The organism is Paenarthrobacter sp. PH39-S1, assembly GCF_030063245.1.
Lineage (GTDB): Bacteria > Actinomycetota > Actinomycetes > Actinomycetales > Micrococcaceae > Arthrobacter_M.
On the sequence record NZ_JASISR010000033.1, the window covers coordinates 1 to 41,987 of the forward strand.

The window sequence follows — 41,987 nt, forward strand, 5'->3', positions numbered from 1 at the left end:
GCACGTCGCCCAGGAACTCAACAGCAGACCACGCAAAACGCTCGACTGGAATACTCCAGCCCAACGACTTCGTGATTTACTGATACCCAACTGACCCCGGGTGTTGCCACGACCCCTAGAATTCAAGTTCGCGGCAGTGGTTTTGACCATTGGCTGCAAGTAGTTTTGAACAGCCGCCGGCGGCTCGTGCCGGCTGTGTGTGCTGGGATTCCCTTGTCCATCCCTCGTGTCGCTACGGGGAGAGCCCCCCTTCCTTCCGGGTGAAATGACGATGCCAATCGTTTCGATTTCACCCTCAAGGGGAAGGAAGGGGCTTGTTGTGAAGTCTCCAGGAGAGTTCATGGAAATTTTAGCTGTTTATGATTTGACCCCGTCATTCTGGGATGCCGCCGTCGTCTGCGGGGTTTCCCATAACACGGTCCGCTCCTATGTGAAGGCCCGCGACGAGGGCCGGCAGGCCCCGATCGCCCGCCAGCGCGGCCGCATCACCGACCCGTTCCTGCCGCAGATGAAGTCCTGGGTGCAGCAGTCCCGCGGCAAGATCCGCGGCGACGTCGTGCATGAGAAACTCGTTGCCCTCGGATACGGCGGTTCGATCCGCACCCCCGCTACGTGCTCTCCGGGTTGAAGTCCGAATACCGGGCCCAGAACACCCGTGTTCACCGGCCTTGGACTGTAGAGCCGGGCCTGTGGCTCCAATGGGACTACGGAGACGGTCACGTCGTGGACGGCGTGAAGACCGAAGGTTATCCAGATCCGCGACGTCCCCGACGAAGTACATCGTTCTTTGGCCGCGGCCGCAGCGGAACAAGGTCTATCCCTGACGAAGTACGCGCTGCTTGAACTTGAACATGCGGCCGCACGAGCTCGGGTTATCCGATAATGCCGCCATCATCCGCGAAACACAGGCAAAATTCCGGGGCGGGGCCAGCAGTGATGCCATACACGCAGCGTTGCGCGAGGGCCGCGGCGAGTGAATGTTGTCGACGCCAGCGCCGTTATCGAGCTGATGCCAACAATCCCGATCCGGATCGGCTCGGAGACGATGAGCTCGCAGCGCCGCATCTTATTGACAGCGAGGCGACCAACGTTCGTCGACGCCTCCTGCTTTCCGGCACGCTGACCGAAAAGCAGGGTGCGCTGGCGCTGGAGGGTTTTGTCGGCCTGACTTTACGAAGGTTTCCCGCAGAATTTCCGCGGCCAAGGATGTGGGAACTGCGCCATCATTTGAGCGCCTACGATGCTACGTATGTGGCACTGACTGAGATGGTCGGTGCAACCGCAATTTTTGACAACTGATGCACGACTGGCCGACGCCGCCGGTTTGAGATGGGTGGTCCGGGTTCTGTAGATGGGTGGTCCGGGTTCTGTGACCCGGTGAGGCTTGGCAGCAAAAAACCGCCGCCTGCCGGAACGATTAACGTCCCGCAGGCGGCGGTTTCCTGGTCCCGAAAGCCGGTCAGATGTTGAAGCCCAGGGCCCGCATTTGGTCACGGCCGTCGTCGGTGATCTTTTCCGGACCCCACGGCGGCATCCAGACCCAGTTGATCCGCCATTCGTCGACCAGGTCGCTGACGGAGTTCTCCACCTGTTCTTCGATGACATCCTGCAGCGGGCACGCCGCCGTCGTCAACGTCATATCGAGCAGCAGCGCGCCGTCGTCGGCATACCGCAGGCCGTAAAGCAGCCCCAGGTCCACCACATTGACGCCGAGCTCGGGATCGATGACGTCCTTGAGAGCCTCTTCGATGTCCTCAAGGTTCGTCTGCGCCGGATTGGCGGGAGTGGTATCGGTCTCAGTCATGATTCCTTCTCGGTTCGGATCCTCAGGAGGGGTTTCAGGCCTGCGCGGCGGCTGGGAGGAAACGATCGTAACCCTCGGCCTCGAGACGGTCGGCCAGCTCCGGCCCACCCTGCTCGGCGATGCTGCCGTCGACAAACACATGGACGAAGTCCGGCTTGATGTACCGCAGGATTCGCGTGTAGTGCGTGATCAGGAGCGTGCCCATGGTGCCGTCCTCGTTGGCGCGCATAACGCCCTCGGAGACAACCTTAAGAGCATCCACGTCGAGTCCGGAGTCCGTCTCGTCCAGGATGGCGAACTTGGGCTTGAACAGCTCCAGCTGCAGAATTTCGTGCCGCTTCTTTTCTCCGCCCGAGAAGCCTTCGTTGACGTTGCGCGAGGCGAACTCGGGCTCGATCCGCAGCTGGGCCATGGCCGCCTTGACGTCCTTGGTCCAGGTGCGCAGCCTCGGTGCTTCGCCGTCGATGGCGGTCTTGGCGGTGCGCAGGAAGTTCGTCACCGTGACGCCGGGGATCTCGACCGGGTACTGCATGGCCAGGAAAAGACCGGCCCGAGCCCGTTTGTCCACGCTCATCGCCAGGACATCTTCGCCGTCGAGCGTGATGGAACCGCTGTCAACCTTGTAGCGCGGGTGTCCTGCAATGGTCGAAGCCAAGGTGGATTTACCGGAGCCGTTCGGGCCCATGATGGCGTGCGTTTCGCCCGAATTGATGGCCAGGCTGACACCCTTGAGGATCGGCTTGTTGCCCTGCTCGGTGTCAATGCTGACGTGCAGGTCCTTGATTTCCAGAGTAGACATACTCTATTTTCTCCTTGTTTAAGCTTCGAGTTCCGGGGCCGCAACCCCGTTAAGAATGTTTTTCACGTCCACGTACACATCCGGGCCGTCCACGGTCAGGTCGAAGACCGGTACCGGCTCGTAGGCCGGTAAGGTCAGCGGCTCACCGGTGCGCAGGTCGAACGAGCTTCCATGCGCCCAGCATTCGATTGTCCGGCCCTCGACGTCGCCCTCGCTGAGGGAAATTTCCCCGTGCGAGCAGGCATCGCCGATGGCGTAAAGGTTGCCTTCGGAGTCCTTCACCACGGCCACCGCGTAACCGTCAATTTCAACGCGCAGCGCCCTCTTGAGGCCCACCTCGTCGACCGTGCAGACGAACTGACCCGCCGGCCGCTCAGCTTCCGAAGGTGCGCTCATTAGAGTGCGCCGGCCTTGAGCTCACGCTCAACCGCATCGCGGAGGCGTTCCTCAAGGGCGGGCACCTTGATCTGCTGGATGATTTCGTTAAGGAAACCGCGGACCACCAGGCGGCGGGCCACATCCTCGGGGATGCCGCGCGCCTGCAGGTAGAACAGCTGCTCGTCGTCGAACCGTCCGGTGGCGCTGGCATGGCCCGCGCCCAGAATCAGCCCCGTCTCAATCTCCAGGTTTGGCACCGAATCGGCGCGCGCGCCCTGGGTGAGAATCAGATTGCGGTTCATCTCGTAGGTGTCCGTACCTTCGGCTTCCTTGCGGATCAGGACGTCACCGACCCACACGGAGTGCGCGTTCTTGCCCTGCAGTGCGCCCTTGTACGTGACGCGGGACTTGCAGTTCGGAACGGCGTGGTCCACAAAGATCCGCTGCTCGAAGTGCTGTCCGGCGTCGGCAAAATACAGACCGTACATTTCCACATCGCCGCCCGGACCGCTGAAACGCGCCGAGGGGTTGATCCGGACCAGGTCTCCGCCAAGGTTCACCACCACATGCTTAAGTTTTGCGTCACGGCCGATTTTCATCTGCTGCGAGCTGGCATGCACGGCGCCGTCGGCCCAGTCCTGAATGCTGACCACGGTCAGCTGCGCGCCGTCCTCAACCAGGATTTCCACATTTTCCGAAACCACGGCTGAGCCGCGGTGATCGAGAACGACGACGGCGGCGGAGTTGGCTTGGGCGTGCACGAAGAGATGGCTGGCTGCCGGGGCCTCCCCCGCGCCCGTGAGGGTGACGGTGGTGACGTGATCCTCGGCGGTGCCGGCGAAGTCCGCCGGAACGGTGATGACGGTGGCCTCGGTGAAAGCACCCCAGGCGGCTGCGGACACACGATCATCCGGGATACCCGCGGAACCTATGCGAGCGTCGCAGCGGTCCACAGTTTCAACCCTCACGGCGTCCGGCTTCTGGATGCTCAGCCCGGGCGCGGCACCGTCAAGTGCCACCTTATCGAGACCGCGCAGCCGCTTGAGCGGGGTGAACCGCCAGTCCTCTTCACGACCGGTAATGGGCGCGAAATCAGCCGCGTTGTAAGAGGTCAGCCGGCCGGCACGTGAACTGTCCGGGATGCCGGCGCCCGCGCCATGGCTGTGCGACTTGGCGGCCGCACCGCCCAGCGGGGAGGACACCGGGTTGATTTCGGAGAGCTGCTCGCCCTCCTCGTTCATGCCGGCTATACGCCGCACGTTGCTGGCCGCCTGGGCTTCCGCTGAGGGAGCGCCTATGCGGGCCTTTTCGGCTGATTCGGCAGTTCCTGCCACTGTTTCCTTGGTGAGTTCAGCGTTCGTCATTAACCCACGGCTCCTTCCATTTGGAGTTCGATCAGGCGGTTGAGCTCTAGGGCGTATTCCATCGGGAGCTCGCGCGCAATCGGCTCAATGAAGCCGCGCACGATCATCGCCATGGCCTCGTCCTCCGGCATGCCGCGGGACATCAGGTAGAAGAGCTGTTCTTCGCTGACCCGCGAGACCGTGGCCTCGTGCCCCATCGAGACGTCGTCTTCGCGGACGTCAACGTAGGGGTACGTGTCGGAACGCGAAATGGTGTCCACCAGCAACGCGTCGCAACGAACGGTGTTGGCGGAGTGGGTCGCGCCCTCACGGATCTGGACCAGGCCGCGGTAGGCCGACCGGCCGCCACCGCGCGCCACCGACTTGGAAATGATGGAGGACTTGGTATTCGGCGCAATGTGCACCATCTTTGACCCGGTGTCCTGGTGCTGGCCCTCGCCGGCAAACGCAACCGAAAGGGTTTCACCCTTGGCGTGCTCGCCCACCAGATATACCGCCGGGTACTTCATGGTCACCTTGGAGCCAATATTGCCGTCAACCCACTCCATGGTGGCGCCCTCATGTGCAATAGCGCGCTTTGTGACCAGGTTGTACACGTTGTTCGACCAGTTCTGGATGGTGGTGTAGCGGACCCGGGCGCCCTTCTTCACGACGATTTCAACCACGGCGGAGTGCAGCGAATCCGAGGTGTAGATCGGCGCGGTACAGCCCTCGATGTAGTGAACGTAGCTGTCCTCATCCGCGATGATCAGGGTGCGCTCAAACTGGCCCATGTTTTCCGTGTTGATCCGGAAGTAGGCCTGCAGCGGGATCTCCACGTGGACACCCTTGGGCACGTAGACAAAGGAACCCCCGGACCAGGCGGCGGTGTTCAGCGAGGCGAACTTGTTATCGCCCACCGGAATGATGGTGCCGAAGTACTCCCGCATGATGTCCGGGTGTTCCTTCAACGCGGTATCGGTGTCGAGGAAGATGACGCCCTGTCGTTCCAGATCTTCACGGAGCTGATGGTAGACCACCTCGGATTCATACTGGGCTGCGACGCCGGAGACCAGCCGGCTGCGTTCGGCTTCCGGGATGCCGAGCTTTTCGTAGGTGTTCCGGATGTCTTCCGGGAGGTCCTCCCACGATTTGGCCTGCGACTCGGTGGAGCGGACAAAGTATTTGATGTTATCGAAGTCAATGCCGGAGAGGTCAGCCCCCCAGGTCGGCATGGGCTTGCGGTCAAAATACTTCAGACCCTTCAGGCGCAGGTCCAGCATCCACTCCGGCTCACCCTTTTTGGCCGAGATATCCCGGACCACGTCCTCGTCAATGCCGCGTCGGGCGTTGTCGCTGACTTCGTTCTTGTCCGACCAGCCGAACGCATAGGTGCCAATGCCCTCAAGCTCCGGGTTCTTTTCCAGGATGTGCGAAATGGTGGTGTCCTCGACAGCACTCTTTCCGCCTACGTCCTGCGCTAATTGATCCGTCATCATGGCCTTTCTTGCTGATGGTTGGATACTTCCGTTACCGGGCCGGGAGTGTCGCGTTCCTTGGTGGTCCGCACCACGATCCGGCCCGTTGGTATGTGGGTTGTACAGACATGGCCGCCGCCCGCCAGAGTGGATAGCCTGCGCACATCCACTCCCAGGAGCCGGGAAAATACTTCGGTTTCCGCCTCGCAGAACTGCGGGAATTCGGCGGCGAGTTCTTGTATCGGGCAGTGTCCCTGGCAAAGCTGCTGGGCGGACAGCGCCGAAGCGCCGTGAATGGTGGCCGACGACGCCACGAAACCGTCGCCGCTGAGCGCGCCAGCCAGGGCGCGCGAGCGTTCTGCGACGTCCTGTCCAGCTGCATCCACCACCGGCAGGTACCGCTGCTCCATGCCCGCGAAACGCGCCGCGGCGAAGTCCTTCACAGCCGCTGCGCCGCCTACGGCGGAGAGCTGCGCCAGCGCCGTGCGGGCAATTTCCAGATAATCGTCTCCGAGTTCACTCTGGCCGCGTTTGGAAAGCACGTACCGGCGCGCCGGGCGGCCCGCCCCAGTCTTCGCATGGCTCGTCAGCTTCACTTCGATGACACCGTTTTTGGACAGCATGTCCAGATGACGCCGGACAGCCGCCGGGGTCAGCCCCAGCACGGTGCCAAGCTGGACCGCGCTCACCGGCCCGCGCTCCAGTACTGCTGCCAGTACGCGGTCGCGCGTGCGTTCGTCACTTTCCGACGGGCCAGCAACCATGCGCTCCGCCGTGCCGTTCGACGTCTGGCGAGTCGACGTCTGACGAGCCGGTGTGCCGCGGTCCCGTTCCGGTAGCGGCTGGCCGGGGCGTGTCCTGCCTGCGTGTGTCTTGTCTGCGCCGGCCGGCATTGCCGCTGCGCGGCCTGCCTGCACGGTCGCCCGCGGGGGGGACAGCTGGATGGACGACCCTTTCATAGGCATACCTCCGCTTCCTGCTGGGTTCCGATCACACAATACACAACATAACCATGACCTAATTTAGTCCCGTTGACCAGTAAGGTAAACCTACCCCTGCCCCCATCCGATGCCGGGTGCGGGGCGCACCGGTGGCCAGAGACTAACTTATCCCCGCCCGGACTCAATGCCCGGCGCGGGGCGTGCTGACCGCGGGCTTGGCTGCTGCCGGCCGCTCCCGTCACACGGGCAGCCCGCTGCGCCCGTCAAAAATGCCTTCAATGGCGGCCCCCCTGAGACCGACCCGTAGTCGTTATCTTCGACGAAGACGGCGACGGCAAGATCTCCCTGCGCGGCGATGATCCAGGCGTGTGTCTTCAGTGGCAGCTCTGTGCCGTATTCCGCCGTGCCCGTCTTCGCCAGTACCGGTCCGCCCGGAACGTCTGCGAGGAATCCGGCATGGCCGCTGATGACCACGGCCCGCATTATGTCGGCTGCCTTCGAAGTGGGTCCCGCCAACGTCGGTGCGTGAGCAGTCGGTGCGTGAGCAGCCGGTGACGGAGCAGCCTGTGCCTTGGGAGAGGCGGTCCCGGAGCCGCCGGGCGCGGGCAGCACCAGCCGGGGCGAGACCAGTCCGCCGTGCACCACCGAAGCGGCCACCGTGGCAATGGACGGCGGAGACACCAGCACCTTGCCCTGACCGATCATGAACGCGGCGTGCTCGGTTCCGACAGCCGACGCGGGCACCGTGCCGAAGAACGCCGGTGCTCCCAACTGCTGGTCGTCAACGCTGATGCCCAACGACGCAGCGGCCGACGCAAGATCGCCCTGCGGCACGGCTGCCTGCTGGGAAATGAACGCCGTGTTGTCATAGCCGTTGCTGCCGGGGCGGCTGGCCGCCGCGACGACGCCGCCGTTAGAGGGCCGGATCGCCACGATAGCGGCGGCGCCAGCCTGGTCCGCGAGAACCGACTCCGCAAGATTCTGCAGCTTCACGTTCAGCGTCGTCACGATCGGCGTGCCCGCCTTCGGCTCGGCGCTGAAAAGAGCCTGCGGCGCCGACATCTGCTGTGGATCGGCGCCAGTAGCAGGCCCGGGCCCGGAGCCGCCGGCCGGGGCCGGAACGCGGCTCACCGTGATCCCCGGCGTGCAGCTGAGTTGGCCGTCATACTGCTGCTGCAGACCCGATAGCCCGGTGACATCTCCGGCCTGCAGCTTTCCACCGGACTTGTCGATCAGCTCAGCTGTGGCATCGCCAACGGTGCCCAGCACAGCACGGTAAATGTGCGGCTTGGGGCGAGCTCCATGGTGTCCTTGATGGCGGACGTTCCCGGAACCGCCTTTATCCGGGCGTCGGTCACGATCCGTGCGGTGTCATCGCGCAGGACCAGCGCCTCGACAAATGCCGCGCTTCCCGCGATGGTCACCTGCTGCGCATAGGTCTCCGGGTCCGCATCCAAAGGGACCGCCAAGGCCTTCGCTGAGTCCGAGTGCGCTGACACCTCGATATGGGATTTGTCGATGCCGACGCGGATGACCGGCCGCTCCGTGACCACCACTTCTCCCCCGTCCCCGAGAACGTCCGCCGGGTGGGCAGCGACACTGGCGACCTTGAGTGCATCGCGGTCCTGAAAGCCGGGCAGCAACAGGTCCGGTCGCCACGCAACCATCCAGCCGCCGTCGTTCTTGTTCAATTCCGCGCTGGTGCTGTAGTTCCAGTCTCCGCCCTCGAACTTCCACCGCACCTTCAGCGCCGCGGTGGCTTTGCCATCGGCGACCTGGACGTTGTCCACGCTGACCTCGGGCTTGACCGGCAGCGCCGCCCGGGTGGTGGCGCCCAGTTTTTCCGTCACCGCGGCGCCGTCCGCATTCCTAAAATGCACAGCGGTGACGTCCAGGGCGGACAGCTCAGTGGCTCGCTTCCGGATCCCCCGCGGACCGACGTGGGGGCGGACTACGCTGACTACTACGTCACGTAGAATGGCGCTGTGCCCGATTCCTCTGCCCCTGCCCTCGTCATTGACGGACTGATCCGCGACGTCGGACCCATCGCCGCACTGGACGGACGCATGAAACGGATCGTCAGCGGTGTCAACCTGACGGCACGTTTCGGCCAGGTGACGGCACTCCTCGGGGCCAACGGCGCCGGCAAGACCACCACCATTGAATGCGCGCAGGGCCTGCAACGGCGCGACGGCGGCACGATCACCTTGCTGGGCGAAGATCCGGACCGGCCCAGCGCCGCACTGCGCGCCCGCGTGGGCGTCATGCTGCAGGACGGCGGCCTGCCGCCGTCGGCCCGTCCGCTCGCCTTGTTGCACCATGTGGCCGGAATGTATGGGTCGCCGCGCTCCGTCGATGAGCTCGCGGACCGGCTTGGCATCACCTCGTTTGCGGACACCACCATTCGGCGGCTCTCGGGCGGCCAGAAACAACGGGTGGCTCTCGCCGCGAGCCTGGTTGGCAATCCGGAGGTGCTGTTCCTGGATGAGCCGAGTGCGGGGCTTGATCCGCAGGCGCGCCTGATGGTGTTTGAACTGATCCGTGAGCTGCGCGACGAGGGCCTGGCCATCATCCTGACCACCCATCTGCTTGACGACGCGCAGAAACTTGCCGATTACGTCTACATCGTCGACGACGGCGCCACCGTGGCGTCCGGAACCGTCCCGGAGCTGCTCAGCCAGGCCACCTCGGCGGAAGCTCAACGGACCATTACGTTTGAGGCACCGGCCGGACTGGATCCGGGCGCGGCGCTGCGCGCCGGACTGTCGGTACTGGAGACCCGTCCCGGTAGTTACGCGGTAAGCGGGCCGCTGGAACAGGGCGACCTGCTCGCCCTCGCCCAATGGTGGGCCCGGCTGGGCATTATGCCGACGTCCCTGCACCTCGCGTCGCGCTCGCTGGAAGACGTCTTTTTGGCCCTGTCCGGAACGGAGATGCGATGACGCCGGCCGCCGCTACCATACGGGGCGCCTCGGCTCCGGCGCCGCTGGTCCGCCGCGTCCTGCAGCAGGGGAGATATGAAACCCTGACCATGCTGCGCAACGGCGAGCAGCTGATCCTGGCCGTTGTGCTGCCGCTGATGGCGCTGGTGGCCCTGTCGGTCACGCCGCTGCTCGATGGTCTCGGTGCCAGCCGCATCAATATCGCCACGCCCGGTGTGCTCGCGCTGTGTGCGATGTCCACGGCCTTTACCGGTCAGGGCATCGCCACCGGGTTCGACCGCCGGTACGGTGTACTCCGCTTCCTGTCCACCACGCCGTTGGGCAAAGCCGGGCTGATCGCGGGCAAGATGCTGGCCGTGCTGGCCGTGCTGGTCATCCAAACAGCCATCGTTACAGTCGTCGCGCTCTTCCTTGGCTGGCAGCCGCCGCTGGCCGGCGTCCTCCTTGGCGCGCCGCTGCTGGTTCTTGGGGCCCTTTCCTTCACCGCGCTGGGCCTGCTGGTGGCGGGCACCGTCCGTCCCGAGGCCACGCTGGCCATTACCAATCTGCTCTGGATCCTGTTCGGTGCGCTGGGTGGGATTGTGCTCCCGTCGTCCCGGATTCCGGGGCCGTTCTCGGGCGTGGTGGACTTCCTGCCCTCCGGCGCCCTGGGCGGTGCCATGCGTGCTGCGCTGGTGGGCGGCCAGCTGAATATTTTGGCGGTTGTAATCTTATTGGGGTGGTCCGTTCTGGCCGCCGCAGCAGCAATTCGTTGGTTTAAGTGGAGTTGAAGTCGTGACTGTTTTCCAGGAAAAGACCGGACAGATCAAGCAGAGCGCCCGCGGCCTCGGCGGCCGGCTGCCGAACAGGGTTACCCCGGCGCTGCGCCGGCTGTCCGTCGCCTCGCTGATCGGCCAGTCGGTCCTCATCGTCAGCGGCGGTGCCGTGCGGCTGACGGCCTCGGGCCTCGGTTGCCCCACCTGGCCGCGGTGCACCGCCGGCTCGCTGGTCAATACGCCGGAAATGGGAATCCACGGCGTCATCGAGTTCGGCAACCGCACCCTGACGTTCGCGTTGGCATTGGTCGCGGCGCTGATGCTGGTCTTCCTCTGGAATCTGCGGAAGGAACGAAAGGACCTGTTCTGGCTCTCCTTCGGGCTGCTGGCCAGCATTCCGGTGCAGGCCGTGATCGGCGGTATTTCGGTGCTCACCCAGCTCAACCCCTGGGTAGTGGGACTGCATTTCCTGGTTTCTGCTGCCCTCGTGGCCTTTTCCATGCTGCTGGTGAACCGTACCTATGACCGTACCGGGGCGGCCGCGCCCGTGCACCGGCACCGGCCGTCCAAAACGATCAGGCAGTTAAGCGTCGTCGTTGCTGCCTGCACCGCACTGGCCGTGGTGCTGGGAGTCATGGTCACCGGCTCCGGTCCGCACGCAGGGGACGCCAATGCTCCGCGGAATGAGCTGAATCCGGACCTGATCACACGGTTCCATGTACTGCCGGTGTACGTCCTTGTGATCAGCAGCGTAATTCTGCTGATCCTGCTTTGGCGTCGTGGCTCCAACGACGCCTTGCGGGCAGGAGCTGTGCTGCTGATGGCCGCGGTGCTGTTCCAAGGCGCGATCGGTTATGCCCAGCACTTCACCGGTTTGCCGCCGATCCTGGTGGGTTTGCATATGCTCGGGGCGGCTGCGCTGCTGGCCGCTGCAACAAACTTCACCGACCTGGCCCTGTCACGCCGGCGGCGCTAAGCGGCGCCTGAAAGCGGCCCGGGACCGGCACCTCGTTGCGTCCCCGTGAACACCAGTTTCAGCCACCGGAAGCGCTCGGTTTGGGTGGCCTGCCCGCCCCGATGGCGGTCCAGCCCGCTCCCCTTTTTCGCTCCCAGCAGCACCTGGCGGAAAATGACGGGCATCCCCGAAAATGACGGCTGCGTCCCATGTCATTTGTGGGGAACGGCGTCCGAAATCGAGCCCGCGGGTGGGGCCGCTGTCATTTCCGGGAAGGCCGTGCGCTAGCCAAACAGCGGCGAGCCGACGAAGGGATCGACGGCGAGGGCCAAGAAGAGCAGCGTCAGGTAAGTGATGGAGCCATGAAAGACCTTCATCGCGCCCTTGTTGGTGACGTCGTCGTGCCTCGCCTGATTGTACAACTTGTGGGCTTCGGAGAGGAACCAGGCTCCCGCGGCCACGGCCACAGCGGAATAGACGATGCCCGCGCGGCCCAGCGGGATCATCAGCAGCGAGCAGACCACCATCGCCCAGGTGTAGAGGACCACCTGGACGGCCACAATTCTGGAACCGGCAATCGCGCCGAGCATAGGTACCTTGGCCGCGTTGTAGTCATCGCTGTAGCGCATCGACAGCGGCCAGTAATGCGGCGGCGTCCAGAGGAAAATCACCATGAACAAGATGACGGCCGGCCATTCAAGCGTGTTCGTGACGGCCGCCCAGGCGATGAATACGGGCATGCAGCCCGCGGCGCCGCCCCAGACAATGTTCTGCGACGTGCGGCGCTTGAGGATCAGCGAATAGACCACGACATAGAGGAATATGGCCGCAGCGCCCAATATTCCGGTCAGCGGATTCGCTCCGAACCAGAGCATGACGATGGCGGCGACGGCCAGGACCCAGGAGAAGGTCAGCGCCTCGCGGGGTGAGACGGCCCCGGTCACGAGAGGCCTGTTTTCGGTCCGGTGCATCAGTTTGTCGATATCCCGGTCGATGTAGCAGTTGAAGGCGCCGGAGCTGCCTGCGGCCAGGGCGCCCCCCACCATGGTCCACACCATTAACCAAACGTTCGGGACTGCTCGGGCCGCAAAAAACATGGTCGGAAGGGTCGTGACCAGCAACAGTTCGATCACACGGGGTTTAGTCAGCGCCACATAGGCCTTGACCTTGCCACCGAACCCGAGCCTGCCGGTCAGGCTGGCGGAGGCGATCGGTGTATCAGTTGCACTCACGGAAGGTCACCATGCTCTATCTGCGATGTTTTATCGGCGTTCGGGTGTCAGGAAAATGCTCAAAGCATCCCTATTATCATAGCCGTGATCGCATCGGAAGCATGCAGCGCATGCCGATGCGGGCGAAGCCCCGAGACCTCGGCGCGATGTCTGCGAGCCAGTCTTTTACACCGTTATCCAGCGTCCCATTTGGTGTGCGCCGCAGCCTTTGGGGCTAAGCTGGAAAACAGTGAAACGAGATTTGATCCAACATTGATCCAACATTGACTCAGCTTTGATTCAACGGTGAGCGGCGGTTTCCGGCAGGCGATATGTAGGACGTCCTGCGCGGATAGAGATGCCGTGAGGTGTCAGTGCGCCCGAACCGTAACACCCGAATGAGAGGGCCCCAGTAAGTGGCACACCTGGAAGAGCAAGAACTGTCATGGACCACATTGGACCAGCGCGCCGTTGACACGGTCCGGGTGCTGGCAGCCGACGCGGTGCAAAAGGTCGGCAACGGACACCCCGGGACGGCGATGAGCCTGGCCCCCGCCGCATACCTGTTGTTCCAGAAGCTGTTGCGGCATGACCCGTCGGATCCGCAGTGGACGGGCCGCGACCGGTTTGTCCTGTCCCCGGGTCACACCTCGCTGACGCTGTACATCGAGCTGTTCCTCTCCGGATACGGTCTGGAGCTGCAGGATCTCGAAGAGCTACGGACATGGGGCTCCAAGACGCCCGGGCATCCGGAGTACCGGCACACCAAGGGCGTGGAAATCACCACGGGTCCGTTGGGTCAGGGTCTGGCTTCCGCCGTCGGCATGGCGTTTTCACAGCGCCGGGACCGCGGTATGTACGATCCGGACGCGCCAGCCGGCACCAGCCCTTTCGACCACATGATCTGGGCGTTTGCCTCCGACGGCGACATGCAGGAAGGCGTGACGAGCGAAGCCAGCTCGCTGGCCGGCCATCAGGAACTCGGCAATATGGTGGTCCTCTACGACCAGAACCACATTTCCATCGAGGACGATACGGACATCGCCTTCTCCGAGGACGTATTGAAACGGTACGAGGCCTACGGCTGGCACATCCAGCGCGTCGACTGGACCAAGACCGGCGAATATGTCGAAGACGTCCAGGAGCTGTACTCCGCTCTGCTGGCAGCCAAGGCGGAGACCTCAAAGCCCTCCATTATCGCCTTGCGGACCATCATCGGCTGGCCAGCACCGAGCCTACAGAACACCGGCAAGGCCCACGGTTCAGCGCTAGGAGCGGACGAGGTAGCCGCCACCAAGAAGGTGCTCGGCTTCGACCCGGAGAAGTCGTTCGTGGTGGAGCCGGAGGTTCTGGCACATGCCCGCGAGGTCAAGGTACGCGGTAAGGAACTGCGGGCGGAATGGGAGAAAAACTTCGCTGCCTGGAAGGACGCCTGTCCGGAGCAGAACGAGACCCTCGAACGCGTTGCCGCACGGAAGCTGCCCGAAGGCTGGGACAAGAAGCTCCCCAACTTCGCGGCGGGAGAGGACATCGCAACCCGCAAGGCCTCCGGCAAGGTCCTGAACGCCATCGCCGCCGAACTCCCGGAACTGTGGGGTGGCTCCTGTGACCTGGCGGAATCGACGAATACGGCCTTCGAGGGCGGCGCGTCGTTCATTCCCGCGTCGAAGCAAACCAATCTTTGGAAGGGCAACCCGTACGGGAGGACGCTGCACTTCGGTATCCGCGAACATGCGGCCGCCGCCATAGTCAACGGCATTGTGATGCACAGCAGTTCGCGTGCCTTCTCCGCCACCTTCCTGATTTTCAGCGACTACCAGCGCCCGGCGGTCCGGCTCAGCGCGCTGATGGGCGTCCCCTCCATTTACGTCTGGACGCATGACTCCATCGGCCTCGGCGAGGACGGCCCCACCCACCAGCCCGTGGAGCAGCTCGCCGCCCTGCGCGCCATCCCCGGCCTCGACGTCGTCCGTCCGGGCGACGCCAACGAGGTGGCCATTGCCTGGCGGACCATTCTGGAGAACACCGACAACCCGGCCGGTATTGTCCTGACGCGCCAAAACATACCCACCTTCGCCCGCGGCGAGGGGGATGCGAGCGGTGACACCTTCGGTTCCATTGAGGGCGTGGCCAAGGGCGGCTACGTGTTGGCTGAGGCATCCGAGAGCGGCAGGAGCGTCGCGCCGCAGGTCATCCTGATCGGCACCGGCTCCGAGGTTCAGCTGGCCGTCCAGGCCAGGGAAACACTGCAGTCCGAGGGCGTCCCCACCCGAGTGGTCTCGATGCCTTGCCTGGAATGGTTCAACAAGCAGGATGCACAGTACCGCGAACTGGTTCTCCCGAGTGCGGTCAGGGCACGCGTCTCGGTGGAAGCCGGTATTGCGCAGGGCTGGCACCAGCTGGTCGGGGACAACGGACGCTCGATTTCGCTGGAGCACTTCGGCGCCTCCGCCGATTACAAGCGGCTCTTCCAGGAATTCGGCATCACCGCCGAGGCTGTTGTTGAGGCGGCCAAGGATTCCCTGCAGTCCGTCAAAGCCGGTACCGAGGCACTGAGCAAGACGACGGCGGCGCCGTCCGGCCGCGAGTCGTCCTCCACCGGTGATCAAAACTAATATTTTCCGTCGCGACCCAAGGAGATAGCAGTCATGACAACTCTCAATTCCGAAAAGCCCAGCCTCACCTCCCCCACGGCCCAGCTCTCGGCCGCCGGCGTCAGCATCTGGCTTGATGATCTGTCCCGGGAACGCCTGACCAGCGGCACCTTGCAGAAATTGATCGATGAGAAGGACGTCGTCGGCGTGACGACCAATCCGAGCATCTTCGAGGCCGCCATCTCGGCCGGCAACTCATACGCCGATCAGGTCAAGAGCCTGGCGGCCAACGGTGTCGATGTCGAAACGGCAATTTTCGAAATCACCACCCAGGACGTCGCCGATGCCTGCGACCTCTTCGCTCCGGTCAACGCCGCGACCGACGGCGTGGATGGCCGGGTCTCCATCGAGGTGGATCCCCGCAAGGCATGGGATACCGCGGAAACCATTGCGGAGGCAAAAAAGCTCCACGATAAAGTGAACAAGGCAAACGTCTTCATCAAGATCCCGGCCACGCTGGAAGGCCTGGAGGCCATCACGGCCACCATCGCGGGCGGGATCAGCGTCAACGTCACCCTGATTTTCTCGCTGGAGCGCTACCGCGCCGTCATCAATGCCTACCTGACCGGTCTGGAGCAGGCCAAGGAGAACGGCCACGACCTCTCCACCATCCACTCGGTCGCATCGTTCTTCGTCTCCCGCGTGGACACGGAAATCGACAAGCGCCTGAACGCTTTGGGCACCGACGAAGCCACGTCGCTCAAGGGTAAGGCGGGTCTGGCGAATGCCCGGCTGGCATATCAGATTTACGAGGAGGTCTTCAGCTCCGAGCGCTGGCAGCTGCTGGCCGGTTCCGGTGGGCGCCCGCAGCGTCCGCTCTGGGCTTCGACCGGTGTCAAGGATCCTTCCTACCCGGACACCCTGTATGTCACCGGATTGGTGGCACAGGGTGTCGTCAATACCATGCCGGAGAAGACCCTGGATGCGACTTTCGACCACGGCGTGGTCGAAGGCGATACGGTCACCGGCAGCTATGACGCATCCAACGCGCTGCTGAACGAGCTCGAGAAACTCGGCATTTCCTATAACGACGTTGTAGGGGTTCTGGAGACCGAAGGGCTGGACAAGTTTGTCGCCAGCTGGAAGGAACTCGTGGAGCATGTCAAGGAAACCTTGGAAGCGGCGGCGCCCGGAACGGGAGCCTGAGCGCATGTCGAAGCTTTCCTTTGATGCCGCCGGCGCTGCACGGCAGGCCGTCGGGCGGCACGTTCCCACTCTGGTTGCCGATCGGGTCGCCTCCCGGATTTTCGCCCAGGACACCACGCTGTGGGGCCCCGACGCCGAGTCCGAGGCCTCCGTCCGGCTGGGCTGGGTGGAAGCGGCACGGATATCCGCTCCACTGGTGGAAGATATCCTCGCCCTGCGCGACGAGCTGAGGTCCGAAGGGGTACATCACATTGTGCTGGCGGGCATGGGCGGATCGTCGCTGGCCCCGGAAGTGATCACCAATACCGCCGGCGTTCACCTGACGGTGCTGGACAGCACGGATCCGGAGCAGGTCCGGGCTGCGCTGTCAGACCGGCTCACCGAAACAGCCATCGTGGTGTCGTCCAAATCCGGTTCCACACTCGAGACAGACTCGCAGCGGCGGGTGTTTGAGCTGGCGTTCACGGAGGCCGGCCTTGATGCCAAGTCCCGGATCATCATTGTCACCGACCCAGGATCCCCCCTCGATGCCTCTGCCCGCGCCACCGGATACCGCAAGGTCTTTAACGCCGATCCGAATGTCGGCGGACGGTACTCGGCGCTTACGGCCTTCGGCCTGGTGCCCTCTGGCCTGGCCGGCGTTGATATCCAGGCACTGCTCGACGACGCCGAGGAGGCCGGCGAGGTGTTGCGGGAGGACGACGACGGCAACATCGGACTTGCCCTTGGCGCGGTCCTGGGCGGCACCGATCCGCTGCGGAACAAGATCGTGATCGTGGATGAAGGCTCCGGGATCGTCGGGTTCGCCGATTGGGCCGAGCAGCTGATCGCCGAGTCCACCGGCAAGCTCGGGACCGGGGTGCTGCCCGTGGTGGCGCAGCCGGACTCCCCCGAAGTCGGGTCCGGGGCAGCCGATGTTCTGGTGGTCCGGCTGGTGGCCGCCGACGCGGACATCGAGATTTCCGGCAACCAGGTGGCCATCGCCGGCGGCCTGGGCACCCAGATGATGACCTGGGAATTCGCCGTCGTCGTCGCGGGACGCCTGCTGGGCATCGATCCCTTTGACCAGCCCGACGTCGAGACAGCCAAAAAAGCCGCGCGTGGCCTGCTCGAGGGCACCCCGGAAACTGCGCCGGCGGACTTCGTCGATGGTGCAATAGAGGTCCGCGGCGCGCCGTGGCTGGGGGAAGCGCGAACCCTGGAGGAGGCTCTGGCGGCTCTGTTCGGTCAGCTGGGCCAGGACGGCTATCTAAGCGTTCAGGCGTACATTGACCGGGTCGGCCAGGCGCCGTTGGCGGATGTGCGGGACCAACTGTCCGCCGTCATCGGCCGCCCGGTCACCTTCGGCTGGGGGCCGCGGTTCCTGCATTCCACCGGTCAGTTCCACAAAGGTGGCCCCGCCATCGGTGTCTTCCTGCAGATCACGGCGGCGACCGATGCCGACCTGGCCATCCCGGACCAGCCGTTCACCTTCGGTGAACTGATCCAAGCCCAGGCGGCCGGTGACGCGCAGGTACTAGCGTCACACGGTCGGCCGGTGCTGCGGTTGCATTTCGTGGACCGGGCCGCCGGGGTCAAACAATTCACCGCCGCGGTGGCCGTCCTCGCCGGCCAGCGCCCCGACACTCAAGGCAACTAAGAAGACATGCCCGAATCCGCCCTGAACAAGCATCCGAATCCGCTCCGGGACCCCCGCGACCGCAGGTTGTCCCGGGTCGCGGGGCCTTCATCACTGGTGATCTTCGGGGTCACCGGCGATCTTGCCCGCAAAAAGCTGATGCCAGCCGTCTACGACCTGGCCAACCGCGGTCTGCTGCCGCCCAGTTTCGCGCTGGTGGGCTTTGCCCGCCGGCAGTGGGAGGACGAGGACTTCGCCGCCCAGGTTAAGACGTCCGTGATGGCACATTGCCGCACCCCGTTTGTTGAAAGTGTCTGGAACCAGCTGTCCGAAGGCATCCGTTTTGTCCAAGGCGAGTTCGACGACGACGCCGCTTTCGATCGGCTCAAAGACACGATCAAGGAGCTGGACGAGCAGCGCGGCACCCGCGGCAACCATGCTTTTTATCTCTCCATCCCCCCGAAGGCCTTCGAATTGGTCTGCCGCCAGCTCTCCGCGCATGGTCTGGCTCAGGGCGACGGCGATAAATGGCGGCGGGTGGTCATAGAGAAGCCCTTCGGACGCGACCTAAAATCGGCCCGGGCACTGAACGAAATTGTCGAGTCGGTCTTTGACTCGGATTCGATCTTTCGTATTGATCATTATCTGGGCAAGGAAACGGTGCAGAACATTCTGGCGCTGCGCTTTGCCAATCAATTCTTTGAACCACTTTGGAACGCCAACTACGTGGACCACGTCCAGATCACCATGGCTGAGGACATCGGCACCGGCGGCCGTGCGGGATATTACGACGGCGTGGGCGCGGCCCGCGACGTGATCCAGAATCACCTGCTGCAGCTGCTCGCCCTGACGGCCATGGAGGAGCCGATTTCCTTCAATGCGCAGGATCTGCGGGCCGAGAAGGAAAAGGTGCTGGCGGCCGTCAAGCTGCCGGCTGACCTTTCGCGGCATTCGGCGCGCGGGCAGTTTTCCGGCGGCTGGCAGGGCGGTGAAAAGGTCCTTGGCTACCTGGAGGAGGAGGGTATTCCTCCCCACTCCAGCACGGAAACCTTCGCCGCTCTCCGGCTGGATATCCATACCCGGCGGTGGAGCGGAGTGCCGTTCTACCTGCGGACCGGGAAGCGCCTGGGACGCCGGGTGACGGAGATCGCCGTCGTCTTTAAGCGCGCCCCCAATCTGCTGTTTACCGATCACTCCGAGGACGACTTCGGTCAGAATGCCGTCGTCATTCGCGTTCAGCCCGATGAGGGCGTGACCATCCGCTTCGGCTCCAAGGTCCCGGGCACACAGATGGAGGTGCGCGATGTGACCATGGACTTCGGCTACGGGCACGCGTTCACCGAATCGAGCCCGGAGGCGTACGAGCGGCTCATTCTCGATGTGCTCCTCGGCGAACCCCCGCTGTTCCCGCGGCATCAGGAAGTGGAGCTGTCCTGGAAGATCCTCGATCCGTTCGAGGAGTTCTGGGCCGCCGAGGGCGTCCAGCCGGAGGCGTATCAACCCGGAAGCTGGGGCCCGGCCTCCGCCGATGAGCTGCTGGCACGTGACGGAAGGAGCTGGAGAAGACCGTGATAGTAAATCTGCCGGACACCACCACGTCCAAGGTCTCCAAAGAGATCATGTCGATGCGTGAACAGGGCGGCGTTGTCACCTTGGGCCGGGTATTAACCCTCGTCGTGATCACCAAGAGCGGCTACGAGGAAGACGCCATTGAGGCCGCCAACCTGGCCAGCCGCGAGCATCCCTGCCGGATCATCGTTCTCGGGAAGGCGGCCCAGAAGGCCGGAACCCGCCTCGATGCGCAAATCCGCGTCGGCGGCGATGCCGGCGCCTCCGAGGTCATCCTGCTGCGCGGCTCCGGTGAATTGGCAACGCAAAGCGAATCTCTGGTCTCGGCCCTGCTGCTGCCGGACGCGCCGATCGTGGCCTGGTGGCCGCATGGCATTCCGGATTCGGCTTCGGCCAGCTCCATCGGCCGGATTGCCCACCGGCGCATCACCGATTCGGCCAATGAACCAGATCCGCGGGCGGCACTGAGGCACATCGGCGCCACCTACACACCAGGCGACACCGATCTCGCCTGGACCCGGCTGACCAACTGGCGGATCCAGCTGGCCGCCGTTTTTGACCAGCTCGACAACGAACCCGTCACCGCGCTGACCGTGGAAGGCGCCTCCGACTCCCCCAGCACGCTGCTGCTGGCCGCGTGGCTGCATGCGGCGCTCGGGGCCCCGATCACGGTCGTTTCCGACCCGGCGGGCACCGGGATCCGCCGGGTTGTGATGGAACGGGCCGGCGGCAACGTCGAGCTCAAGCGGCCCGGAACGGTGGAAGCTATCCTCACCCAGCCCGGCCAGCCCGACCAGCGGATCTCGCTGCCGCGCCGGTCCTTGCAGGACTGCCTGGCCGAGGAGCTGCGCCGGCTGGATCCCGACGAGGTGTTTGGCGAGGTCATTACCGACGGGCTGGCGAAGCTGCTGGACCAGACCGAGGACGCCGTCGTATGACATCCAATGTGCGGATCAATATCCACCCGACCTTCGAGGTGCTCGCAGCCACCACAGCCGCGCGCCTGATCACCCGGCTGCTTGACGTGCAGAGTGATCGCGGTGAGGCCACGGTTGTCCTGACGGGCGGCAGTGTGGGCATTGCGACCTTAAAGGCGGTGGCGGACTCGCCCGCCTATCCCGCCGTGGACTGGTCGAAGGTCAATTTCTGGTGGGGGGACGAAAGGTTTGTTCCTGCCGACTCCACCGAACGAAATTGTGTCCAGGCGCACCATGCGCTGCTGGGGCGAATTGGTGCCGATCCGGCCCGGGTCCACCAAATGGGCGCCTCGGATCATTTTCCGGATGTGAACGCGGCGGCAAACGACTACATCCGGGAGCTTGCCGCCGCCGCGCTGGCCGAACACCAGCTGTATCACGAACGTCCGGATGAAAATCCCGCGCCCGCGTTGCCGCGCTTCGACGTGCTGCTGCTGGGTATTGGACCCGACGCCCATATCGCGTCGCTCTTTCCGGAAATGGCGGGAATCCGGAGCACCGACGCGAACGTCGTAGGTGTCACCGGTTCGCCAAAGCCGCCACCCATGCGCGTGTCACTGACGTTGCCCGCCATCAGCTCCGCCGCGGAGGTCTGGCTCGTTGCCGCCGGCAGCGACAAGGCTGGCGCGGTGGGCCTGGCCCTGGCGGGCGCCAACCCGGTGCAGGTGCCGGCAGCAGGACCACGGGGACGGTCCAAGACGCTGTGGCTGATCGACCAGGATGCCGCGGCAAAGGTGCCCGAGCAGCTCACCGTCCGCCAGGACCGCTAGCGGGCTGCGCCTTCAGTCCGATCCCGGAAGGGCCGCGCCTCCCCTAGGCAGCTGAGTGCCAGATCCTAGCTGGACTGACGGTGCTTGGCCAGCGCCACGCTGAGCAGCTCCTCGCCTTCTTCGGCTGTCCGCCGTTCCTTAACGTAGTCAAGGTGACTCTTGTAGAGGTCCCCCGCCCCTGCTCCGTCGGCGAGACCCTGCGTGCTGGAGGCTTTCTTGCCGCAGCGGATGCAGTCCCAGTACACCGGGATTTGTGCCTGCGGCAGTTGCGCGAAGACGGCGGTGGTCTCGTGCCCGCTGGCGCACCAATAGGAAATCCGGATGCGGGCCACAGGCTCCGCATCCGGATTGTCGTTTCTAATGGGTGAGCGGCCTCCGGCCGTCACGCCCACTCGGGTACCGCTGAAACCGCCGCTGATATGAAGCACCGCAAAACTCCCTGCACTGGGGAATGGCTACCTGTGCTGATTATACAGGCTGCGTATCTTCTCCGTCAGGTCGCTTCGGGGCGTCGAGCTCCGGCAGGGCCGGGCATGGCGACCTGCCAAACACCTGGTGTCAGCCGGTAAAGCGCATGACCAGGCCGAGTCCCACAATGACCATTCCCCAGATCAGGCCAAGGACGACCGTAAAACGGTTCAGGTTGCGTTCCGCCACTCCCGACGAGCCCAGACTCGAGCTCATGCCGCCGCCGAACATATCGGACAGGCCCCCACCCCTGCCCTTGTGCAGCAGGATCAGGAAAGTCAGCAGCAGGCTGGTGATACCCAGCAGAATCTGCAGCACAATTTGGAGAGTTTCCACGACGGCCTTTCAGGATGTCCAGGGAAAGAACAGTTTAAACAGCGGGATGTCCCGCCGGGGCGGAGGACGGGGTGCCTAGCTCGTGCGTTGGGCGGTCGTTCGTCAGTCGGTCGGCAGGTGCTTCTCGAACCTGACAATATTAGCAAACTCTGCCGCGTCCAGGCTTGCCCCGCCGACCAGCACGCCGTCGACGTCGCGTTCCTTCAGAATAGCTGCCGCGTTGTTGGCCTTGACCGACCCGCCGTAGAGCAGGCGCACCTTGGCCGCGGTGCCGCCGTCGAACAGTTCGGCCAGCTTCGCGCGGATCGCGGCACACATTTCCTGAGCATCCTCCGGGCCGGCCACTTCACCGGTCCCGATGGCCCAAACCGGCTCGTAGGCGATGACCAGTTCGGCCGTCTGCTCGCTGGACAGCCCCGCGACGCCGCCACGGATCTGGTTCAGCGTGTGTTCCACGTGCGTACCTGCCTGACGGATCTCCAGGCCCTCGCCGGCACACAGGATCGGCGTCAGCCCATGGCGGTAGGCCGCCTTGACCTTGCGGTTGAGCAGCTCATCAGATTCGCCGTGGATACTCCGTCGTTCGCTGTGCCCGACCAGAACGTAACCGCATTCCAATTTAGCCAGGAATGCCCCGGAGATGTCGCCGGTATAGGCCCCGGAATCCTCGGGGGAAAGATCCTGCGCGCCGTAGCCCAGCTTAAGCTGATCGCCTTTGACCAGGGTCTGCACCCCGCGCAGATCGGTGAAGGGCGGGAAAACGGCCACTTCAACACGGCTGTAGTCGTGGCGTGCATCGGAGAGCGTCCAGGCCAGCTTCTGTAACAAGGTGATGCCCTGGACGTGGTCCATGTTCATCTTCCAGTTGCCGGCAATCAGTGGCTTGCGGTCGAAGTTTCCGTTGGTCGAGGTGGTCATCGCTCTCTCCAAAATCTCAAAATGTCACGGTTTCTCAAAACGGTTTCATACATCCGGCTTCACACACACGCCCTGTTATACCAACGTCGTGTCCTACATACGTCCTGTCCCGGAGCATCCAGAACGCCCGCCGTACCGGCGGCGGCGCGTGCAGCTGCGCCCGCCGCCGCCGGAACGGTGGAGATTTGTCTGGCCGTCAGTGGTCCAGCGCCGTGAGGCCGGGCAGTTCTTTGCCCTCGAGGAACTCGAGGCTGGCGCCTCCCCCGGTGGAGATATGTCCGAATTGGTCATCGGCAAAGCCGAGGGTGCGGACGGCCGCCGCGGAGTCACCGCCGCCGACGACGGTGAAGCCGCCTGCCGCCGTGGCCTCGGTCAGGGCCTGTGCCACCGCGCGTGTGCCTTCGGCGAAGGCCGGGAATTCGAAGACACCCATGGGACCGTTCCAGAACACCGTCCGGGCGCCGCGGATTCGCTCCGCAAAGGCTGCACCGCTTTCGGGCCCAATGTCCAGGCCGGGGCAATCTGCCCCCAGCGAGCCGCCCTCCATGCCGTCGGCGGGAACCACCTCGTGGTCCGCGTCGGCGGCGAACTTTGCCGCGACCACGATATCCGTGGGCAGCACGAAGGTGGTGCCGGCACCTGCGGCGCGTTTGAGATATTCCTGGACGGAGGGAATCTGGTCGGTCTCCAGCAGGCTGGACCCGACCTTGAACCCCCGCGCGGCGAGGAAGGTGAACACCATGCCGCCGCCGACGAGGATGGAATCGGCCTTGCCGATCAGATTGTCGATCACCGCAAGCTTGTCGGAAACTTTGGAGCCGCCCAGCACCACAACATAGGGCCGGGGCGTATCCGTTGTCAGCTTTTTCAGCACGTCAAGTTCGGTGTGCACAAGCTCGCCCTGGTAGGACGGCAGGAGCTTAGCGATGTCGTAGACGCTGGCGTGTTTGCGGTGCACGGCACCAAAGGCGTCGTCGACATACGCGCCGTTGTCGCCGGTAAGAGCGGCAAGCTCACCCGCAAATGCGGTGCGGGCGGAATCGTCCTTACTGGTCTCTCGCGCGTCGAAACGCACATTCTCCAATACCAGCACTTCGCCGTCGGCCATCCCGGCCGAAAGCGTGCGGGCCGAATCGCCCGCAGTGTCCGCCGCAAGCGTCACCTGCACCGACTCGGCGGTGGCCAGCTCCGCCAGCCGGTCCACGGCCGGCTTGAGCGAATACTTCATCTCGGGGATTCCCTTGGGCCTTCCCAGATGAGCACAGACCAGTACACGGGCACCGGCCTTGGCCAGCCGGGATATCACCGGGAGCGAGGCTTTAAGGCGCCCGTCATCGGTAACGGAACGATGGTCATCCGGTCCGTCCAACGGTACGTTCAGGTCACTTCTGACCAGAACGTACCGTCCGCGGACACCATCAGCGAGCAGTTCGTCGAGGGTGTGTAAAGTCATTCGTCTACCCTAGCCCAGCCTGGCTGCGACAAGCTCCGTCAGGTCAACGAGGCGGTTGGAGTAACCCCACTCATTGTCGTACCAACCGACCACCTTGACCTGGTTGCCGATGACCTTGGTTAGTCCGGAGTCGAAGATGCAGGACGCCGGGTCCGTCACGATGTCCGACGACACAATCGGATCTTCGGTGTAGACCAGATAACCCGAGAGCTTGCCCTCGGCGGCGGCGGACTTATACGCCGCGTTGATTTCGGCGACGCTTGCCTCCCGGCTGAGCGTGACGGTCAGGTCTGTCGCCGAACCCGTGGGGACCGGGACGCGGATGGCGTAGCCGTCCAGCTTCCCCTTCAGCTCGGGCATGACCAAGCCGATCGCCTTCGCGGCGCCGGTGGACGTCGGGACCATGTTGATGGCGGCGGCGCGGGCGCGGCGGAGATCCTTGTGCGGGCCGTCCTGCAGGTTCTGATCCGCGGTGTAGGCATGCACGGTGGTCATCAGGCCGCGTTCGACGCCGAAGTTGTCCACCAGTACCTTTGCCAGCGGGCCGAGGCAGTTGGTGGTACAGGAAGCGTTGGAGATGATGTTGTGGGCAGCCGGGTCATACCCGTCATCGTTGACGCCCATCACGATCGTGATGTCCTCACCGGAGGCAGGAGCGGAGATCAGTACCTTCTTTGCGCCGGCATCGATGTGCTTTTGTGCATCGACGGCCTTGGTGAAGAAACCGGTGGATTCAACAACGATGTCCACACCGAGCTCGGCCCACGGCAGATTGGCGGGGTCACGCTCGGCCAGAACCTGGATGGTTTTCCCGTTAACGACCAGGTGCCCGTCCGCAACCTCGATGCTCGCCTTCAGGCGACCGGTTACGGAGTCGTACTTGAGCAGGTGGGCCAGCGCTTCCGGACTGGTCAGATCGTTGACGGCTACGATCTCCAGATCCGCACCCTGTTCCAGTGCCGCACGGAAGTAGTTACGGCCGATACGACCGAAGCCGTTGATACCAATACGAGTAGTCACTTCTATCTCCTTAGTGCACCCTCAAGCACACCTAGTCCGGCCGGATCTTGCTGATCCGGCCATCAACTAACAGTTCCCGCACGCCGTTGGGCAGAGATGGTTTCCAATTGCGGCGGGCGACCGACCGCACGACCGAAGGCTAGCTGCCTTCCGTGACCTATCTTACGTTTAGGAACGCCCGCCCCGGCAATCATGGGGGCGGGCGTCCATATAATGAGCAGTCCGGACTAGAGGACGATCAGGCCGGTCGCGTTGGCTCGCGCGCCGTCGAAACGCCGCGCCACATCGGCCCAATTGGCGATGTTCCAGAAGGCCTTGACGTAGTCGGCCTTGACGTTGACGTAGTCGAGGTAGAACGCGTGCTCCCACATATCCAGCATCAGCAGCGGCGTGGTACCAACCGCCACGTTGCCCTGCTGATCGTAAAGCTGCTCAATGAGCAAATTGCCGCCGATCGGCTCGTAGGACAAAAAGGCCCAGCCGGAACCCTGCAGACCCAGCGCAGCGGCGGTGAACTGCGCGCGAAAGGCGTCGAAGGAGCCGAAAGCATCGTCAATGGCCGCCGCCAGCTCGCCCACCGGCTTGTCGCCGCCGTCCGGGGACAGGTTGTTCCAGAAGACCGAGTGATTGACATGGCCGCCGGTATGGAAGGCAAGGTCCTTGGAGAGTTGGTTGATGTTGCCGAAATCGCCCTTCACGCGGGCTTCGGCCAACTGGGCCATGGCCTTGTTGGCTCCTGCAACGTACGCCGCGTGGTGCTTGCTGTGATGCAGCTCCATGATGCGGGCGGAGATATGTGGCTCCAGCGCTGCATAGTCGTAGGGCAGATCGGGAAGTGTGTACTCGGTCACGATTCCTCCGTAGCGGATTGTTTATCTCGTAATACTTTGTGTATCCGGATACCGCGCGGGGTTAATCGCCGCGCTGTATCCAAATTCTGTGCTGTCGAAATGCCGGCTGCATTGCCGTCCTGCCGCGCCCGGCGTCTTCCGACCTAACCCGGGGCAGGTCCGGACCTTTCCAACTCTTTCATACTTAGCCGATAATTCAAGGACCGCTCTCCGCGGGCACCGGGCTTTCCGTCGGGATATCCTCGGTCATTCGTCAAGCATCTCGAAAGTAACGTTCGCCTCGGTGCCCGGAATTCCTGTTTCGATGGCTTTTCTGTCCGCCATCGCCAGCAACCGGCGGATCCGTCCGGCGATGGCGTCTTTGGTCATCGGCGGATCCGCCAGCCGGCCCAGCTCATCCAGACTGGCCTGCTTATGGGCCACCCGCAGATCCCCGGCGTATCTAAGGTGGTCCGGGACGTCGTCGCCGAGAATTTCCAGGGCGCGGTCCACCCTGGCCCCGGCGGCAACGGCCGCCTGAGCGGAGCGGCGCAGATTGGCGTCGTCAAAATTAGCCAGCCGGTTCGCGGTGGCGCGGACTTCCTTGCGCATCCGCCGTTCCTCCCACACGAGCAGCGCCTCGTGCGCGCCCATCCGGACCAGGAGCGCGGCAATGGTGTCACCGTCCCGGATGACAACCCGGTCCACGCCTCGGACTTCGCGTGCCTTGGCCGCAATGCCGAGCCTCCGCGCGGCTCCGACCAGGGCAAGCGCCGCCTCGGGACCGGGGCAGGTGACTTCCATCGAGGATGACCGGCCAGGCTCGGTCAGCGAGCCGTGGGCCAGGAAAGCGCCGCGCCAAACCGCCTCCGCATCGGCGGCCGAACCGTTGACGACGACGGAGGGCAGGCCGCGCACCGGCCGGCCCCGGGCGTCCAGCAGGCCGGTCTGTCTTGCCAGCGCCTCGCCGTCGCGCACCACCCGGACAACGTACCGGTTACCGCGCCGCAGACCTCCGCCGGAGACGACGGTGATCTCGCTTTGCTGGCCGTAGATTTCCGCGATCGCCGCGCGCAGCCGCCGCGCGGTGGAGGCCAGATCCACTTCGGCCTCGATCACGATCCGGCCGGAAATGATATGCAGCCCGCCGGCGAACCGCAGCAGGGCCGAAACCTCGGCCTTGCGCACCGATGATTTCTTAATATCGAGCCGGGAAAGTTCGTCCTTCACTGCCGCTGTCAGCGCCATGGTGCTTTTCCTAACTACCCTGAGAACGGACTACCCCGACAAGAAACTACCCGGACAAGAAACTACCCTGAGAAGAGATCCTGATAAGCCGCAGCGAGGCGCAATGGATCATGCACCGCCCGACCACCGGACGCCCCCACTTTACCGAAGACAACCTCTGCACCCAGCATCGAGGCGGTCCGCTCGAAGTCGGCAAGATCGGAAACCGATGACGGATCGGCCAGCACCACGTCCACCCCGAACTCCGGCGCGTAGCGGTGGATCACCCGCAGGTGGTCCGCCGCGTTCATGCCGGTGGTCTCTTTGTCATTGACGTCGAGATTCATCGTGATGCACCGCTTCGCGGGCGTGTCACAGAGCGACTGGCGCAGCTCCGGCAGCAGCAGATGCGGCAGCACGGAGGTATACCAGGATCCAGGGCCCAGCACCACCCAATCAGCCAATTCAATAGCGGTCAGTGCCTCCACACAGGCGGGCGCGTCGGCGGGAAGCAGCCGGACGTTCTCCACCTCGCCGGCCAGGGCCAATGTTGCCTGACCGGTGATGGTCCTACTGCGCCGGGAACCGTCAGCGGCGATCTCCATTGCGTCGCCCTGGATCGTCAGCGGCACGCTGGCCATCGGCAGCACCTGGCCGCGGGCTCCGAGCAGCGCACCGGCCCACTGCAGCCCGGCGACCGGGTCGCCGAGCAGCTCCCAGAGCGTGACGATCAGCAGATTCCCCATCGCGTGGCTGTCCAGCGACCCCTTCACGCCGGGCCGAGAGGTGAACCGGTGCTGCATCACGTCCCGCCAGGTCCGGCCCCAGTCAGTGTCGTCGCACAGCGCCGCCAGCGCCATCCGCAGGTCCCCCGGCGGCAGCACCCCCAATTCGTCGCGCAGCCGGCCGGAGGAGCCACCGTCGTCGGCGACGGTCACCACCGCGGTCAGTTCGGTGGTCAGCAACCGCAGCGCGGACAATGACGCCGACAGGCCATGGCCTCCGCCGAGGGCGACAACGCGTGGTTCCGGGATGCCCGCCGACAGATTGCCCGACGGCGGAATCAGCGGAAGCGGGCCCGTCAGCACGGCCACTATTCGCGTCCCAGATCACGGTGGCGGGTGCTGACCGTCACCCGTGGCTGTTGGGCAAGACGCTTAGCCAGCTCCACGGCGACGGCCACCGAGCGGTGCTTGCCCCCGGTGCAGCCGACGGCAATGGTGGCGTAATGCTTGTTTTCCCGTCGGTAGCCGGCCAGTACCGGCTCCAGCGCGTGCACGAACCGGTCCACAAACTCATTGGCATGGTTTTCCACCAGCACGAAGTTGCTGACATCCAGGTCCAGTCCGGTGTGCGGACGCAGCTGGGGTACCCAATGCGGATTGGGAATGAAACGGACGTCGGCCACATAGTTGGCGTCGACGGGCAGGCCGTACTTGAAGCCAAAGCTCATAACGGTCAGCCGCAGCACCACCGGTCCGGTTTCGGAGAAAAGCTCGGTGACGGCCGAGCCCAACTCGTGCACGTTCAACGTGGAGGTGTCCAGGACCATTTCAGAGGCGGATTTCATCTCCGCGAGCAGCTCGCGTTCCGCTGCGATGCCGTCCAGCATCCGGCCGTCCTGCTGCAGCGGGTGCGGGCGCCGGCCCTGCTCGAAACGCCGGACCAAAGTCTCATCATTGGCGTCAAGGAACAGCACGCGGAAGGTGATGCCGCTGGCGGACAGGGCATTGAGTGAGTCGCGGATATCCGAAAAGAGGGCCTTGCTGCGCACGTCGACCACGACGGCGAGCTTAGGCAGGGCCTGCGGCATCCGGGACATCAGCTCGGCCAGCGTACCCAGCATCTGCGGCGGGAGGTTTTCCACTACGTACCAGCCGTGGTCCTCCAACGCGTTTGCCGCGGTGCTGCGTCCGGCGCCTGACATGCCGGTCACCACCAGCAGCTCCGATTCTACGGGTTTAATCGGGGTGAGAGCTGCGTCTGCGGGTAGCCGTGCCGAACTGTGCTCCGTCATCAAGCGGTCCTGTCCCTTGCAATGATTCGTGGTCCCTTTAGCCTACCTAGGATTCCAGAACTTCGCCGGTGCTCATATTGACGACCGGAGCCACGGTGGCGGCGCCCTCGGGCGGGTGCAGGGTGCCATAGACGGCGGCCGCCAGCACCGGGCCGATGCCCTTGAGCTGAGCCAGTTCATCCGTGGAGGCCGACTTGATTTTCCGCACCGAGCCGTACGATTCCAGCAGGAGCCCGCGCTTGGCCGCGCCCAGCCCCGGTACCGCATCCAGCGCCGACACAGTCATGGACTTTCCGCGCTTCTGCCGGTGGAAGGCGATGGCGAAGCGGTGCGCCTCGTCACGGATCCGCTGCAGCAGATACAGTCCCTGCGAGGTGCGGGGCAGAATTACCGGAAAATCGCTGTCCGGCAGCCAGACCTCCTCCAGCCGCTTTGCCAGCCCGACGACGTAAACGTCGTCGATGCCCAGGTCCACGAGTGCGCGGGTGGCGGCGGCCACCTGGGGCTGGCCGCCGTCGACCACCACCAGGTTCGGCGGGTAGGCAAATTTCGGCTGCACTCGCATCTGATCCGCAAGCGGGCCTGAAATTTCGCCCGACACCGTCGCCCCGCTGCGTGCGGTCTGTTCCTTCAGATAATGCCTGAACCGCCGGGTGACCACGTCGTACATGGACGCGGTGTCGTCAACCGCGGCGTCCCCGGTAATGGCGAACTTGCGGTACTCGGATTTTTTGGCAATACCGTCCTCGACGACCACCATGGAAGCCACCACATTCGTGCCCTGCACATGCGAGATGTCATAGCACTCGATCCGCAGCAGTGCCACCGGCAGGTCAAGGGCCTCCTGCAGCTCCTGCAGCGCCAGCGACCTGGCCGTCAGATCCCCGGCGCGGCGGGACTTGTGCAGCTTCATCGCCTGCTCGGCGTTCTGCCGTACGGTCTCCATCAACGCCGCCTTATCCCCGCGCTGCGGCACTCGGATCTCCACCTTGGAACCGCGCAGCCCGCTCAGCCAGACGGCCAGCTGATCGCCGTTGGATGGCTGCTCGGGCACCAAAATCTGGCGGGGAATGCCGTCCCGGTTGGAGTCGTCGTCGCCGTAGACCTGCTGGAGCAGGTGCTCGATCAGCTCGTCCGGCGTCGAGTCCTCCACCTTTTCAACAACCCAGCCCCGCTGACCACGGATCCGGCCACCGCGGACGTGGAAGACCTGCACGGCGGCCTCCAGCTCGTCCTGGTGCACGGCAAAGATGTCCGCATGGGTATCCTCGGCCAGCACGACGGCATTGCGCTCAAAGACCTTCCGCAGGGCCGCAATATCGTCCCGCAGCCGCGCCGCCTGCTCGTAGTCCAGCTCCGCCACGGCCGCGGCCATCTGACGTTCCAGTTTGGCAATAAACGGCTTGGCCTCCCCGCCCATGAAGGCGCAGAATTCGTCCGCCAAGGCTCGGTGCTCCTCGGGGGTCACCCGACCTACACAGGGTGCGGCGCACTTGTCGATGTAGCCCAGCAGGCAGGGTCGTCCGCTCCGCTGCGCCCGCTTGAGCACACCGGGGCTGCAGGTCCGCACGGGAAAGACCCGCAGCAGGGTATCAACCGTCTCCCTGATGGCCCCGGCGGTGTACGGGCCAAAATATCGGACGTCCTTGCGCCGCTCACCGCGCATGACCTGGACCCGCGGGAATTTTTCCCCCAAGGTCACGGCCAGGTATGGGTACGACTTGTCGTCCCGGAAGGCCAGGTTATAGCGCGGATTGAATTCCTTGATCCAGGTCCACTCCAGCTGCAGCGCCTCCAGCTCGCTGCCCACGGTGGTCCACTGGACGCTGGCAGCCGCGTGCACCATTGCATAAGTCTTGGGCAGCAGGGTTAGCGGATTGGCAAAATACGAGTTCAGCCGGGAACGCAGGTTCTTGGCTTTGCCCACATAAATGACGCGCCCGTGTTCGTCCCGGAAACGGTACACACCCGGGTCGGTGGGGATGTCGCCCGGTTGAGGCCGGTAACTTGCTGGATTTGCCACGATTCCATTCTAAAGTAGCCAACGAATGCGGCCGGGATCGGCCGACGGCGGCGGTGACGCACCGACGATCCGTGCCGGTCTCAAAGACCCCGGCGGGCCGCGTCAAACTGCACCAGCCGTGCGTTCAGTTCGACCAGCAGCGCGGGCGCGTCGGCGACGACGACGGCCGCACCCGCTGCGCTCAGGTGCCGTCGAACGCAAAACCCCGCAGCGCACCCACGCAGGCCAGCGAGTTCGCAGCCGCGCCGAGCACGTCCTGATCGCGGTCCCCCACCATGACCGAACGTGCCGGAACGCCTGCGCCGGAGCCCACCGTGCCGAATGCCTCAGCGCCGAGTGCCTCGACCGCCGCAGCGATGATACCGGCCTTGCCGCTGCGGTAGCCGGGGTCCCGGGCAGCAGGGTTTCATCGTTCGACGATCCATAGATATGGGCAAAGAAATAACCGTCCAGGCCGTGGGACTGCCGCCCTGTCCGGGATCGACGAGCGTTCCATCCAGATCAAAAAGCACGGCGTCACAGAGCGGAGCGGGGGCGGTAGAAGCCACGGCCCAGTTTGGCACATTCCGTGTCGCCGTCTTAATCTGCATGCCGCAGCGGGAATGGATCGTGAGCCCGTCAGTTCACGGCCAGCGCCTCGCGTAGGAATGTGGCGGTATAGCCGGTGGTCGAGGCGGCCACCTTTTCGGGTGTTCCGGTGGCCATCAGCAGCCCACCGCCGGACCCGCCGTCGGGCCCCAGATCCACAACCCAGTCGGCACTCTTGATCACATCCAGGTTGTGCTCGATGGTGATCACGGTGTTGCCCTTGTCCACCAGTCCCTGAAGGACCAGCAGCAACTTGCGGATATCCTCAAAATGCAGCCCGGTTGTTGGCTCATCGAGCACGTATACGCTGCGTCCGTTGGACCTCTTCTGCAGCTCCGCCGCCAGCTTCACCCGCTGGGCCTCCCCACCGGAGAGAGTCGTGGAAGCCTGGCCCAGCCGAACATAGCCGAGTCCGACGTCGACCAACGTTTTCAGATGGCGGGCAATCGGCGCGAAGGCGGCGAAAAAATCCGCTCCTTCTTCGATCGGCATGTTCAGCACATCCGCGATCGATTTGCCCTTGTAATGGACCTCCAGTGTTTCGCGGTTATAGCGGGCCCCATGGCAGACCTCGCACGGGACGTACACATCCGGAAGGAAGTTCATCTCGATCTTCAGCGTGCCGTCGCCGGAGCACGCTTCGCAGCGGCCGCCTTTGACGTTGAAGGAGAACCTGCCCGGCTGGTAGCCGCGGACCTTGGCCTCGGTGGTTTCGGCAAAGAGCTTTCGGATATTGTCGAAAACGCCGGTGTACGTGGCCGGGTTGGAGCGCGGTGTCCGTCCGATCGGGCTCTGGTCCACATGGACCACCTTGTCCAGATGTGCCAGCCCATCCACCCGCAGGTGCCGTCCGGCCACCTGTTTGGCACCGTTGAGCTTATTGGCCAGCACCTTGTACAGAATCTCGTTGACCAAGGTGGACTTGCCGGAGCCGCTGACCCCTGTCACCGCGGTGAACAGGCCAAGCGGGAAGGCAACATCCACATTCTGGAGGTTGTGCTCGCGGGCTCCGATCACCTTCAGCTCCCGCTTCCTGTCGTACTTCCGCCGCTTGGCCGGTATCTCGATGCACTTGCGGCCGGACAGGTAATCGGCGGTCAATGATTTTGTGTTCGTGAGCAAATCTGCATACGAGCCCGAATGCACCACCTCGCCACCGTGCTCCCCCGCGCCCGGACCGATGTCCACGATCCAGTCCGCTTCCTGGATGGTGTCCTCATCGTGCTCCACCACGATCAGGGTGTTGCCCAAGTCGCGGAGCCTGGTCAGGGTCTCGATCAGCCGGCGGTTGTCCCGCTGATGCAGTCCGATGGAGGGTTCGTCCAGTACATAAAGCACACCCACCAGTCCGGAGCCGATTTGGGTGGCAAGACGGATGCGCTGCGCCTCCCCGCCGGAGAGCGTGGCCGAGGCACGCTCGAGGTTCAAGTACTCCAGTCCGACGTCGAGCAGGAAGGTCAGGCGCGCCTGGATCTCCTTGAGCACCTGGCTGGCAATCTGGGCCTCCCGGCCCGTCAGCACCAGATTGGACAGAAAATCAAAGCAGTCCCGCATCGGCAGCGCCGACACGGCGGCAATGGATTTGCCGTTGATCAGCACCGAGAGCGAGGCAGGGTTAAGTCGGGCGCCCCCGCAGGCGGGGCACGGGATCTGGCGCATGTACTCTTCGTAGCGGTCCCGGGCTGTATCCGACTCGGTTTCCACATGCTTGCGCTGAATGTACTGGACGGCGCCTTCAAAGCCGGTGCTGTACTTACGTTCCCGGCCGAATCTGTTTTTGTACTGCACCACGACCTTGTGGTCCTTGCCGTACAGCACGGACTGTCGGGCGTCGTCGGAAAGTTTCTGCCAAGGAACCGTCATGGAGAAGCCGATGTCCTTGGCCAGCCCGTCAAGCAGCCGGTTCCAGTACTCCGTCGTCGCCGTTCCCAGGGACCAGGGCGCAATGGCGCCTTCCGCCAGCGACAGCTGCGGATTCGGCACCACCAACTCCTCATCGACCTCGAGCTTGGTACCGATGCCGCTGCAGGCGGGGCAGGCTCCGAAAGGATTGTTGAAGGAGAAGGATCGCGGTTCCACCTCGTCGATGGCCAGCGGGTGCTCGTTCGGGCAGGCCAGGTTTTCCGAGAACGACCGGATCCGCTGTGGATCGTCGTCGTCGAGCTCCACCAACTCCGCCAACACCCGGCCCTCGGCCAGACCAAGAGCGGTTTCCACCGAGTCCGTGAGCCGCTGGGCGATCCCCTCCTTGACCACCAGCCGGTCCACCACCACCTCAATGGTGTGCTTGAACTGCTTCTTCAGTTTCGGCGGATCCGCCAGCTGGATCAGGCCGCCGTCGACCTTGGCCCGTGAATAGCCCTTGGCCGTGAGCTCCTTGAAAAGCTCCACGAACTCGCCCTTCCGTGCCCGGACCACCGGGGCCAGTACCTGGAAGCGTGTCCCCTCCGGCATCTCCAGCAACTGGTCGACGATCTGCTGCGGTGTCTGACGCGCCACCGGCTCCCCGCAGATCGGACAGTGCGGGGTACCGACCCGGGCCCAGAGCAGGCGCATGTAGTCGTAGATCTCAGTGATGGTCCCCACCGTGGAACGCGGGTTCTTGTTCGTGGATTTCTGATCGATCGACACGGCCGGCGACAGCCCCTCGATGAAGTCCACATCCGGCTTGTCCACCTGGCCCAGGAACTGCCGAGCGTAAGCGGAGAGCGATTCGACATAACGCCGCTGGCCCTCGGCGAAGATCGTGTCGAAGGCGAGCGAGGACTTCCCCGATCCCGAGAGCCCCGTAAAGACGATCATGGCATCGCGCGGCAGGTCGAGATCTACGTTGCGCAGGTTGTTTTCCCGCGCGCCTTTGACGATCAGGCGGGACCGGTCCTGCCTGTCCAGGGGCCGGGGGGGCACATTTTGCACAGATATTTTTTCCACAGGCACGTTTTCTGCAGGCACTTTTTCTACTGACGCTTTTTCCATGACGGACGGTTCAACTGCGTTAGGCACGTGCTCCATAATAATCGAAAACGCGTTCGAATATGCGTTCCCGTCGCGACTTTCGCCAAAGGCTTACTAGCCGTTACCCCGTGCGGGACCCTTCGATGGCGGCCCGCACCAGATCCAGGGCCCGGTCCGTGGCAATGCCATGCCTGCTCACCACAGACGCATAGGCCGCGGCGGCCTCGGCCACCTGGGCCAGCAGCTCATCGCCCGCGGCGGCGATGACTGTTCCTGCCCGTCCCTGAGTGCGGACGATCCCTGCCTGCTCCAGCTCCCGGTATGCCCGCGCCACCGTATTCACCGCCAGCCCCAGCCGCCCGGCCAAGGCCCTTACCGAAGGAAGCCGGGCTCCCACAGCCAGCTCGCCCGACGCTGCGAGGTCCAGGATACGCACCCGGATCTGCTCGAACGGCGGCACCGAGGACGCGTCATCCGGGGACCAACGGGCCAGCACCGTCTCGCCGGAACTCACCGCGCCGCCGTCTCTTCCACCAGCGGATCACCAAATTGGGACATGTACAGATCGTAGTAGAAGCCGCCCGTCCCCAGCAGTTCCTCGTGGGTGCCCTGTTCCAGGATGCGGCCGTGGTCCATCACAAGGATCAGGTCGGCATCACGGATGGTGGACAGCCGGTGGGCGATAACAAAGCTGGTCCGGGACTCGCGCAGCCTGTTCATGGCGTGCCGGATCAGCACCTCCGTGCGGGTGTCCACGGAGCTGGTGGCCTCATCCAGAATCAGAATGCCGGGATCTACCAACCAGGCACGGGCGATGGTCATGAGCTGGCGCTGGCCTTGACTCAGGCTGTCGCCGTCGTCGCTGAGCACCGTGTCATAACCGTCCGGGAGGGACCTGACAAAGTGGTCCACGAAGGTCGCCTCGGCCGCCTCTATCATCTGGTCTTCGGCCGCGTCGAGGCGGCCGTAGACCAGATTCTCCCGGATTGTCCCGCCGAAGAGCCAGGCGTCCTGCAGGACCATGCCGAAGCGCCGCCGCAGATCATCGCGGGTCATCATCGCGGTGTCAATGCCATCAATGCTGATCCGGCCCGAATCGATCTCGTAAAACCTCATCAGCAGGTTCACCAGGGTGGTCTTGCCCGCTCCGGTGGGCCCAACTATGGCAACGGTCTGCCCGGGCTCGGCCACCAGCGAGAGATCCTGAATCAGCGGCTCGTCCGGGTTATAGCTGAAGTTGACCTTGTCGAAGACAACCCGTCCCCTGGTGGCGCCGAGCGTGGCGGCCGGCACCGGGTCCGGAGCCTGTTCCTTGGCGTCCAGCAGGTCAAAGACGCGTTCGGCGGAGGCCACACCGGACTGCAGCAGGTTGATCATGCCGCCGATTTGGGCCATTGGCTGGCTGAACTGGCGCGAATACTGGATGAACGCCTGCACGCTGCCGATCGTCAGGTTCCCGGACGCAATCTGCACCCCGCCGACCACGGCCACCGCAACGTAGTTGAGGTTTGAGATGAAGTTCATCGATGGCATGATGACACCGGAAATGAACTGCGCCTTCGAGCTGGACCGGAATAAACTGTCGTTGGAAACGGCGAATTTGCCGATCGCGGCCTGCTGCTGACCGAAGGCCTTGACCACCTCATGGCCGGTGAACATTTCCTCGATATGGCCGTTCAGCTCGCCGGTTGTCTTCCACTGCGCCATGAACTGGATCTTGGACCGCTTGGCGATCAGCACCGTCACCAGAATTGTCAGCGGCACCGTGGCCAGCGCGATCAGCGCCAGCAGTGGCGAGATGGAAAACATCATCGCGAGCACACCGACGACCGTGAGGACGGAGACCAGCAGCTGTGTCAGCGTCTGGTTCAGCGTCTGTGAGAAATTGTCGATGTCGTTGGTGACCCTGCTGAGTACGTCGCCGCGGGATTCGTCCTGGAAGTGCGACATCGGCAGACGGTCCAGTTTCGTTTCAATGTCCTGGCGGAGCTTGTACATGGCGCGCTGAACGATGCCTGCGGTGATGTACCCCTGGCTCCAGTTAAAGAAGAACGCCACGGCGTAGATGGCCAGCACGCTCAGCAGCACCCAGCCCAGCGCCTGCTGATCGAGCCCTTGGCCGGGCACCACTGCCATTCCGCTGAGCATGTCCGCGACCTGGCCCTGGCCCTTGGCGCGGAGTCCGTCAATCGCCTGCGCCTTCGTCACCCCGGCCGGGAACATTTTGCCCAGCACACCCTGAAAAATGAGGTCCGTGGCATGCCCGAGAATCTTAGGCGCCAGCACACTCATGCCGACCGAGACCGCGGCCAGGGAAACCACCCAGATCATCCGGGGCCTGTCGGCCGCCATCAGGGAAAATATCCGTCTGACGCTCGGGCCGAACGAGCGTGCCTTCTGCGGCGGTCCGCCAAATCCTCGCATGCTCATGCCGCATGCACCCCGTCGTCGTTCGTCAGCTGGGAAGTGACAATCTCCTGATACGTTCCGCAGCCAGCCATCAGCTCATCATGGGTTCCTTGGCCCACCAGCCGTCCCTCGTCCAGCACCAGAATATGGTCCGCGTGCATGATAGTGTTCACCCGCTGCGCCACCACCAGGACCGTGGCCTCCCTGGTGACAGGCTTCAGGGCCGACCGCAGCCGGGCATCGGTGGTGAAATCCAGTGCGGAGAAGCTATCGTCGAACAGGTAGATCGACGGCTCGCTGACCACCGCGCGCGCTATGCACAAGCGCTGCCGCTGGCCGCCGGAAAGATTGGTTCCGCCCTGCCCCACCGGGGCGTTCAACCCCTCCGGCATGTCCTTGACAAAGTCCGCGGCCTGGGCAATTTCCAGCGCCCGCCAGATCTGGTCATCCGTCGCGTCCGGTCTGCCGAAGCGCAGGTTGCTGGCCACCGTCCCGGCGAACAGGTAGGCCTTCTGCGGCACGAGGCCAATCGCGGAGCGCAGGGACGCCAACGTCACCGCGTGGCTGTCATAGCCGCCCACTGAAATCGACCCTCCCGACTTGTCCAGCAACCGCGGGATCAGGTTCAACAGCGTGGACTTTCCGCTGCCGGTCGAGCCGATGACCGCCGTCGTCGTTCCCGGCCGTGCCGTGAAACTCAAACCCGAAACCACCGGCGCCTGGGCACCCGGGTAGGTAAATTCCACATTACTGAATTCGAGGGCGCCGCCCAGCGCCCGCACCTGCAGCGCACCCGGGCCGTCCACCACCGACGACCGCGTGACCAACACGGCCTCAATACGTTCGGCGCAGACCGCGGCGCGCGGGATCATCATCAACATGAACATCGCCATCATGACTGACATCAGGATCTGCATGATGTAGCTCAGGTATGCCGTCAGCGCCCCAATCTGCATGGCCCCGCTGTCGATCCGCTGGCCGCCGAACCACAGCACCCCGACCGAGGTCACGTTGACCACCACGAAAATGGTCGGAAACATCAGGGCCAGAAGCCGTCCGGTGCGAAGCTGCGTGAGCGTCAGTTCCCCGTTGGCCGCAGCGAATCGCTCCGCTTCAAAGTCCCGGCGGACAAACGCCCGGATCACTGAAATTCCCATGATCTGCTCGCGCAGCACCGAGTTGATGCGGTCCAGCTGCTTCTGCACCAGCCGGAACAACGGCACGAGTTTGCGCACAATCAGCCAGATGGCGACCACCAGCACCGGCAGGATCACCACCAACAGGCCGGACAGGGGCACATCCTGCTTCAGCGCCAGCACAATGCCACCGACGCACATGATGGGTGCCGTCACCATCATGGTGAACGCCATCAGGGTCAGCATCTGGACCTGCTGCACGTCATTGGTCGTCCGGTTGATCAGCGACGGGGCCCCGAACGTGCTGACCTCCTGCGCGGAGAAGGATTCCACCTGCGTGAACAGGTCCCGGCGGACCTGGCGGCCCACCTTCATCGCCAGCTGCGCGCTCAGATACGTTGCTCCCACGGCGCAGATAATCTGGCCGGCGGTAATGGCCAGCATCCAGCCGCCCAATTGGAAGATGACGGCGCTATTCCCCTTGACCACGCCATCGTCGATGATATCCGCGTTAATGGTGGGCAGATAGAGCGTGCCAACGGTGGACATCAGCTGCAGCAGAATAATCAGCGTGAGCGGAACCTTATGCGGAGCCAAATTCCGTGCGATCAATCGAAAGAGCACGAGTCCTCCAACGGACCTGGTGTTTACGGTGAAGACGTTTTCAACAGCCCGAACGCGGTCAGGAGCGATTTAGCTGCGGTATTTAAGTTGCGTGAAGACACTGTAAAACTACTCCCGGTATTCCGTCTTGTCAGCGCGCTTATTCTATCGGCGAAACCTGCGTAAGCTGACTGCATGAGCGCCGAATCGTGGATCCTCCCCGCCGTGTCCATCCACAGGATTTCGGTGGGGGGCATGGACAACAATGTTTACGTGATCACCGGCCTGCAGAGCGGTGAGCAGGTCTTGATCGACGCGGCCGACGACGCCGATGCCATCCTTGCGCTGTTGGCGGAGGGTGCCCGCGACGCGGCGCCCGGGACAGCCAAAACGGCCCAAACACCGGCGCTGCTGGTGACCACGCATTCGCACTGGGATCATATCCGGGCGCTGGGACCCGTCATAGCCGCGACTGGTGCGAAAACCGCGGCTGGCCGGGATGATGCCGGCGATATCGAAGTGCCGACCGATGATCTGCTGGACCATGGGGATGTCCGGCAGTTTGACGGTTTTGAGCTCCAGGTCATCGGCCTGCGCGGCCATACGCCGGGGTCCGTCGCGCTGCTGTACCGGGATTCAAAGGGCCCTGCACACCTCTTCACCGGAGACTCGCTGTTCCCCGGCGGAGTCGGCAATACGCAGAAGGATCCGAATCGCTTCGCCCGGCTGCTGGACGACGTGGCGACGCGGGTCTTCGCTGTCCTCCCAGACGATACGCTGGTTCACCCCGGCCACGGTGCTGGAACCACCCTCGGCGCGGAGCGACCGCACCTGGACGAATGGCGGGCCCGCGGCTGGTAATCGTTTCGCCTCTGGGCCTGGTCGGCCGGGACCTCAACGCCGGCGCGTGTGAGACGGCGCACGCGGCTTAGCTGCGCTTCCGGAGCGCGTCCTTCATGGCCTGCAGATCCGCGGGGGTGGAATCGAACCGCCAATCGACTGTTCGGTTCGCTGGTCCTTCAAATTTGACGTAATTGAACCACAGGAACCCATAGATCCGTCCGGCCTTTGCATTGCGCCAGGAATCGAGGTAAGAGACCATGTCCTGTATCCATTCGGCCTTGCTGTTGGATCCGACACTCTCCACGGAGGCGGTCTCGGCGACAAGAATTTGCTTGTCGGGCGCAACCCGGGCGAGCTCGTCCAGGCCGTCGCGAAAGAGCTGAACCGCCGGTGTCCACGGCCTGGCACTGTCCCGGTTGCCGAAGTTGTAGGCGTCCAGCGCTGTCTGCCCGACGTATCGACTCCCCGGGTAGAGGCTGGCCATATCCTGCGTCCTGGCCGAGGGCGCATTCGGCGACCAGATCCACGTCACGTTGCGCAGTCCCTTGGAGCGGAAGAGGTCGACGATGTGCCGCCACGCCCGGACATATTCTCCGGATTGGTTTCCGTTCGCCTGCTCGGACCACGGAAACCAGTAGCCGTTCATCTCATGGGCCAGGCGGATGGACAATTCCGGATCGCCGGCGGCCACCAGCTGATCCGCCACCGAGGAGATGTAGGCGTCGTGGCTCCCGTCGATGATGGTGGCGAGCCGGAAACCGGGTTGATTGGCCCCCTTGCCCGCCAGCCACGGCTCCCAGGTCACGATGGCTACTGCGCCGTGGTCGATGGTCGCCCGGATATTGGACATATCGAAATTCCGGCTGAAGTCAACGTAGGTCTGGATCATGGCGGGATACTCACCCACGCTTCGGGCCACCTCGTCGGCATCGCCGGCGCCGTTGTGCGTGGTGATACCGAATTTGAGCTCCTTATTACTAATGGGTGGTGTTCTGGCATAGCTACCCGCGGCGGCCGCCACAGAATCCTGCCCGGCGACGCCGTCCTGCGTCAATACCGTCAAGCCCAGGCAGACCGACGCCACCGCCATCACGACGGCGGCACTGACCCCTCCGGCGCGCAGGCCCGGAATCCGCGGGCCCTTGCGAGGCTCCCGCCTTCGGAGCGGTGCGGATCCGGAACCGGCCACTCTAAGTCCGGAGGCGGGGTCAATCACTTTCATCTGTGCAACTTCCCGCAGTGAAACGTCTTTGATAGGCATACCGCCGACAGGCATACCACCGACAGGCATATAGTCCGCGCCGAACTCTTGCTCTGAGCCAGGAGCCGACGCGGCTCGACCTATACTGGCACTTTTCCTTGGCTATGGGTACAGGTAGCAGGCCCACACCTGCGTCCCGCCGATGTCCAGCGACTTGCTGGTGCCAGGAAGCCGGTGTCGGACAGCAATGCCGCGGCTCGCTGTTCCTCGGCGGTGCAGGAAAAACGCAAAAGGATCCCGCCCGCTTAGCCAACTGCTCGATGATGTGCAAGCCCGGATCTTCGACGGTCTCCCGGACGACACCTTGGTGCACCCGGGCCACGCCCCGGGAACGACGCTCGAAATGAGCGGCCGCATTTGCAGGAGTGGCGGGCCCGCGGCTGGTAACCATTGGTGCTCGATCGGACGGCCGGGGCAGCCCGAATGCGGCCGTTTATCCGGTGTCTTTGGGGTGGGTGGTGTAGGTCTGGCCGGAGGGTGCTTTCCAGGTGAGGGTGCCGTTGCCGGTTTGGGTGACTTTCCAGCCCATTTTGTGTTTAAGCCGGTGGTGCCGTTTACAC

Annotated in this window: 38 protein-coding genes; 13 read left to right on the plus strand and 25 right to left on the minus strand. The window is 63.9% G+C overall.

The window, feature by feature from the left end:
• Positions 1-340: 340 nt before the first annotated feature.
• From QMG52_RS17390 to QMG52_RS17395, 3 genes are all read left to right on the plus strand, one after another.
• Positions 341-628, plus strand: a complete 288-nt coding sequence (locus QMG52_RS17390; protein WP_283561689.1) for a hypothetical protein — start codon at positions 341-343, stop codon at positions 626-628.
• A 159-nt stretch (positions 629-787) separates the two neighbouring features.
• Positions 788-883 (plus strand): hypothetical protein, encoded by a 96-nt coding sequence (locus QMG52_RS22400; RefSeq protein WP_502920559.1) that lies wholly within the window; start codon positions 788-790, stop codon positions 881-883.
• A 53-nt stretch (positions 884-936) separates the two neighbouring features.
• A complete protein-coding gene (locus tag QMG52_RS17395; protein WP_283561690.1) occupies positions 937-1,299 on the plus strand; it encodes a type II toxin-antitoxin system VapC family toxin in 363 nt (120 codons plus the stop codon).
• Between the two features lie 160 nt (positions 1,300-1,459).
• On the opposite strand, the gene QMG52_RS17400 is transcribed toward QMG52_RS17395, so the two are convergent.
• From QMG52_RS17400 to QMG52_RS17435, 8 genes are all read right to left on the minus strand, one after another.
• A complete protein-coding gene (locus QMG52_RS17400; protein WP_283561691.1) occupies positions 1,460-1,804 on the minus strand; it encodes a metal-sulfur cluster assembly factor in 345 nt (114 codons plus the stop codon).
• A gap of 34 nt (positions 1,805-1,838) precedes the next feature.
• The gene (sufC, locus tag QMG52_RS17405; protein ID WP_283561692.1) at positions 1,839-2,603 is read right to left on the minus strand and encodes a Fe-S cluster assembly ATPase SufC; all 765 of its coding nucleotides are present in this window, start codon (positions 2,601-2,603) and stop codon (positions 1,839-1,841) included.
• An 18-nt stretch (positions 2,604-2,621) separates the two neighbouring features.
• Positions 2,622-2,999 carry a non-heme iron oxygenase ferredoxin subunit gene (locus QMG52_RS17410; RefSeq protein ID WP_283561693.1) on the minus strand — a complete coding sequence of 126 codons (378 nt, stop codon included), beginning with the start codon at positions 2,997-2,999 and terminating at the stop codon, positions 2,622-2,624.
• Positions 2,999-4,345: a Fe-S cluster assembly protein SufD gene (gene sufD, locus QMG52_RS17415; protein WP_283561694.1), complete on the minus strand. Its 1,347-nt coding sequence runs from the start codon at positions 4,343-4,345 to the stop codon at positions 2,999-3,001. The genes QMG52_RS17410 and sufD overlap by 1 nt, the downstream gene beginning before the upstream one ends.
• Positions 4,345-5,820, minus strand: a complete 1,476-nt coding sequence (gene sufB / locus QMG52_RS17420; protein WP_283561695.1) for a Fe-S cluster assembly protein SufB — start codon at positions 5,818-5,820, stop codon at positions 4,345-4,347. The genes sufD and sufB overlap by 1 nt, the downstream gene beginning before the upstream one ends.
• Positions 5,820-6,566: a helix-turn-helix transcriptional regulator gene (locus QMG52_RS17425; RefSeq protein ID WP_283561696.1), complete on the minus strand. Its 747-nt coding sequence runs from the start codon at positions 6,564-6,566 to the stop codon at positions 5,820-5,822. Before QMG52_RS17425 ends, sufB begins: the two co-directional genes overlap by 1 nt.
• A 342-nt stretch (positions 6,567-6,908) precedes the next feature.
• Positions 6,909-8,012 (minus strand): penicillin-binding transpeptidase domain-containing protein, encoded by a 1,104-nt coding sequence (locus QMG52_RS17430; RefSeq protein WP_283561697.1) that lies wholly within the window; start codon positions 8,010-8,012, stop codon positions 6,909-6,911.
• Complete coding sequence (locus QMG52_RS17435) at positions 7,976-8,623, minus strand: NTF2-like N-terminal transpeptidase domain-containing protein (protein ID WP_283561698.1); 648 nt, start codon at positions 8,621-8,623, stop codon at positions 7,976-7,978. The genes QMG52_RS17430 and QMG52_RS17435 overlap by 37 nt, the downstream gene beginning before the upstream one ends.
• A 105-nt stretch (positions 8,624-8,728) precedes the next feature.
• On the opposite strand from QMG52_RS17435, the gene QMG52_RS17440 reads away from it, so the two are divergent.
• Genes QMG52_RS17440 through QMG52_RS17450 form a run of 3 tightly spaced genes read left to right on the plus strand, consistent with a single transcriptional unit; the run spans position 8,729 to position 11,416 of the window.
• The gene (locus QMG52_RS17440; RefSeq protein WP_283561699.1) at positions 8,729-9,685 is read left to right on the plus strand and encodes an ABC transporter ATP-binding protein; all 957 of its coding nucleotides are present in this window, start codon (positions 8,729-8,731) and stop codon (positions 9,683-9,685) included.
• Positions 9,682-10,455: an ABC transporter permease gene (locus QMG52_RS17445; protein ID WP_283561700.1), complete on the plus strand. Its 774-nt coding sequence runs from the start codon at positions 9,682-9,684 to the stop codon at positions 10,453-10,455. The genes QMG52_RS17440 and QMG52_RS17445 overlap by 4 nt, the downstream gene beginning before the upstream one ends.
• 4 nt (positions 10,456-10,459) lie before the next feature.
• Positions 10,460-11,416, plus strand: coding sequence for a COX15/CtaA family protein (locus tag QMG52_RS17450; RefSeq protein WP_502920560.1), 957 nt, complete (start codon positions 10,460-10,462; stop codon positions 11,414-11,416).
• Between the two features lie 263 nt (positions 11,417-11,679).
• Here the strand turns inward: QMG52_RS17450 and QMG52_RS17455 are convergent, their stop codons facing one another.
• A complete protein-coding gene (locus QMG52_RS17455; protein WP_283561701.1) occupies positions 11,680-12,627 on the minus strand; it encodes a heme o synthase in 948 nt (315 codons plus the stop codon).
• Positions 12,628-13,031: 404 nt separating this feature from the next.
• Between QMG52_RS17455 and tkt the strand changes: the two genes are divergently transcribed.
• The 6 genes from tkt to pgl are packed head-to-tail and all read left to right on the plus strand — an operon-like array spanning position 13,032 to position 21,340.
• Positions 13,032-15,221, plus strand: coding sequence for a transketolase (gene tkt / locus QMG52_RS17460; protein WP_283561725.1), 2,190 nt, complete (start codon positions 13,032-13,034; stop codon positions 15,219-15,221).
• Positions 15,222-15,254: 33 nt separating this feature from the next.
• Positions 15,255-16,406, plus strand: a complete 1,152-nt coding sequence (tal, locus tag QMG52_RS17465) for a transaldolase (protein ID WP_283561702.1) — start codon at positions 15,255-15,257, stop codon at positions 16,404-16,406.
• A 4-nt stretch (positions 16,407-16,410) separates the two neighbouring features.
• Positions 16,411-18,045, plus strand: coding sequence for a phosphoglucose isomerase-related protein (locus QMG52_RS17470; protein ID WP_283561703.1), 1,635 nt, complete (start codon positions 16,411-16,413; stop codon positions 18,043-18,045).
• Positions 18,046-18,051: 6 nt separating this feature from the next.
• Complete coding sequence (gene zwf / locus QMG52_RS17475; protein WP_283561704.1) at positions 18,052-19,596, plus strand: glucose-6-phosphate dehydrogenase; 1,545 nt, start codon at positions 18,052-18,054, stop codon at positions 19,594-19,596.
• A complete protein-coding gene (locus QMG52_RS17480; protein ID WP_283561705.1) occupies positions 19,593-20,531 on the plus strand; it encodes a glucose-6-phosphate dehydrogenase assembly protein OpcA in 939 nt (312 codons plus the stop codon). The genes zwf and QMG52_RS17480 overlap by 4 nt, the downstream gene beginning before the upstream one ends.
• Positions 20,528-21,340, plus strand: coding sequence for a 6-phosphogluconolactonase (gene pgl, locus QMG52_RS17485; protein WP_283561706.1), 813 nt, complete (start codon positions 20,528-20,530; stop codon positions 21,338-21,340). The genes QMG52_RS17480 and pgl overlap by 4 nt, the downstream gene beginning before the upstream one ends.
• A gap of 65 nt (positions 21,341-21,405) precedes the next feature.
• On the opposite strand, the gene QMG52_RS17490 is transcribed toward pgl, so the two are convergent.
• The 15 genes from QMG52_RS17490 to QMG52_RS17560 all read right to left on the minus strand — a co-directional run bounded on the left by QMG52_RS17490 (position 21,406) and on the right by QMG52_RS17560 (position 39,344).
• The gene (locus QMG52_RS17490; RefSeq protein ID WP_283561707.1) at positions 21,406-21,768 is read right to left on the minus strand and encodes an RNA polymerase-binding protein RbpA; all 363 of its coding nucleotides are present in this window, start codon (positions 21,766-21,768) and stop codon (positions 21,406-21,408) included.
• A gap of 130 nt (positions 21,769-21,898) precedes the next feature.
• Positions 21,899-22,144 carry a preprotein translocase subunit SecG gene (secG, locus tag QMG52_RS17495; protein WP_283561709.1) on the minus strand — a complete coding sequence of 82 codons (246 nt, stop codon included), beginning with the start codon at positions 22,142-22,144 and terminating at the stop codon, positions 21,899-21,901.
• Between the two features lie 102 nt (positions 22,145-22,246).
• On the minus strand, positions 22,247-23,062 hold the full coding sequence (tpiA, locus tag QMG52_RS17500) for a triose-phosphate isomerase (RefSeq protein WP_283561710.1): 816 nt from the start codon (positions 23,060-23,062) through the stop codon (positions 22,247-22,249).
• A gap of 196 nt (positions 23,063-23,258) precedes the next feature.
• Positions 23,259-24,515 (minus strand): phosphoglycerate kinase, encoded by a 1,257-nt coding sequence (locus QMG52_RS17505; protein ID WP_283561711.1) that lies wholly within the window; start codon positions 24,513-24,515, stop codon positions 23,259-23,261.
• 9 nt (positions 24,516-24,524) lie between these two features.
• On the minus strand, positions 24,525-25,535 hold the full coding sequence (gene gap / locus QMG52_RS17510; protein ID WP_283561712.1) for a type I glyceraldehyde-3-phosphate dehydrogenase: 1,011 nt from the start codon (positions 25,533-25,535) through the stop codon (positions 24,525-24,527).
• 227 nt (positions 25,536-25,762) lie between these two features.
• Positions 25,763-26,386: a superoxide dismutase gene (locus QMG52_RS17515; protein ID WP_283561713.1), complete on the minus strand. Its 624-nt coding sequence runs from the start codon at positions 26,384-26,386 to the stop codon at positions 25,763-25,765.
• Positions 26,387-26,632: 246 nt separating this feature from the next.
• The gene (whiA, locus tag QMG52_RS17520; protein WP_283561714.1) at positions 26,633-27,613 is read right to left on the minus strand and encodes a DNA-binding protein WhiA; all 981 of its coding nucleotides are present in this window, start codon (positions 27,611-27,613) and stop codon (positions 26,633-26,635) included.
• Between the two features lie 62 nt (positions 27,614-27,675).
• Positions 27,676-28,686, minus strand: a complete 1,011-nt coding sequence (locus QMG52_RS17525; protein WP_283561715.1) for a gluconeogenesis factor YvcK family protein — start codon at positions 28,684-28,686, stop codon at positions 27,676-27,678.
• Positions 28,686-29,609: an RNase adapter RapZ gene (gene rapZ, locus QMG52_RS17530; RefSeq protein WP_283561716.1), complete on the minus strand. Its 924-nt coding sequence runs from the start codon at positions 29,607-29,609 to the stop codon at positions 28,686-28,688. The genes QMG52_RS17525 and rapZ overlap by 1 nt, the downstream gene beginning before the upstream one ends.
• 46 nt (positions 29,610-29,655) lie before the next feature.
• On the minus strand, positions 29,656-31,632 hold the full coding sequence (uvrC, locus tag QMG52_RS17535; RefSeq protein WP_283561717.1) for an excinuclease ABC subunit UvrC: 1,977 nt from the start codon (positions 31,630-31,632) through the stop codon (positions 29,656-29,658).
• A gap of 181 nt (positions 31,633-31,813) precedes the next feature.
• Positions 31,814-31,945 carry an HAD hydrolase-like protein gene (locus QMG52_RS17540; protein ID WP_283561718.1) on the minus strand — a complete coding sequence of 44 codons (132 nt, stop codon included), beginning with the start codon at positions 31,943-31,945 and terminating at the stop codon, positions 31,814-31,816.
• 305 nt (positions 31,946-32,250) lie between these two features.
• Complete coding sequence (gene uvrA, locus QMG52_RS17545; RefSeq protein WP_283561726.1) at positions 32,251-35,196, minus strand: excinuclease ABC subunit UvrA; 2,946 nt, start codon at positions 35,194-35,196, stop codon at positions 32,251-32,253.
• A gap of 100 nt (positions 35,197-35,296) precedes the next feature.
• Complete coding sequence (locus QMG52_RS17550) at positions 35,297-35,689, minus strand: GntR family transcriptional regulator (protein WP_283561719.1); 393 nt, start codon at positions 35,687-35,689, stop codon at positions 35,297-35,299.
• Positions 35,686-37,605: an ABC transporter ATP-binding protein gene (locus QMG52_RS17555; RefSeq protein ID WP_283561720.1), complete on the minus strand. Its 1,920-nt coding sequence runs from the start codon at positions 37,603-37,605 to the stop codon at positions 35,686-35,688. The genes QMG52_RS17550 and QMG52_RS17555 overlap by 4 nt, the downstream gene beginning before the upstream one ends.
• Positions 37,602-39,344: an ABC transporter ATP-binding protein gene (locus QMG52_RS17560; RefSeq protein WP_283561721.1), complete on the minus strand. Its 1,743-nt coding sequence runs from the start codon at positions 39,342-39,344 to the stop codon at positions 37,602-37,604. Before QMG52_RS17560 ends, QMG52_RS17555 begins: the two co-directional genes overlap by 4 nt.
• Positions 39,345-39,518: 174 nt before the next feature.
• Here QMG52_RS17560 and QMG52_RS17565 point away from each other — a divergent pair, with 174 nt between their 5' ends.
• The gene (locus QMG52_RS17565) at positions 39,519-40,184 is read left to right on the plus strand and encodes an MBL fold metallo-hydrolase (RefSeq protein WP_283561722.1); all 666 of its coding nucleotides are present in this window, start codon (positions 39,519-39,521) and stop codon (positions 40,182-40,184) included.
• A 67-nt stretch (positions 40,185-40,251) separates the two neighbouring features.
• On the opposite strand, the gene QMG52_RS17570 is transcribed toward QMG52_RS17565, so the two are convergent.
• The gene (locus QMG52_RS17570) at positions 40,252-41,388 is read right to left on the minus strand and encodes a glycoside hydrolase family 26 protein (protein WP_283561723.1); all 1,137 of its coding nucleotides are present in this window, start codon (positions 41,386-41,388) and stop codon (positions 40,252-40,254) included.
• Between the last annotated feature and the right edge of the window lie 599 nt (positions 41,389-41,987).

Coding starts and splice junctions, on each gene's coding strand:
- QMG52_RS17555 (WP_283561720.1), bottom strand. CDS start 37,605: ATGAGCATGCGAGGATTTGGCGGACCGCCGCAGAAGGCACGCTCGTTC.
- zwf (WP_283561704.1), top strand. CDS start 18,052: ATGCCCGAATCCGCCCTGAACAAGCATCCGAATCCGCTCCGGGACCCC.
- QMG52_RS17470 (WP_283561703.1), top strand. CDS start 16,411: ATGTCGAAGCTTTCCTTTGATGCCGCCGGCGCTGCACGGCAGGCCGTC.
- QMG52_RS17400 (WP_283561691.1), bottom strand. CDS start 1,804: ATGACTGAGACCGATACCACTCCCGCCAATCCGGCGCAGACGAACCTT.
- QMG52_RS17505 (WP_283561711.1), bottom strand. CDS start 24,515: ATGACTTTACACACCCTCGACGAACTGCTCGCTGATGGTGTCCGCGGA.
- uvrA (WP_283561726.1), bottom strand. CDS start 35,196: ATGGAAAAAGCGTCAGTAGAAAAAGTGCCTGCAGAAAACGTGCCTGTG.
- QMG52_RS17445 (WP_283561700.1), top strand. CDS start 9,682: ATGACGCCGGCCGCCGCTACCATACGGGGCGCCTCGGCTCCGGCGCCG.
- QMG52_RS17570 (WP_283561723.1), bottom strand. CDS start 41,388: ATGAAAGTGATTGACCCCGCCTCCGGACTTAGAGTGGCCGGTTCCGGA.
- sufD (WP_283561694.1), bottom strand. CDS start 4,345: ATGACGAACGCTGAACTCACCAAGGAAACAGTGGCAGGAACTGCCGAA.
- pgl (WP_283561706.1), top strand. CDS start 20,528: ATGACATCCAATGTGCGGATCAATATCCACCCGACCTTCGAGGTGCTC.
- rapZ (WP_283561716.1), bottom strand. CDS start 29,609: ATGACGGAGCACAGTTCGGCACGGCTACCCGCAGACGCAGCTCTCACC.
- sufB (WP_283561695.1), bottom strand. CDS start 5,820: ATGACGGATCAATTAGCGCAGGACGTAGGCGGAAAGAGTGCTGTCGAG.
- QMG52_RS17425 (WP_283561696.1), bottom strand. CDS start 6,566: ATGGTTGCTGGCCCGTCGGAAAGTGACGAACGCACGCGCGACCGCGTA.
- QMG52_RS17395 (WP_283561690.1), top strand. CDS start 937: ATGCCATACACGCAGCGTTGCGCGAGGGCCGCGGCGAGTGAATGTTGT.
- QMG52_RS17410 (WP_283561693.1), bottom strand. CDS start 2,999: ATGAGCGCACCTTCGGAAGCTGAGCGGCCGGCGGGTCAGTTCGTCTGC.
- tal (WP_283561702.1), top strand. CDS start 15,255: ATGACAACTCTCAATTCCGAAAAGCCCAGCCTCACCTCCCCCACGGCC.
- tpiA (WP_283561710.1), bottom strand. CDS start 23,062: ATGACCACCTCGACCAACGGAAACTTCGACCGCAAGCCACTGATTGCC.
- sufC (WP_283561692.1), bottom strand. CDS start 2,603: ATGTCTACTCTGGAAATCAAGGACCTGCACGTCAGCATTGACACCGAG.
- QMG52_RS17390 (WP_283561689.1), top strand. CDS start 341: ATGGAAATTTTAGCTGTTTATGATTTGACCCCGTCATTCTGGGATGCC.
- QMG52_RS17565 (WP_283561722.1), top strand. CDS start 39,519: ATGAGCGCCGAATCGTGGATCCTCCCCGCCGTGTCCATCCACAGGATT.
- whiA (WP_283561714.1), bottom strand. CDS start 27,613: ATGGCGCTGACAGCGGCAGTGAAGGACGAACTTTCCCGGCTCGATATT.